Origin of the sequence: Geodermatophilus sp. FMUSA9-8 (assembly GCF_037034165.1) — a bacterium.
GTDB classification, from domain to species: Bacteria; Actinomycetota; Actinomycetes; order Mycobacteriales; family Geodermatophilaceae; genus Geodermatophilus; species Geodermatophilus nigrescens.
In genome coordinates this window covers 113,282-168,368 of record NZ_JBAGKE010000006.1, presented here as the reverse complement: position 1 = coordinate 168,368, position 55,087 = coordinate 113,282, and the positions used below count along the sequence as shown (strand labels likewise).

The following is a 55,087-nucleotide window of genomic DNA, read 5'->3' as shown; positions in this document are numbered from 1 at the left end:
CCTGATCGTCGACGGCCGGCAGGCCGAGGCGGTCGTGGCCGGCGGGATGGCCGACCTCGTCGCCGTGGCGCGCGAGGCGCAGGAGGACCCGAACTTCGCCGTGCACGCCGCCCGCGACCTCACCGGCACCCACGACGCCTACCCGGTGCAGGCCGGCCCGCGGCTGGGCCGGCGCAACGCCTTCCTCGGCTCGCTCGGCGCCTGGACCGGCCCCGAGCCGGTGCAGGTGGCGGCGCGCGGCTGACCGGCCCGCGGCGGCGCCGGTGCCACTACGGTCCCCGGACCGTGCCGTCCCGCCGCGCCCTCGTCGCCGTCTCCGCCGCCCAGCTCGCCGCCGGCCTCGCCGGCCAGGCGCTGGCGGTGCGCCGCCGACACCACTTCGACCTGCCGTTCCTGACCGGCGACCCGGCCCGTGTGGGCCGGGACTCGCTGTGGATGGGGACGGCCCTCGCCGCGCCGGTCTGGATGCTCGCGGCGCAGGCGTGGGCCGTGTCCCGCCTGGCGGCCGGGCCCGACGAGCGGGCGCGCCGGGTGCTGCGGCTGCTGAGCGGCGGCATGGTCCCCGGCTACCTGCAGGAGCGCCTGGTCCGGGAGCGGCTGGCCGCGCCGGCGAGCGCGCCGCTGGAGACGGCGGTGGTCGTCGGCGGGCTCGGCCTGGCCGCCGCGATGGCGGTGCTGGGCCGCCCGGCCCGGCCCTAGGCCGTCCCCTCCGGCGCACGGCCGTAGTCCGGGCCGACCTCGGCGAGGAAGGCGTCCCACTCGCCGGGGGCCGGCCGGCCGCCCGCCACGGCGTCGAGCTTGTCGAGGTACCAGTGCCAGCCGAGCGCGACGTCGGTGACGTCGGCGCCGGCGGCGAAGTGCTGCACGAAGTGCAGCGTCGTGCGCCCGCTCTCCACGGCGAGGGCCAGCTCGACCCGCCAGCCCTCCTGCTCCGGCCACTCGACCACCAGCCGGCGCGGCGGGTCGCACTCGGCGATGACGACCGCCTCGGCGGCCGGCTCGGCCTCGTGGGTCATCGTCAGGGTGCCGCGGGCGCCGGGGGCGCGCTCGCCCTGGTACGTGCCGAACCAGCGGGCCAGCCGGTCGGGCTCGGTGATCGCGGCCCACACGGCGTCGGGCCCGTCGGGCCAGGACCGGCGGAACTCCAGCCGGCGGCGGCCGTCGGGCAGGTCGGTGACGACGCCGCGGCGGCCGGTGGGCGGGTCGGCGGGGGTGGTCTGCGCGTCGGTCACGGGGCGTCTCCGTCCGTCGGGGGGTGGGCCCGGGACCGGCGGCCGCGGGCGATCTCGGTGTCGAGGGCGTCGAACCGCTGCGCCCACAGGTCGCGGTAGGGCTCCAGCCAGTCGTCGAGCTCGCGCAGCGGGCGCGGGTCGAGCGCGTACAGCCGGCGGCGGCCCTCGACCCGGCTGCGCACCAGCCCGGCCTCGCGCAGCACCCGCAGGTGCCGGCTGATCGCCGGGCGGCTCACCGGGAAGCGCCCGGCCAGCTCCCCGGCCGCGACCTCGCCGTCCCGGAGCAGCGCGAGCAGCTGCCGCCGGGTGGGGTCGGCGAGGGCCTCGAGCGCCTCCATGCGCGGATGTGTAACACACGGCTTACGCATCCGGCCAGGGGTTGCAGGTGCGGAGGGCCGGGCAGGGAGGGGCCATGACCGTCACCGACCCCGACGTGCCGGACCCGCTCAACGACCCGCGGACGACGCAGGCCGACCCCGGCGCCTACGGCCAGGGCGCCGACCTGGCCTCCACCGCGGACGACCCGGCGTCCACCGGAGCCGACGAGCTCGACGCCGACGACGCGGAGACGACCGCCGGGCAGACCCTGGCCGACGACGCCGGCGGCGGTGACGTCACCGGAGGTGCGTTCTCCGAGGCGCCGCCGTCCTGAGGCGGACCGGTCCGTTTCGGCCCGCCCCGTCCGGGAACCCCTCGCTGCGTCCGACCCATCGACGAGGAGGCACCCATGGCCACCGGTGAGACCGGCTTCGAGGACGTCACCTTCGACCTGATCTCCGTGCAGTACCACTCGCTGAAGGCGGGCCACGACTACGGCCAGTACGTGCGGGACGCCGAGAACGCGGGCCTCGACGACGTCGCCGCGTTCTTCCGCGAGGTCATGGAGCAGGACTCGGCGCGGGCCAAGCGCTGCCACGACCTGCTCCGCCAGATCTCCGGCACCGAGCAGGGCGGCCCCGCCACCCAGTAGCGCGACGCACGGAGGGCTCCACCCGGACCGGGTGGAGCCCTCCGTCGTGTCAGCGGGTCAGACGGCGCAGGAGTCGCCCTCGCAGCCCTCGGCGGCGGGGACGGTGGCCAGCGGGTGGGCGTCGGCCCAGGCCCGCTCCAGCACCTGCAGCAGGAGGTCGGCCGGCTGGGCGCCCGCGGCGCCGTACTTCCGGTCGACGACGAAGAACGGGACCCCGGTCGCGCCGAGCGCCTGCGCGGTGGCGGCGTCGGAGAGCACCGCGGAGCGGTAGCGGGAGTCGGCGAGCGCCGCGCGGACCTCGGCCTCGTCGAGCCCCACCTCGACGGCCAGCGGCACGAGCGCGTCGACGTCGAAGACCGGGCGGGACTCCTCGAAGTAGGCGTGCAGCAGGCGCTCCTTCATCGCGCCCTGCAGCCCGCGGTCGGCCGCGAGGTGGAGGAGCTCGTGGGCGAGCAGGGTGTTGCCGCTGACGCCGTCGGCGAGGGAGTACTCGAGGCCCTCACCTGCGGCGGTCTCCTCGACGTGCCGCATCATCGCCCGCATGTCCTCGACCGGGCGGCCGTACTTGGCGGCCAGCGCCGGGAGGGTCGCGTGCGTCTCGCCCTCGGGGACGCTCGGGTCGAGCTGGAAGGACCGCCACACCACCTCGACCTGGTCGCGGTGCGGGAAGCGCTCGAGCGCGGACTCCAGCCGCCGCTTGCCGATGTAGCACCACGGACAGACGACGTCGGACCACACCTCGATGCGCACGGAACCGCTCAACCGCGCGCGGCCCGCCGTCATTCCGGCCGGTGGGCCTCCGCCCGGGCGCGCCCGTCGCCGGGGGTGGGGTCGAGGAAGACGAACCGGACGCCGGCGTGGCTGGCGACCAGCCGGCGCTCGGCCTCGTCGGAGGCGCGCTCGATGTCGGCGACGGTCGCGGTGTCCGCGAAGTCGACCTTGGCGGAGACGATGAGCTGGCCGGGGCCGATCACCGAGGTGAGGAGGAACGGCACGTCGTCGACCTGGGGCAGGTCGAGGAGCTCCGCGCGCAGCCGGTCCTGGATGGACGCCGGCACCGACTGCCCGATGAGCAGCGAGACGTTGGCCCGCGCCAGGGAGCCGGCGACGACGAGCAGCAGGACGCCGATGAGGATCGCGGCGACGCCGTCCCACACCGGGTCGCCGGTGACCTGCTCGAGGAACAGGCCGAGCGCGGCGAGCACCAGGCCGACCAGCGCCGCGCTGTCCTCGAAGGTCACGGCCTTGACCGTGGTGTCGGTGGTCTCGGCGAGGTAGCGCCGCGGCGTGGTCCCCCACCGCCTCGCCGAGCTGCGCACCTGCCGGACGGCCTTGAGCCAGGACGCGCCCTCCAGCACGAAGGACACCGCCAGCACGACGTAGGCGACCGTCGGGGAGCCCTGCTCCTCGCCCTCGAGGATCGTCTCCACGCCCTGGTAGAAGGAGAAGCCGGCGCCGAGGGTGAAGGTGGCCAGGCATGCCAGCAGCGCCCAGAAGTAGGTCTCGCGGCCGTAGCCGACCGGGTGCCGGGCGTCGGGGGCCTTGTCGCCGCGCTTGAGCGCGATGAACAGCAGCACCTCGGTGATCGTGTCGGCGACCGAGTGCGCGGCCTCGGACAGCATCGCCGAGGAGTGGCTGATCAGGCCGCCGACGAGCTTGGCGATCGCGATGCCGAGGTTGGCCAGCCCGGCGACGACGACGGTGCCGGTGGACTCGCCGCCGGCCTCCTCGGTCCCGGCCTCGCTCGCCGTCGAGGCGAGGGCGTGCTCACGGGTGGGGACCGGCTCGCTCATGGCCCCTGCGGTGCCCCGTCGTTGGCCGGTACAACCGCCGGGCGCCCGCGACGATCAGGTGGCCTGATCCCAGCGCGTCCTGGCTCACGTCCCACGGTGAGCCAGGACGCCGCACGATCAGGCCACCTGATCATCGACGCACCGGGGACTAGCGGACGCCGACCAGGTCGACGACGAAGACCAGCGTGGCGCCGGGCTTGATGACCCCGCCGGCGCCGCGGTCGCCGTAGGCCTTGTGCGCGGGGATGGTCAGCCGACGGCGGCCGCCGACGCGCATGCCCTGGATGCCCTCGTCCCAGCCCTGGATGACCATGCCGACGCCGAGACGGAACTCCAGCGGGTCGCCGCGGTCCCAGGAGGCGTCGAACTGCTCGCCGCCGTCGTGGGTGACGCCGACGTAGTGCGCGCTGACCAGGCTGCCGGCCGTGGCCTCGGGGCCGTCGCCGACGGTGATGTCCTCGATCACCAGGTCGTCGGGGGCCGGCCCGGTGGGCGGCTCGACCTCGGGGCGGGTGGGCTGGGACATCGCTGCTCCTCGCGTGGGGTGCCGGGCGGACCCCGGCGGGACCCGACCATCCAAACAGCGGTCCGGCCGGGTCGCTCAGCGGCCCCCGGCGACGTCGAGCACGCTGCCGGTGCAGTAGCCGGAGCCCTCGCCGAGCAGCCACAGCACCGCGGCGGCCACCTCCTCCGGGGTGCCGGGCCGCCCCATCGGCACGGTGGGCGCCAGCCTGGCCGCCCGGTCGGGCTGCCCGCCGCTGGCGTGGATGCCCGTCTCGACGATTCCGGGGCGGACGACGTTCACCCGGACGCCCTCGCCGGCGACCTCGCGGGCCAGCCCGACCCCGAGCGTGTCGACGGCGCCCTTGCTCGCGGCGTGGTCGACGTACTCGCCGGGCGAGCCGAGCCGGCTGGCCGCCGACGACACGAGGACCACCGATCCCCCGGCGCCGCCGTGGTGGGTCGACATCCGGCGCACCGCCTCCCGGCAGGTGAGGACGGCGCCGAGCACGTTGACCGCCAGCACCCGCCGGACCCGGTCGGCGGTGAGCTCGTCGACCCGGGCACGCGGGGCCACGACGCCGGCGTTGGCGACCACGCAGGCCAGCGGGCCGAGCCGGGCGGTGGCCGCGCCGATGCCGCGGCTCCCGCCGGTCACCAGCAGCACTCCGGGCGGCACGCGGGGACGCCAGCGCGCCCGGGTGCGGGCCCGCCGCCGGAGTGCTGGGCTGGACCGGTGACCCCCGCTGATGCGCCGTGGTGGACCCGTGCCGTCGTCTACCAGGTCTACCCGCGCTCGTTCGCCGACTCCGACGGCGACGGGATCGGTGACCTCGGCGGGATCCTGTCGCGGATCGACCACCTCGCCGACCTCGGCGTCGACGTCGTCTGGCTCTCGCCGGTCTACCCCTCGCCGCAGGCCGACAACGGCTACGACATCAGCGACTACACCGACGTCGACCCGCTGTTCGGCACCCTCGCGCAGCTCGAGGAGCTCATCGCCGCGCTGCACGACCGCGGGATCCGGCTGGTCATGGACCTGGTGGTCAACCACACCAGCGACGAGCACCCGTGGTTCGTCGAGTCGCGCTCGTCGCCGGACTCGCCCAAGCGGGACTGGTACTGGTGGCGCCCGCCGCGGGCGGGGATGACGGCGGGGCAGCCGGGTGCCGAGCCGACCAACTGGCACGGCTTCTTCTCGGGCCCGACCTGGGAGCTCGACGAGGCCAGCGGCGAGTACTACCTGCACCTGTTCGACCGCAAGCAGCCCGACCTCAACTGGGAGAACCCGGAGGTCCGGCAGGCCGTCTACGCGATGATGCGGGAGTGGCTCGACCGCGGGGTCGACGGGTTCCGCATGGACGTCATCAACCTGATCAGCAAGGACGTCGGCCCCGACGGCTCGCTGCCCGACGGCCCGCCCCTGCCGGGGCTGCCCTACGGCGACGCGACGGCGTCGGTGGTCGACGGGCCGCGCATCCACGAGTTCCTGCAGGAGATGCACCGCGAGGTGTTCACCGGCCGGCGCGAGCAGCTCCTGCTCGTCGGCGAGACGCCCGGCGTCACGGTCGAGGAGGCGCGGCTCTACACCGACCCGGCGCGCGGCGAGCTGGACATGGTGTTCCAGTTCGAGCACGTCGGACTGGACTTCGAGGGCTCGAAGTTCGCCCCGCGGCCGCTGCGGATGCGCGACCTCAAGGCGTCCTTCGGCCGGTGGCAGGCGGGCCTGGCCGACGTCGGCTGGAACTCCCTCTACTGGGACAACCACGACCAGCCGCGCGCCGTCTCGCGCTTCGGGGACGACTCGCCCCGGTACCGCCGGGACTCGGCCACGTGCCTGGCCACCCTGCTGCACCTGCACCGCGGGACGCCGTACGTCTACCAGGGCGAGGAGATCGGGATGGCCAACGCCCCGTTCGACTCGGTCGACGACTTCCGCGACGTCGAGTCGCTCAACCACTTCGCCCAGGCCGTCGCGCACGGCGAGGACCCCGGCGAGGTGCTGGCCGCGCTGCGCCGGATGAGCCGCGACAACGCCCGCACGCCGGTGCAGTGGGACGACTCGCCGCACGCGGGCTTCACCACCGGCACGCCGTGGCTGCCGGTCAACCCCGACCACACCGCGTGGAACGTCGCCGCCCAGCGCGACGACCCCGGCTCGGTGCTCGCCCACCACCGGCGGCTGATCGCCCTGCGCCACGACGACCCGGTGGTGGCGCTCGGCGACTTCACGATGCTGCTCCCCGACCACGACGAGGTGTACGCGTTCACCCGGGCGCTGGACGGCGACGCGCTGCTCGTCGTCTGCAACCTGGGCGGGGGCACGCACGACCTCGCGGAGCTGCTGCCGGAGGCGCCGGCGGCGGAGGTCGTCCTCGGCAACCTGCCCGAGGACGACCCCGCCACGCTGCGCCCGTGGGAGGCCCGGGTGCTCAGGCCCTGACGGGCTCGGCCGGCTCCTCGGCCGGCACGTCGAGGGGGTGGGCCAGCTCGTCGGCGGGCAGCCGCCAGGCGAGAACGGCGACGACGGCGAGCACCGGCGGCACGAGCCCGGCGAGCAGGAAGGTGCCGGTGAGCCCGACGGCGCCGCTGACCGGCCCGGCCAGCGCCATCGACAGCGGCATGAACGCCAGCGACACGAAGAAGTCGAGGCTCGACACCCGCCCGAGCAGCGCCGGCGGCACGCGGCGCTGCAGCACCGTGCCCCAGATGACGGTGCCCGCCTCGAAGGCCGCCCCGAGGACGCCGGCCGCGGCCACCATCAGCCACAGCGACGACGTCCAGCCGAAGACGACCATCGGCACGCAGCCCAGGCCCCACAGCAGGTTCATCACCGTGAGGTAGCGCCGGGGCAGCCGGAACGAGGCCACGACCGCCGACCCGAGCGCGCCGCCGATGCCGAACGCGGCCAGCACCAGCGCGTGCTGGGACGGGCCGCCGCCGGCCTGGTCGCGCACCGCGAAGGGCACCAGCACCTCGAACGGGCCCATGAGCACGAGCACCATGAGCGAGGCGAACAGCAGCGTGGCCAGCAGCCACGGCGTGCGGACCATGTAGGAGACGCCCTCGCGGACGTCGGCGAGCAGGCCCGACCCGAGCTCCTCGCGGCGCACCGGCAGGGTGGGCAGCGCCGCCACGCAGGCGGCCGCGGCGGCGGAGGTGAGCGCGGTGACCAGCAGCGCGACGCCCGGGGAGAACGCGCCGACCAGCAGCCCGGCGGCCGCCGGGCCGATCGCCATCGCCAGCGCCGGGCGCACGACGCCCTCGAGGCCGTTGGCGGCCAGCAGGTCCGACGGCGGCACGACGCCGGGGACCAGCGCCGAGTAGGCCGGGTAGTACAGCCCCGTGGCCACCCCGCCGGCCAGCGCGACGGCGGCGAGCGGCCCGAGCGCCAGTGATCCGGTGAGCGACAGGACGGCGACCAGCCCGACCGCCGCGGTCTGCAGCAGCGCGACGCCGAGCAGGATCCGGCGCTGCGGCACCCGGTCGGCCAGCGCGCCGCCGAGCAGCGTGCTGGCGAGCATCCCGCCGGCGGACAGCGCGGTGGCCAGCGAGAGCGCCGCCGGGCCGCCGCCGAGGGCGACCACCTGCCAGACGAGGGCGACCGTCCACAGGCCCTGCGCCAGCAGCGACAGGCCCATCGAGGCCGCCAGCAGCCGGTAGGAACGGTGCCGCAGGGGCGCCAGCGCGCGCGGCAGGCCGGCCATCGGGGTCCTCCTCGGGGTGGCGCACCGTCGGCGCCGTCGGACCCATGCTCGCCGACGGGGCCGACAGGGTCAGCCGGTTATCCCGGGGAGAGCAGGAACGGTCGGGGCGGGGTGCGGCGGGCCGGGCGCGGATGGGCGGCCACCACCGGCGCGGCCGCCTCGACGACGCAGGCCACGGCGTGCTCGGCCAGCGCCGCCAGGGCGCGCCGGTCGGTGCCCGGCCGCAGCGGCGGCAGCACGTGCACCTCGAGCACCAGGTCCCCGGCGCCGGCGACGCGGCGGAGGCTGCGCCACAGCGGGTCGTCGCCGAGGTAGCCGGCGAGCGTGGTGGGCCCGGCGGCGGTGCGGTAGCGCAGCGCGACCGGCAGCACCGGCGCGGCGGCGTCGACGGCGGCCTGGAAGAAGGCCGGCCGGAAGCGGCCGAGACGGGCACCGCAGGCGGTGGTGCCCTCGGGGTGCACGGCCACCGCCCGCCCGGCGCGCAGCAGGGCCGCGACCTCGGCGACCGTGCCCGGCAGCGTGGACAGCCGGGCACGGTCGTGCAGGACGACGCCGGTGCGCCGCGCCCACGCGCCGACCACCGGCCAGCCGCCCACCTCGGCCTTCGCGACCGGGCGCGCGCCGAGCAGCAGCGCGGCGAGCGCGAGGTCGTCGAGCCAGGAGACGTGGTTGCTCACCACGAGCGGCGCGGGGCCGCCGCCGGGCCGCGGCAGGTCGCCGGAGACCTCCAGGGCGACGCCGAGCGCGGCCAGGACCCGGGCGGGCGCGTCCGCGGCGGGGCGCGCCAGCGCCGCGGCCACCCCGGCCAGCCGCCGGGCCGCGCCCCGGCCGGCACCGGCACCGGCACCGGCGTCGGCGTCGGCGCAGGCCGGCGTGCAGTCCGAGACCGCCAGCCAGGGGTTCACCGGCCGGCGCCCGTCAGCCGGCGCAGCACCCGCGGGTCGACGTCGGCCAGGTCCAGCAGCACGTAGAGGTCGGCGGTGCCGAACGCCGGGTCGTGCGCCGGGGGGCCGCCCACCCGCGCGCCGAGCTGCAGGTAGGCGCGCAGCAGCGGCGGCAGCACGGGGCGCAGTGGCCGGGGCGGCGCCTCGACGTCGAAGGGGACGTGCGGGAGGACCCGCAGGGCCGCGGGCGCGAGGTGCCGCGTGCGGACGACGTCCCAGACGCCGGCCGCCGTCGCGCCGCCGTCGGCCAGCGACACCGAGGCACAGCCGCCCAGGTGGGTGTGGCCCCCGTCGAGGACGTAGCGGGCGAGCCCCGCCCACAGGTGGGTGATCACCGCGCCGGAGCGGTGGTCGGGGTGGACGCAGCTGCGCCCGGCCTCGACCAGGCCCGGCCGCAGCGGCGCGAGCCGGGTGAGGTCGAACTCGCCGTCGGAGTAGCCGCGGCCGCGCGCGGCGGCCCGCTCCGGCGGCAGCACCCGATAGGTGCCGACCACCTGCCCGGAGGTCTGCTCGCGGACGAGGAGGTGGTCGCACAGCGCGTCCCACTCGTCCTCGTCGCGGCCGTCGGCGGCGGCCGGGCCGTCGAGGACGGCGCCGCACTCGAGGGCGAAGACGTCGTGCCGGAGCCGCTGGGCCTCGGCGAGGTCGGCGGTCGTGCGGGCGAGGGTTGTCCGGTAGCGGACGGCGGGGCGGACGGGCGCTGCGGCGGTCACGTCCCCGGAGGGTCGGGGAGGCCGGTGTCGCGGCGGGAACGGCGACCCGGCGGGGTGGTGACGATCAGCGGTCGGCGGTGCCCGGGGGTCCCGGGCCGGGTCGTGCTCTGCCCCGCCGGCGTGGGCAGTGCACGACCGCGCGCCGGAGGACTACGTGAGCGGCGAGCGCGGCAGCATGCGGTCGCTGATGATCCGCTTCTGGATCTCGCTGGTGCCCTCGAAGATCGTGGTCAGCCGGGCGTCGCGCCAGTGCCGCTCCACCTGCCGCTCGGTGGTGTAGCCGTTGCCGCCGTGCAGCTGCATGGCCTGGTTGGTCACCCGCACCGCCATCTCGGTGGCCTCCAGCTTGACCATCGAGGCCTCCCGCTCGCAGCGCACGCCGAGGTCGATCAGGTGCGCCACCTGCCGGTAGAAGGTGCGGGCCTGCTCGACCTGCGCGGCCATCTCCGCGACGGCGAAGCGCAGGGCCTGGAAGTCGCCGATCGGGTGGCCGAACTGCTCGCGCTCCTGCAGGTAGACCACGGAGTCCTCGAGCGCGGCCCGGGCCAGGCCGACGGCGCGGGCGGCGGTGTGCACCCGCGCCGTGTTCAGGAACGCCTGCGCCGCGGCGAACCCGGCGCGCGCGGCGGCCTCGCCCTGCTCGTCGCTGGCGGCGGCCTCGTCGACGACGTTCTCCCGGGGGATCCGGACGCCGTCGAAGACCAGGTCCCAGGTGAGGAAGCCGTGGTAGCCGATCTTGTCGATCGGGGTGCCGGTCAGGCCGGCCGGGAACGAGCCGCGGTCCTTCTCCAGCAGGAGGTTGACCAGGCCCTTCGACCGGGACTCCCCCGGCTCCGGGTCGCGCTCGCGCACGAGCACCTGGATGAAGTCGGCGGCCTCTGCGTTGCCGCACCAGCGCTTGTGGCCGGTGACCACCCACTCGTCGCCGTCGAGGACCGCCCGGGTGGAGACGCCGGCGAGGTCGGAGCCGGCGTCGGGCTCGGACAGCGCGATCGCGCCGATCCACTCGCCCTTCGCGCTGCGCCGCAGCAGCTCGCCGCGCCGGGCGGGGTCGGCCACCGCCGTCCCGAGGCCCTGCGAGCGGGCGAGGATGCTCGCGCTGCTCATCCAGGCGCGGGCGAGCTCCTCGGAGACCATGCAGTACTCGAAGACGCCGAGGCCCAGGCCGCCGTGCTCGGCGGGCACCGTGATGCCGAACCAGCCGAGCTCGGCCATGCGGGCCAGCAGCGACTCCGGCAGCAGGCCCTTCTGCGGGTCGAGCTCGTTCGCCACCGGGAGCACCTCGTCGTAGGCGAAGCGGCGCGCCTGCTCCTGCAGCGCCTCGCGCTCGGGGGTGTGCCACGGCGGCAGGAGCGCGGGCGGGGCCGGCTCGAGCAGCTCGGCGGGGCGGTCCGGGGTCGACGTCATCGTCGTGGGGCCTCTCTCCGTCGCGGTGGGGATCGCGGTCAGGGCGTCTGCCCACCATGCGCGCCGCGCCCCTGACCTGCACGGTGCGCCCGGGGGAGCGTGACCGACAGCACTCCCGCTGCGGCGAATCGCACAACTACTTCACAGATCTCACATCAGCCTGGTAGAAACTGCGCCGTGGCCATCCCCGACCGACTCGACGTGACGCTGCGGCTGGTGCGCAACGCCGGCCGGGTGTCCCTCGCCGACCTCGCCGCCCGGCTCGGCGTCTCCGAGATGACCGTGCGCCGCGACCTCGACGCGCTGCAGTCCCGTGGCCTGGTGGAACGGGTCCGCGGGGGCGCGGTCGCCGTCGCCGAACCCGAGAGCGCCGCCGGCTTCACCGCCCGCGCCGGCTGGCAGGCCGGCATCAAGGACCGCATCGGCAAGGCGGCCGCCGCCCAGGTGCCGGCCGGGGCCACCGTCCTGCTCGACGCCGGGACGACGACGGTGCACGTGGCCCGCGCGCTGGCCGACCGGGCCGCCGCGGGCGAGGGCCCGTTCACCGCCGCCGTCGTCAGCCTGCCGGTGGCCGACGCGCTGGCCGACCGGCCGGGGATCCGGCTGCTCGTCGTCGGCGGCGAGGCACGGCCGGGCGAGCGCAGTCTGGCCGGGCCGCTCACCGCCGCGGTGCTGCGGCAGCTCACCTTCGACCTGTTCGTCATGTCGATCGGGGCGGTCGACGCCCGGGCCGGCTGGTCGGAGTTCACCCTCGAGGACGCCGCCGTCAAGCAGGCCGGCCTCGAGCAGGCGCGGGACACGCTCGTCGTCGCCGACGCCTCCAAGCTCGGCGTGCGCGCCTTCGCCTCGGTCGCGCCGCTGTCCGCCGTCGGGCGGCTGGTCACCGACGCCAGCGCCCGCGACCCCCAGCTCACCCCCGCGGCCCAGGACACCCTGGCCGCGCTCGACGACGCCGGCGTGGAGGTCGACCTCGTATGACCCAGCAACCCCTGATGATCCTGGTGGCCGGCCCCTACCGCGGGGGCACCGGCGACGACCCGGAGCGGATCGCGGCCAACCACCGCGCCATCCAGCTGGCCTGCCTGGAGCTGTTCCGCGCCGGGCACCTCGCCGTCAACGGGGAGGACCTGGCCCTCCCCCTCGCGGAGCTGGCCGGCTCGACCCGCGTCGGCGACGCCGCCTTCGACGAGGTCTTCCACCCGATGGGCCGGCGCCTGGTGGCCCGCTGCGACGCCGTCCTGCGGCTGCCCGGCGCCTCGGCCGGCTCCGACGAGATGGTGGCGCTGGCCCGGGCGAGGGGCGCGGCGGTCTACACGAGCGTCGCCGAGGTCCCGGCGGTGGCGGCGTGACCGGCGTCCTCGGCGTCGACCTGCCCGACTCCCGCGGCCGCACCGGCCTCGACCGGGTGGGCCGGGACCTCACCGGCAACCCCGACGTCGTCGTCCGCGACGTCGAGCTGCTGGCCGCGGCGTGGCACGTGCTGCGCCGGACCACCTTCGACCAGCGCCGCCGCGACGGCCGGTGGACCACCGAGCAGCGCGAGACCTACGACCGCGGCAACGGCGCCGCGCTCCTCCCCTACGACGTCGCGCGGCGGACCGTGCTGCTCACCCGGCAGTTCCGCTTCCCCGCCTACGTGAACGGCTCGCCCGACGGGATGCTCGTCGAGGCCGCCGCCGGGCTGCTCGACGAGCAGGACGCCGAGACCGCGGTGCGGCGCGAGGCGGCCGAGGAGCTCGGCGTCGTCGTCGGCGAGGTGACGCGGGTCTTCGACGTCTTCACCAGCCCGGGCTCGGTGACCGAGCGCGTCGTCTGCTTCGCCGCCCCCTACACCCCGGCCGACCGGGTGAGCGCCGGCGGCGGGGTGGCCGAGGAGGGCGAGGACATCGAGGTGCTCGAGCTCGACGTCGACGAGGCGCTGGCCATGGTCGACGACGGCCGGATCGCCGACGCGAAGACGATCATGCTGCTGCAGTGGGTCGTCCTGCGCGGCCCGTTCCGCCGCCCCTGACCCCGGCGGCGGCGCGGCCCGGGAGCGCTCAGCGCGCGCCGCGCTCCCGGGCCAGCGCCACGTAGTGCTCGACGAGTGACGCGTCGTCCACGGCCCCCGGGTTGACCGCCTTCTCCGGCGGCACGCCCTGGAACAGCCGCTTGAGCGGCACCTCCAGCCGCTTGCCCGTGCGGGTGTGCGGCACGCCGGGCGCCACGAGGATCTCGTCGGGCACGTGCCGCGGGCTCGCCGAGCTGCGGATGGCGGCGCGGATGCGCTCGCGCAGGTCGTCGGTCAGCTCGGCGCCGGGGGCGAGCTGGACGAACAGCGGCATCCAGTAGCCGCCGTCGCGCTGCTCGACGCCGAGGACGACGCAGTCGGCGACCTCGGGGAAGCTCTCCACGGCGGCGTAGATGTCGGCGGTGCCCATCCGCACGCCGCCGCGGTTGAGCGTGGAGTCCGACCGGCCGGTGATCACGCAGGTGCCGCGGTCGGTGACCTCCATCCAGTCCCCGTGCCGCCAGACGCCCGGCCACGGCTCGAAGTAGGCCTCGCGGTAGCGGGTGCCCTCGGGGTCGTTCCAGAAGTACAGCGGCATCGACGGCATCGGCTCGGTGATCACCAGCTCGCCGAGCTCGCCGACGACCGGGCGGCCGTCCTCGCCCCACGCCGCGGCGGCGACGCCGAGCATCGGCCGCTGCAGCTCGCCGGCGGTGACCGGGAGCAGCAGCGAGCTGCCGATGAAGCCGGTGGCGACGTCGGTGCCGCCGGACGCCGAGCTGAGGAAGACGTCGTCGCGGACGGCGTCGTACACCCAGGAGTAGGCCGAGGCCGGCAGCGGCGAGCCGGTGGACCCGATGACGCGCAGCGCCGACAGGTCGTGGGTCTCCCCCGGCCGGATCCCCGCCTTCTCGCAGGCGATCAGGTAGCCGGCGCTGGTGCCGAGGTAGGTGATGCCGGTGCGCGCGGCGAGGGCGAACTGCGCGTCGACCGAGGGGTACGCGGGCGCGCCGTCGTGGACGACCACGGTGGCGCCGCGCAGCAGCGCCGAGGTGGCGATATTCCACATGATCCAGGCGGTGGAGGCGTACCAGTAGAAGCGGTCGCCGGGGCCGACGTCGCCGTGCAGGCCGAGCTGCTTGTGCTGCTCGAGGACGACGCCGCCGTGGCCGTGCACGATCCCCTTGGGCAGGCCGGTGGTGCCCGACGAGTAGACGATCCACAGCGGGTGGTCGAACGGGAGCGCCTCGAACTCCGGCTCGCGGGGGCCGGCTACGGCGTCGGCCCAGGACAGCGCGCCGTCGGGCACCTCGTCCGGGAACAGCCGGGGGACGGCGACCGTCGCGCGCACGGTCGGCAGCGCGGCGCGCAGCTCGGCGACCACGTCCCGCCGGTCGTGCGGCCGCCCGTTGAACCGGTAGCCGTCGACGGCGACCAGCACCGTCGGCTCGATCTGGGCGAACCGGTCGAGGACGGCGCGGGTGCCGAAGTCCGGCGCGCACGAGGACCACACCGCGCCGATCGAGGCGGCCCCGAGGAACGCGACGACGGCCTCGGGCACGTTGGGCAGGTAGCCGGCCACGCGGTCGCCGCGCCGCACGCCGAGCCGGCGCAGGGTGGCGGCGAACGCGCCGACCTGCCCGCGCAGCTCCGCCCAGGACACCTCGACCGGCTCGGCGTCCTCCGCCACCGCGACCAGCGCCGGGTGCTCCTCGGTGCCGTGCCGCAGCGCCTGCTCGGCGTAGTTGACCGTCGTCCCCGGGAACCACTCGGCGCCGGGCATCTCGCGCCGGGTGAGCACCCGGTCGTCGGGCACGCGGTCGAGCACGCCCGACCAGACGGCGACGTCGGCCCAGAACTGGTCGAGGTGCTCGACCGACCAGCGCCAGATCGCGTCGTAGTCGGTCGGGTCGAGGTCCAGGCCCCGCCGCTGGGCGACCTCGCGGGCGAACGCGGCGAGCCGGGTGGCCTCCTTCGTCTCCTGGTGGGGCTGCCAGAGGACGGGGGCGCCGGGAGTGTCGACGGTCACGTCGGGAGCCTGCCACCGCTGCCTCCCCATCGGGTGACCGGGCCGCCCACGCCGGACCGGACGGTCACGTTCCGTCAGCGGATCCCAGCCGATCGGGGGACTGCCGTGTAGTGATCACGTTCCGCTGCAATCCATGTGCACAACGTCACTGCCGTGCGCTGGGGGAGGTGCGATGACCGAGCTGTCCGCCCGGACGGGCCGTCGCGCCCGCCTGCGCCGCTGGGGTGGCCGCGCCCTCCTGGTCGCCGGGCTCGGCACCGGGGTGTGGCTGGTCGGCTCGACCGGCGCCTCCGCCGAGGAGCCGCCACCCGGCTCCCCGCTCGGGGCGGTCACCGCTCCGGTGGGCGCCGCGCTCGGGGAGGTGACCGAGCCGCTGACGCCGGTGCTGGCCCCCGTGACACCGGTCGTGCAGGCGGTCGCCGGCACGGCCGCTCCGGTGACCGCGCCGCTCCGGGAGGTCGTCGCGCCCGTGTCGCAGGCGCTCGCCCCGGTGACGGAGGCCCTGGCGCCCGTGACGGAGGCCCTGGCGCCGGTGACCGGGGCGCTGCGGCCCGTCACCGGTGCGCTGGCGCCCGCGACCGACGTCCTGGCCCCGGTGACCGACGTCCTCGTCCCGGTGACCGACGTCCTGGTCCCGGTGACCGACGTCCTGGTCCCCGGCGTCGTGGCCCCCGACCTCGTCGTCCCCGCTCCCCCGGCGCCGGTCCCGGCCGCCGGGCTGCCCTCTCCCGTCCCCGGTGCCGTCGCCGACGCCGCCGTCGCCGCCGGGGCTCCCCTCCCGGCGGGCCCGGGTGCCGTGCACCCGCACCCGGGCCGGTCGGGCGCGGCCGGCGCGACCACCGCCCCGGGCGCCGCGTCTCCCGCTGCCGCCGCGTTCGTGCCGGCGCAGCCGCTGCCCGCCGCGCCGCAGGCCCCCGCCGTCCCCGGCGTCCCGGCCGTCCCGGCACCGGCCGGGACCGCCGCCTCGGGCGCCGGTGCCGACCGCGACCCGCTCTCCGCCGACCTGACCGGGGCCGTCCCCGCCGCGCTGCTCGCCGCGGCCGGGGCGGTCTCCGACGGCGCCCGCGCCGCCGCGGCCGCCGACCCGGTCGACCCCGCCACCTCTCCCGACTGAGTGCCGCGCCGCCGGCTGTCCGCCGGCCGAGCCCACGACCCCCGCCGTCCCGCCCGGGACCGGGGTCCCAGCACCCAGTCAGGAGAACTGCCATGTCCCGATGGGCCACCCGCGCCCTGCGCGTGACACTGCTGACCGGCGGCCTGCTCGCCGTCGGCACCGGTGTCGCCGCCGCATCCGACCAGCCCGGGAACGGGGACCTCGACGTCGTCGTCCCGGTCACCGTCACCGACAACGCCGTCGGCGTCCTCGGCGACGCCCCCGCGGGAGGCGGCCTCGAGCTGCCCGCCGTCTCCGCGGACCTCACCCTCGACCTCGGCCCGGTCGCCGTCTCGGTGCCGGTCACCGTCGGCGGCAACGACGCCGCGGTCGGCGACGCCGGGGTCTCCCAGCCGCCGGCCGCACCGGCGCCGGGCACCTCGCAGTCGGCCGACAGCCCGGCGGACGTCGCGGTGCCGGTCACCGTCGCCGGCAACGGCACCGGCGTTCTCGGCGACGCGGAGGCCTCCGGCACCGCCCCCGCCGCGCCGGAGGGCGCGGTGACCGTGCCGGTGACCGTCTGCGGCAACGGCGTCGGCGTGCTCGGCGACGCGGTCGGCGGCTGCACCCCGGTCGCCGGCACCGGCACTCCCGCCCCCGGGGCGGCCGGCCCGCTCGACGACCTGCTGGACGTCGACGTCCCGGTGACCGTCTGCGGCAACGGGGTCGGCCTCCTCGGCGACGCGGCCGGCGGCTGCACCCCCGCCGGGACGACCGGCCCGGGCAGCGGTGGCACGGACGGCGGCCTGCTCGACGTCGACGTCCCGGTCACCGTCTGCGGCAACGGGGTCGGCCTCCTCGGCGACGCCGCCGGCGGCTGCACCCCCGCCGGGACGACCGGCCCGGGCACGGGCGGCACCGACGGCGGCCTGCTCGACGTCGACGTCCCGGTCCTGGTGTGCGGCACCGGCATCGGCCTGCTCGGCGACGCGGGTGGCGAGTGCACCCTGCCCGGCGGCGGCACCCCCGGTACGGGCACGCCCGGCACCGGCACCCCGGGCACGGGGGACGGCGGCGTCGACGTCGACGTCCCGGTGACCGTGTGCGGCGTGGGCCTCGGCCTGCTCGGCGACGGCACCGGCGACTGCACCCCGCCGGCCGGCCCGACCGACCCGACCGGCCCGCAGGGCCCCGGCACGCCGCAGCAGCCCGGACCGCAGCACCCCGGCCCCCAGCAGCCGGGCACCGCGCACCCCGCCGTGCAGCACCCCGCGGCGCACCTCGGCCTGGTGACCCCGGTGACCGGCGCGGGCTCGTGGACGGCGGCGGGCAACGGCGGCGGCGTCCTCGCCGGGAGCGGGGCGGGCTCCGGCTCGTCCCACGGCGGGCGGCTGGCCTACACCGGCAGTGACGTCACCGGCGTCCTCGGCGCCGGCCTGCTGGTCCTGCTGGCGGGCGCCGGGCTGACGCTCACGGCCCGCCGCCGCACCGGCACCGCCTGACCGCACCGCCCGACCGCACCACCGCGGGCCCGGCCGGATCGTCGGCCGGGCCCGCGCGCGGGCGGTGCCGCTCTGCCACGATCCCGGCATGGGCGAGCCGGCGACCGAGCGCAACGTGCTGGATGGCGAGCTCGAGCCCTGCGGCACCGAGCCGCTGACCGGCTTCTTCCGCGACGGGGCCTGCCGCAGCGGGCCCGAGGACCTCGGCAGCCACACCGTGTGCGTGGTGGTCTCGGCGGAGTTCCTGGCGATGCAGCGGGAGCTGGGCAACGACCTCGGCACCCCGCGACCGGAGTACGGGTTCCCCGGCCTGCGGCCCGGCGACCGCTGGTGCGTCGTCGCCGCCCGGTGGCTGCAGGCGTACCAGCGGGGCGTCGCGGCCGGCGTCGTCCTGGCGGCCACGAACGAGCGGGCGCTGGAGGTCGTGCCGCTGACGGCGCTGCGACAGCACGCCGTCGACGTGCCCGACGACGTCAGCAGCCTGGAGTGAAGCCGGGGTGACCGGAACAACCCGGCGGGCGGGCGCGCTGTGTGCCGGCATCCCGGCCCGACGCGAGGAGCTCCCGTGACCGACCTGCTCGACCTGCCCGTGGCCACCCTGCGCGGCGAGGACACGACGCTCGGCGCCCTGACCGGCCGGCGTCCGGCGCTGGTGGTCAACGTGGCCAGCCGCTGCGGGCTCACGCCGCAGTACACGCAGCTCGAGGCGCTGCAGCGTGAGTACGGGCCGCGCGGGTTCACCGTGGTGGGGGTGCCGTGCAACCAGTTCGCGGGCCAGGAGCCCGGCACCGCCGAGGAGATCGCCACCTTCTGCTCGGCCACCTACGACGTCACCTTCCCGATGACGGAGAAGGTCGACGTCAACGGCGAGGGCGCGCACCCGGTGTACCAGCGGCTGACGGCGACGCCCGACGGCGCCGGCGAGTCCGGTCCGGTGCAGTGGAACTTCGAGAAGTTCCTGGTCGACGCCGACGGCGCGGTGGTGGCCCGGTTCCGGCCGGCGACCGAGCCCGGCGCCCCCGAGGTCCGGACGGCGATCGAGGCGCTCCTCCCCGGCTGACGCCGCTCCCTCCTGGAGAGATGCGGGACCGCGGGTGTTCCTCGCGCCTCGACGGCGCTGCAGGACCGGCAACGCACGAGGAACACCGGCGACGCGCGGGTCCGGGCACGCGGGGTGAGCATGGAGCCGTGGCCGACCTGCACTTCTACTTCGACCCCGTCTGCCCGTTCGCCTGGCTGACCAGCCGGTGGGTGCGGACGGTCGCCGCGCAGCGCACGTACGAGGTGGACTGGCGATTCATCTCGCTGCGGCTGCTCAACGCGCACGTCGACTACGACGCGCAGTTCCCGCCCGAGTACGAGGCCGGCCACACCGCCGGGCTGCGGCTGCTGCGCGTGGCCGCCCGCACGCGGGAGGAGCACGGCCGGGCGGCGGTCGCCACGCTGTACGAGCACCTCGGCCGGCGGATCCACGACACCGAGCCCGACCGCCCCGGCACCGCCGGCGAGCGCGGCACCCGCGGCTACCTCGAGCCGGTGCTCGAGCGGACCGGGCTGCCGGCCGGTCTCGCCGACGCCCTCGACGACGACCGCTGGGACGCCGTCGTGCAGGCCGAGACCGACGAGGCGCTGGCGCTGACCGGCCGCGACGTCGGGACGCCGATCCTGCACTTCGAGCCGCCGGAGGGCGTCGCCTTCTTCGGGCCGGTGATCAGCCGGGTGCCTCCCGAGGACCGCGCCGTCGAGCTGTGGGACCACGTAGTCGGCCTCGCGCGCTTCGCCGGGTTCGCCGAGCTCAAGCGCAGCCTGCGCGAGCGCCCGCAGCTGGTCTCGGCCGGCGTGGCGCCCGGCGAGGTCGGCGTCCAGGAGGAGTGGCAGGCCGGCAGCCGCCGCCTCCACCGGTGAGCCTCCGCGGGTAGGCCATCACCGGTGAGCGAGGTGTCCCGGCCGACCTGCGGCGACTAAGGTGAGCCTCACCTGCCCTCGTCGTCCGGAGCTGCCCGGTGTCCGTCCCCAGCGCCACGCGCACCCCCGCGGGGACCGCGGCGCCCGCGGTGACCCCCCGGACGGCCGCCGCGCGGCGCACGCGGCGCCGGGCCCTCGGGACGCTGGCGCTGCTGGTCCTGGTCCTCGCCGCGTGCGCCGCGAGCATCGCGATCGGCACCCGGCCGCTGGCGCCGGGCACCGTCTGGGAGGTCCTCACCGACCGGTCGCTGCGCACGGAGGAGGCGGTGATCGTCTGGGACCTGCGGGTCCCGCGCACCGCGCTCGGCCTCATGGTCGGCGCCTCGCTCGGGGTGGCCGGGGCGCTGATGCAGGGCCACACCCGCAACCCGCTGGGCGACCCGGGCCTGCTCGGCGTCACCGCCGGCGCGTCCTTCGCCGTCGTCCTGGCCATCGCGCTGCTCGGCGTGGCCACCCCGGCCGGCTACGTCTGGTTCGCCTTCGCCGGGGCGCTGGCCGGCACGGTCGCCGTCTACCTGCTCGGGGCGGCCGGCCGCGGCGGGGCCACCCCGGTCACGCTCGCCCTCGCCGGCTCGACGCTGTCGGCCCTGCTCTACGCCCTGGTCCGGGCGATCCTCGTCAGCGACTCCAACTCCCTCGACGCCTTCCGCTTCTGGGTGGTCGGCGCGCTGGCCGGCCGCGGCGCCGACATCGCCTGGCAGGTGCTCCCCTTCATCGTCGCCGGACTGGTGCTCGCGCTGGTCAACGCGCCGGCCCTCGACCTGCTCGGCATGGGCGAGGACGTCGCCCGCGGGCTGGGCCAGCGGGTCTGGCTCGCCCGCGCGGTCGGCCTGGTGGCCATCACGCTGCTGGCCGGCGCGGCGACGGCGGCCTGCGGGCCGATCGCCTTCGTCGGCCTGGTCGTGCCGCACGCCGTCCGGTCGTTCACCGGGCCGGCCCACCGCTGGCTCGTCCCGTGCGCGGCGATGGCCGGCGCGCTGCTGCTGCTCACCGCCGACGTCGTCGGGCGGGTCATCGCCCGCCCCGGCGAGGTGCAGGTGGGCATCGTGCTCGCCCTGCTCGGCGGCCCGTTCTTCATCGCGCTGGTGCGGCGCAAGCGGTCGGCGACGCTGTGAGGGGGCCCCGGTGACCGCCACCGTCGAGACGATCCGCGGGACGACGCCGCCGGAGCCCGGCGGGCGCCCGCGCGGCCGCGCGGTGGTGCTGCGGCGCGGGCCGGTCTCCGCGCGCTTCCGCTGGCGCTCGGTCGTCGTGCCGCTCGCCGCGCTGGTCGTCGTCGTGCTGCTCTCGGCCGTCGCGCTGGGCCGCGGCGACTACCCGATCGGCCTCGGCGACGTGCTGCGGACGCTGGTCGGCGCCGGCGAGGCGGGGCAGCGCTTCGTCGTGCTGGAGCTGCGGGCGCCCCGCGTCGTCGTCGGGGTGCTCGTGGGCCTGGCGCTCGGGGTCGCCGGCGCGCTGTTCCAGACCTTCGCGCGCAACCCGCTGGCCTCCCCCGACATCCTCGGCATCACCTCCGGCGCCTCCGTGGGCGCGGTGACGGCGATCGTCGTCAGCGGCTCCTCCTCGGTGGGCGCGGTGCTCGGCGGCCTCGGCGTCCCGCTCGCGGCGCTGGCCGGGGCGCTCGGCGCGGGCCTGCTGCTGTTCCTGCTGGCGTTCCGGTCCGGCGTCGACGGCTACCGGCTGGTGCTGGTCGGCGTGGCGATCTCCTCGATGAGCCTCGCCGTCGTCGACTGGCTGCTCACCCGGGCCGCCATCTACGACGCCGCGGCGGCCTACGTGTGGATCGTCGGCTCGCTCAACGCCCGCACCTGGGACCAGGCGGTGCCGCTCGCCCTCGCGCTGGCGGTGCTCGTGCCCCTGGCGCTGGCGGCCGGCCGGGTGCTCGGCGTGATGCAGTTCGGCGACGACACCGCCCGCGGGCTGGGCGTGCGGCTGGCCGCGGCGCAGGCCGCCGTCGTGCTCGTCGCCGTCGTGCTCGTCGCGGCGGCCGTGGCCGCCGCCGGGCCGATCACCTTCGTGGCCCTGGTGGTCCCGCAGATCGCCGTCCGGCTGACCGGCGGGTCCCGGCCGCCGCTGCTCGCCTCCGGCCTGCTCGGCGCGGCGCTGGTCGTGCTGGCCGACCTGCTCACCCGGACCGTCCTGCCGCAGGCCCTGCCGGTGGGCATCATCACCGCGGTCGTGGGCGCCCCCTACCTGCTCTGGCTGCTCGTCCGCGGGAGGCGGACCCCCGCATGACGACTCACCTCTCCGCCGGGCACGCCCCGTCCACCTCGTCCTCGGCCGCCCCGTCCCCCGCCGGCCCCGCCCCGCGCGTCCGCCTGGCCGCCGAGGGATTGCGCCTGGCCTACGACGACCGGGTCGTCGTCGACGGCCTCGACCTCGCGCTCACCGACGGCTCGTTCACCGCGATCGTCGGGCCCAACGGCTGCGGCAAGTCCACGCTGCTGCGCGCGCTGGGCCGGCTGCTGCGCCCGGCCGCGGGGCAGGTGGTGCTCGACGGACGGTCGATCGCCCGGACGCCGACCCGCGAGGTGGCCCGCGTGCTCGGCCTGCTGCCGCAGACGCCGGTCGCGCCCTCGGGCCTGACCGTCTCCGACCTCGTCGCCCGGGGGCGGCACCCGCACCAGAGCTGGCTGCGGCAGTGGTCCAGCGACGACGAGGCCGTGGTGACCGAGGCGCTGGCCTGGACCGACATGGCCGACCTCGGTGACCGCCCGGTCGACGAGCTGTCCGGCGGGCAGCGGCAGCGGGCGTGGATCTCGATGGCGCTGGCGCAGGAGACCGACCTGATCCTGCTCGACGAGCCGACCACCTACCTCGACCTGTCGCACCAGATCGACGTGCTCGAGCTGGTGGCCCGGCTGCACGCCGAGCGCGGCCGCACCGTCGTCGTCGTGCTGCACGACCTCAACCTGGCGGCGCGCTACGCGCAGCGGCTGGTGGCCATGCGCGACGGCGTCCTGGTGGCGTCGGGCACGCCGCACGAGGTGCTCACCGAGGAGCTGCTCGCCGACGTCTTCGACCTCGAGGCCCGCGTGGTGCCCGACCCGGTCGCCGGCACCCCGATGGTCGTCCCGGTCCGCCGCCTCCCCAGGTGAGGGGACGGGTAGTGGAAGCTCCGCGCACGTCCTGGGCGCCAGGACGTGCGCGGAGCTTCCACTACCTCGTCAGTTCTCGGCGCGGCCCTCGCGCCAGTAGCCCATGAAGGCCACCGAGCGCCGGTCGACGCCGAGGTCGCCGACCAGGCGGCGGCGCAGCTGCTTGACCATCCCGGCCTCGCCGGCCAGCCAGGCGTAGCAGCCCGCACCGGCCGCCGGGTCCTCGGGGACCTCCCACAGCAGCTCGGTGTCGAGGTCGACGTCCTCGGGGGCGGGCGCGGGCGCGGCGCAGACGCCGAGGTCGACCAGCGCGGCGTGCACCGCGGGGACCAGCAGCTCGCCGCGCGGGCGGTCGGCGCGGGCCAGCCAGCGCACCTGCACGCCCTCGGGCAGCCGCAGGTCCTGCAGGTCGCCGGCCTCGGGCACCTCCAGGACGGCGATCGCGCGGCGGCCGGCGGGCAGCGCCTCGAGGATGGCGCTCACGGCCGGCACCGCGGTCTCGTCGCCGGCCAGCAGCAGGTGCGTGGCGGATGCGGGCGGCGCCCACTCGACGCCCCACGCGCGGCCGCGGCCGGGCCGGTCGGGGCCCATGAGGACCATGCGGTCGCCGGGCGCCGCCTGCGCGGCCCAGGTCGCGGCCGGGCCCGCGTGCCCGTCGGTGACGCCGTGCAGGACGACGTCGACGTCGACCTCGGCCACCTCGGGCCGGGCGGCGCGCACGGTGTAGGTGCGCAGCACGGGCCGGCGCTCCTCCGGCAGCGCGCAGTACGCCGGGTACCACTCGGCGCCGGCGGCGTGCAGCTCGGACAGCGCGGTGGGGTCAGGGGCGAGGACGAGCTTGACCCGCTGGTCGTCGCCGGCGAGGCCGAACTCCGCGAGCCGGGGCCCGGTGAGCGTGATCCGCCGCATGCTCGGGCCGAGCGGCGCCACGCGGGCGACGACGGTGTCGAAGAACAGCCACTGGGGCAGCGCGGCGGTCGGGGCCTCGGTCGTGGTGGTCACCTGCAGGTCTCCGTCTCGCCGTCGGACGGCCCTTGCGGACCGCGTGTAAGGCAAGGCTAACCTGTGCGCCGCCCGCAGGGGAATCCCCCTGCCCGACCTGCGAGGAGACCCCGTGTCCCGACCCCCGCGCCTGCTCGGCGCCTCCCTCGCGCTGGTGGCGCTGCTCGCCGCCGGCGCCTGCTCGAGTGCCGAGGACACGGAGGCGGCCGCCGCGACCGACGAGGGCTGGTCGTTCACCGACGACCTCGGGAACACCGTGGAGCTCGACGCCCGGCCCGAGCGGGTCGCCGGCCTCAACGACGTCGCGTCGTCGCTGTGGAACTACGGCATCGCGCCCGTGGCCACCTTCGGCCAGACCTCCGCCGCCGACGACGTCCAGTTCGAGGGCCGCGACCTCTCCGGCGTCGAGATCGTCGGCGAGAGCTACGGCGCGATCGACCTCGAGGCGCTCGCCGCCACCGACCCCGACCTCATCGTCACCACCGTCTACCCGGTCGACTCCGAGGGGACGCTCGACGAGACCCAGCCGCTCTACGGCCTGGAGTCCCTCGAGCAGCAGGAGCAGCTCGAGCAGATCGCGCCGGTCGTCGCGATCGCCTGGCGCGGCTCGGCCGCCGAGGTCATCGAGCGCACCGCGGAGCTCGCCGGGTCCCTCGGCGCCGACATGGACGGCGAGGAGGTCCGCGCCGCCCGGCAGGACTACGAGGACGCCTCCGCCGCGCTGACCGAGGCCGCCTCCTCCGGGGTCACCGTGCTGCCGGTCGCGGCCTACCCGGACGAGGGCTTCTACATGGCCAAGGCGCCCGACGACCCCTCCCTGCGGCTCTACTCCGACCTCGGCGTGCAGTTCGTCGACCCGGGCGGCGACGGCTACTTCTGGCAGACGGCGAGCTGGGAGCAGGTGCCCGAGTACGCGAGCGACGTCATCCTCTACTCGCTGCGCGGCGCCATGACGCCGGAGGAGATGGCCGGCCAGCCCACCTACGCGCTGCTGCCGGCCGCGCAGGCCGAGCAGGTGTACCCGTGGGAGTACGTCGGCATGGACTACGCCGCCCAGGCCCGCTACATGGAGCGCCTCGCCGGCTGGCTCGCCGACAGCGAGAAGGTCAGCTGAGCTACAGCGGCGCCGGCGTCTCGGGAACGGGCGCCGGCGCCGCCCGCCGCGCGGTGACCCGCGCGGTCTGGGCCAGCGCGATGCCGGAGAGGACGACGAGCCCGCCGAGCACCTGCCAGCCGGTGAGCACCTGCTCCACCCACAGCCAGGCGACGACGGAGGCGAACACCGGCTCGACGGTGGCCACCAGCCCCGCGGTCGTGGGCGGCAGGTGCCGCAGCGCCGCGATCGACAGCCAGAACGGCGTGATCGCCCCGAGGACGACGATCCAGGCGACCAGCACCCACAGCGGCAGCCGCGCCGAGCCCAGCGACACCGGCACCGCCTCGCCGAGCAGGCCGGGGTCGAACGGCGTCCACGGCGCGACGACGGCCCAGAACAGCGCCGCGGCCACGAAGCTCCAGCAGGTCAGCGCCACCGGGTCGCGGTCGGCCGCCCCGCGCTCGCCCATCAGGTAGTAGGTGGCCAGGCAGACGGCGGCCGCCAGCGCCGCGCCCACGCCGAGGGCGTCGAGCGAGCCGCCGCCCTGCCACACCTGCGCGACGAGCACGAGCCCGCCGAGGGAGAGCGACAGCGCCAGCCAGATGCGCGGCCGCACCGGCTCCCCGCGCACCAGCCGAACCCACAGGGCGATGAGGACCGGCGCGGTCATCTCGAAGACCAGCGCGATCCCGACCGGCAGCCGGCCGATGGCGACGCAGTAGAGGAACTGGGTCAGCGCGACGCCGACCACGCCGAACACCACGAGGAACGGCACCTCGCGCCGGGTGAGCCGCAGCCGCCGCGGCGACACCAGCGCCAGCGCGAGCAGCAGCCCGACCGCGGCGCCGCCGCAGCGCATCGCCGTCAGCCAGGTGGGCGGGACGCCGGAGCGCAGCGCCAGCGTGGAGACGGTGCCGTTGACGGCGAACAGCCCCGCCGCGGCGACGGTGAGCAGGTACCCGACGGCGGGACGGCGGTGCACGACGGCGACAGTAGCCGCCGTCGGCCCCGACGCCGCCTACGTCACCGCCCCTGCGCCGGGTCCATCCACATGACCTCCCAGACGTGGCCGTCGGGGTCGGTGAAGCTGCCGCCGACCATGTAGCCGTGGTCCTCGGCCGGCCGCCACGTGCCGCCGCCCGCGGCGAGCGCCTTCTGCACGAGCGCGTCGACCTCCTCGCGGCTGTCGCAGGACAGCGCGTGCATCGCCGACGTCTGCCGCGGGTCACCGGCCTGCCGCCCCTCGGGGAGGAAGGCCGCGAAGCGCCCGGTGCTCAGGAGCTGCAGGAAGATGGTGTCGCTGACGACGACGGAGACCGAGGAGTCGTCGCTGAACTGCTCGTTCACCGAGAAGCCGAGCGAGGTGTAGAACGCGCGGCTCGCCGCGACGTCGGACACGGGCAGGTTCACGAAGATCATGCGCACGGGGGCTCCCGGGGTCGGTGGGCCCGGCGTGGGCCCGTCGGCAGGACAGACGCTGCCGCACGGCGGAACTCATCGGCAGGGGTGGTCCACAGGCAGGGCGGGCACCCTCGGGGCGTGACCGAGCCCCGTCCCCCGTGGTCCCGGCGCCGCCGGCGGCTGCTCGCCGGGCTCGCCCTCGGCGGCCTCGCCGGCGGCCTCGGCGCGCTCGTGCTGCCCGCCGAGGCGGGCGTCACCGCGGCGTACCTCGGCGCGCTGTGCGGGCTCCTGCTGGTCGCCGCCGTCGTCGTGTTCCTGGCGATCCCCGGGCCGGACACCCTCGGCACCCTGCTGCGGACGACGCCGCTGGCCGGCGCGGTGTGCGTCGTCGCGGCGCTGCTCGCGCTGTCGAACCCCGGGGAGTCGCTGCGCTGGCTGTGGTGGACGGCCGCCGGGGCCGGCGCCGCGTGGTCCGCCGCGGCGCTGTGGCTGAACCGCGGCGCCTGACCCGCGGCACGCGACCGCCGGCGCCGACCCCCGACACGACGGCGACCGGCCCGGCGCGAGACTGCCGGGCGTGGACCTCCCCCGCGCCTGCTACCTGCCCGACGGCGACGACGGGTACGTCGCCACCGCGCTGACCATCGGCCCGTGGGACCCCGGCCTGCAGCACGCGGGCCCGCCGGCCGCCCTGCTCGCCCGCGCGGTGGAGCGCACCGGCGGCATCCCGGACGGGCAGGCCGTGCGGCTGGCCTACGACGTCCTGGGGCCGGTGCCGGTCGGTCCGGTGCGGGTGACCGCGCGGGTGCTGCGCCCGGGCCGGCGGATCGAGCTGGTCGAGGCGGCGCTGGAGGCCGGCGGGCGCACCGCCATGCGGCTGACGGCCTGGCGGATGCGCACCCGCGACTCCGCGGCGACCGCCACGCCGCCGCAGCCGTTCGCCGTCGGCCCGGAGGAGGCCCGGCCGGCCGCGTTCGACGTCTTCTCCGAGGAGGTCGCCTACCACCGGGCGCTGGAGTGGCGCGCGGCCGCCGGCTCGCTCACCACCACCGGGCCGGCCGCGGCCTGGACCCGCCCGCTGTGCGAGCTGGTCGAGGGCGAGCCGATGACGCCGCTGGAGCACCTGCTCGTGATGACCGACGCCGCCAGCGGCATCTCCACGGAGATCGACTGGTCGCAGGCCACCTTCGCCAACGTCGACCTCGTCGTCGCGCTGTTCCGCCAGCCGGCCGGCGACTGGCTGGGCATGGACGCCGTCACGACCCTCGGGCCCGGCGGGGCCGGGCAGTGCGCCGCCGACCTCCACGACCGCCGCGGGCGCATCGGCCGGTCGGTGGCCTCGCTGTTCGTCGAGCCCCGGGAGGAGCCGACTCCCAGGCGGACCGGGTTGGATGGGGCCCGACCGCGCAGCTGACCGACCGGAGGGGACCCGACACCGCATGGGACCGTTCACCGACCTGCTCGACTGGCTCGCCGGCCGCGGCCTGGAGATCGTGCTGATCATCCTCGGCTCGGTCCTGGTGGCCCGCTTCATCAGCTGGGTCGGCGACCGGATCACCAGCCGCATCGACGCCCGCTCCACCGGCGGCGACGTGCTGGTCCGCTCCGAGGCGGCCAAGCACCGGCACTCGCTCACCCAGGTCCTCACCTGGACGCTCATCGTGCTCGTCTACACGGTGGCGGCGTTCTACGTGCTCGACCGGCTCGGCGTCCCGGTCACCGGCCTGGTCGCGCCGGCCACCGTGCTCGGCGTCGGGCTCGGCTTCGGCGCCCAGCGGGTGGTCGGCGACGTGCTGGCCGGCTTCTTCCTCATCACCGAGCGCCAGTACGGCTTCGGCGACGTCGTCTCGATCCAGGTGGTCGGCGGCGGCGACCCGGCCAACGGCACCGTCGAGGACGTCACGCTGCGGATCACCCGGCTGCGCTCGGCCGACGGCGAGGTGGTCACCATCCCGAACGGGCAGATCGTCAAGGTGGTCAACCTGTCCCGCGACTGGGCCCGCGCCGTCGTCGACGTGCCGGTGCCCACCACGGCCGACGTCACCCGGGTCAACGACGTCCTCCGCGACGTCGGCCGGGCGGCCTTCGCCGACCCCGAGCTGCGCCGCCTGCTGCTCGACGAGCCCAGCGTCATGGGCGTGGAGAGCATCGACCTCGACCAGGTCAACGTGCGGGTCGTGGCGCGCACGCTGCCCGGCCGCCAGTTCGAGGTGGGCCGCGACCTGCGCGAGCGCATCGTGCTCGCCTTCGCCCGGGAGGGCCTGACCATCACCCCCGAGCCGCCGGCCGCCGCCCCGGCCCCGGCGCGGCAGGGGGCCCAGCAGTGAGCGTCCCCGGGGCGCCCCGCCCCGCCGACGGGACCGACGGCACCGTCGGCGACCCCGCGGGCCGCGGCCGGTTCGGCCTGTCCGGCCTCCTGCGCCGCTCGCCCGGCCGCATCGGGCGGGCCCGCACGTCGACGCTCGTCCTGGTCGCCCTGTTCCTCGGCCTCGGCCTGCTGTACCTCTACGTCAAGCCCGCCGACGCCGGAACCGACCCGGCCGGCGGCACCACGACGGTCAGCACCCCGGCGCCGGCCCCGGCACCGACGACCGCCCCACCGGCGACGGAGGAGGCGCCGGGGACGACGACGCCGGAGGAGACCGCGCCGACGACGACCGCCCCGGACACCACCGCGCCGACGACCACCGCACCGACGACGACCGCGCCGGCTCCCACGGAGGCTCCGGGCACCACGGCGCCGGAGCAGACCGCGCCGGACCCTCCGGAGGCGCCAGCCCCGACGACGGCCGTCCCCACCACCGGCAGCGCGCCCACCTCCTGAGCCCCCGGGCTGGACGTGGCGCCGCCGCCCGCTAGGGTCGCCCCAGGCTCCTGAGTGACAGCGCGAAGTACCTGGCTGGCTGTCCGGCAACCTCTCCTCCGTCTGAGGTGCTCCCAGGGGAAGAGCCGGCCGCGCTGCGCCCGCAGCACGGCAAGGACGGAGCACCTGTGCGCCGCAGGTCCTCCGGTACGAGAGGAGACGGCGCGATGACCGACCCGCAGAGCTGGAGCTTCGAGACCCGGCAGATCCACGCCGGCACGAGCCCCGACCCCACCACCGGCGCCCGCGCGCTGCCGATCTACGCCACCACCAGCTACCAGTTCCGCGACACCCAGCACGCCGCGGACCTGTTCGCGCTGGCCGAGCTCGGCAACATCTACACGCGGATCATGAACCCGACGCAGGACGCGCTCGAGCAGCGCGTGGCCTCCCTCGAGGGTGGCGTCGCGGCGCTCGCGGTCGCCAGCGGCCAGGCCGCGGAGACCCTGTCGCTGCTGAACGTCGCCGAGGCCGGCAGCCACGTCGTCGCCTCCGCCTCGCTCTACGGCGGCACCTACAACCTGCTGCACCACTCGCTGCCCAAGCTCGGCGTCGAGGTGTCCTTCGTCGAGGACCCCGACGACCCGGAGAACTGGCAGCGGCTGGTCCGCGAGAACACCAAGGCGTTCTACGCCGAGTCGATCGGCAACCCGAAGGGCGACGTCCTCGACATCGCCACGGTCGCCGAGGTGGCCCACCGCAACGGCGTCCCGCTGATCGTCGACAACACCATCGCCACCCCGTACCTGGTGCGCCCGCTCGAGCACGGCGCCGACGTCGTCGTCCACTCGGCCACCAAGTACCTCGGCGGCCACGGCACCGCGATCGCCGGCGTGATCGTCGACGGCGGCCGCTTCGACTGGACGCAGGGCAGGTTCCCCGGCTTCACGACGCCGGACCCGACCTACCACGGCGTCGTCTACGCCGACCTCGGCGCGCCCGCCTACGCGCTCAAGGCCCGCGTGCAGCTGCTGCGCGACCTGGGCCCCGCGATCAGCCCGTTCAACGCCTGGCTCGTGGTGCAGGGCATCGAGACGCTGTCGCTGCGCATGGAGCGGCACGTCGCCAACGCCCAGCGGGTGGCGGAGTTCCTCGAGGCCCACGACGAGGTGGAGTCGGTGCACTACGCCGGCCTGCCGTCCTCGCCGTGGCACGCCGCCCAGCAGCGCTACGCCCCCAAGGGCGCCGGCGCGGTGCTGGCGTTCGAGATCCGCGGCGGCGTCGAGGCCGGCCGGCGGTTCGTCGAGGGGCTGGAGCTGCACAGCCACGTGGCCAACATCGGCGACGTGCGCAGCCTGGTCATCCACCCGGCGTCCACGACGCACTCGCAGCTCACGCCCGAGGAGCAGCTCACCACCGGCGTGACGCCCGGCCTGGTGCGCCTCGCCGCCGGCCTGGAGGGCATCGAGGACATCCTCGCCGACCTCGAGGCCGGGTTCCGCGCCGCCAAGGGCGCCTGACGTGTCCGGGGTGCGGGACGCGGTGGCGTCCCGCACCTCGCCGCGCACCGGCGGGTGGCGCGAGGGCGACCCCGCCGGGGACCGGCTCTTCCTCGACCTGGACGGACCGGTCCGGCTCGAGCGCGGCGGGGTGCTGCCCGGCGTCCGGGTGGCCTACGAGACGTGGGGCACGCTCGCGCCCGACGGCGCCAACGCGGTGCTGGTCGAGCACGCGCTGACCGGCGACAGCCACGTCACCGGCCCTGCCGGCCCCGGCCACCCGACGCCGGGCTGGTGGGCGTCGCTCGTCGGCCCCGGCGCGCCGCTGGACACCGACCGGTTCTTCGTCGTCTGCGCCAACGTGCTCGGCGGCTGCCAGGGCACCACCGGGCCGTCGTCGGCCGCGCCGGACGGGCGCCCGTGGGGCGGGCGCTTCCCCGAGGTGACCGTCGGCGACCAGGTGCGGGTCGAGACCGCGCTCGCCGACGCGCTCGGCGTCCGGCGGTGGGCGGCCGTCGTCGGCGGGTCGATGGGCGGCATGCGGGCCCTCGAGTGGGCGGTGGCGCTGCCCGACCGGGTGGCCGGCCTGTTCTTCCTCGCCTCCGGAGCGACGGTCACCGCCGACCAGCTCGGCACCCAGACCACCCAGCAGGCCGCCGTGCGCGCCGACCCGGTGACCGGGCTCGGCATCGCGCGGCGGATCGCGCACCTCACCTACCGGAGCGCGCTCGAGCTCGAGGAGCGCTTCGGCACGACCGTGCAGGACGACGGCCGCTTCGCCGTCGCCTCCTACCTGGAGCACCACGCCGACAAGCTCGTCGCCCGCTTCGACCCGGGCAGCTACGTGGTGCTCACCGAGGCGATGAACACCTGGGACGTCGGCCGGGGTCGCGGCGGGGTGGAGGCGGCGCTGGCGCGGGTGACCGCGCGGGCCGTCGTCGCCGGCGTCGACTCCGACCGGCTGTACCCGCTGGAGCTGCAGCAGCGGGTGGCCGACGCGCTCGGGGTGCCGCTGCACGTCGTGTCCTCGCCGTACGGGCACGACGGCTTCCTCGTCGAGGCCGATGCCGTGGGCGCGCTCGTCCGTGGTCTGCTGGGCACGTGAGCGACGACCTCGACGCGCTGCGCCTGGCCTGCGACCGGGCCCTGGGCGGCCACGGGCCGGTCCGCGCCGGCGCCCTGCTGGCCACCGTCCCGCCCGACACCGCGGTCGACCGCTACGGCGTGGGCGGCGTCGTCGCGGAGCTGGAGGCCGAGGTCGCCACGCTGCTCGACAAGCCCGCCGCGGTCTACCTGCACAGCGGCACGATGGCCCAGCAGGCGGCGCTGCGGGTGCACGCCGGCCGCACGATGCGGCGCACCGTCGTCGCCCATCCCGAGTGCCACCTGTTCCGGCACGAGGGCGGGGCGCTGGAGCGTCTCCACGGCCTGGTGCCGCGCCCGGTCGGCGACCGCAACCGGCTGCTGCTGCGGGCCGACCTCGACGCCGTCGCCGAGCCGCCGGCCGCGCTGGTGGTGGAGCTGCCGCAGCGCGACCTCGGCGGGCAGCTGCCGCCGTGGGACGACGTCGTCGAGCAGGCCGCATGGGCGCACGACGTGCACTCGGTGGCCCACCTCGACGGCGCCCGGCTGTGGGAGGCCTCCGCCGGGTACGAGATGCCCGCCTCCGACCTGGCGGCGCCGTTCGACACCGTCTACGTCAGCTTCTACAAGGGCATCGGCGCGCTCGCCGGGTGCTGCCTGGCCGGGCCGGCCGACGTCGTGGCGGAGGTCCGCGAGTGGCGGCACCGGCTCGGCGGCACGCTGTGGGGCCTGTGGCCGGGCGCGGCGTCGGCGCTGACCTGCCTGCGCGAGCGGCTGCCGCTGTTCCCCGCCTACCTGCAGCGGGCCCGCGAGATCGCCGACGCGGTCCGGGACCTGCCCGGCGTGCGCGTGGTCCCCGACCCGCCGCAGACGCCGATGCTGCACCTGCTGCTCACGACGACGCCCGAGCGCTTCCGCGCCGCCGTCCGCGGGCTGGCCGAGGACGGGCTGTGGACCTGGAACGAGGCCGCCCCGACCGCCGACCCGGCCGTGCAGCGGGTGGAGATGTCGGTCGGCGACGCCACGATGGCGCTGCCGGTCGAGGAGGTCCGCGGCGCGCTGGCCCGCCTCGCCGGCGCCGTCTGACGCCCTAGTCGGCGGCGTCGCCGGGGACGTGGCCGGCCGAGGGCAGCGGGCGGCGCACGACCGGCCGCACCCGCCGCGCGGTGGGCAGCCGCTCGGTGTAGGCGAGCGCGTTGAGCCGGATGTGCGTGAGGTCGTCCTCGGTGGCCTGCCGGATCACCTTCGCCGGGACGCCGGCCACCAGCGAGCCCGGCGGCACCTGCGTGCCCTGGGTGACGACGGCGCCCGCGGCGACGATCGAGCCCGACCCGATGTGGGCCCCGTTCATCACCACGCTGCCCATGCCCACGAGCACGTCGTCGTCGACCCGCGCGCCGTGCAGGACCACGCGGTGCCCCACGGTGACGCCGCGGCCGATGACCAGCGGGAACCCGGGGTCGGAGTGCAGCGTGCTGCCGTCCTGCACGTTCGAGTCCTCGCCGATCTCGATCACCTCGGCGTCGGCCCGGGCCACCGCGCCGTACCAGATGCTCGACCGCGGCCCCATGGTCACCGCACCGACCACCACCGCCGTCGGCGCCACGAACGCCTCGTCGTCGATGGCCGGTGCGCCGTTGTCGAGCTCCGCGATGTAGTTGTCCGCCACGGCCCCACCCCAGCACACCGGACCCCGCGCGGCCGCCCGGGGCAGACTCCACCCGTGCCCGCCGACCTGCCGTTCCTGCCCACCACCGTCGTCGGGAGCCTCCCGCAGCCCGGCTGGCTCATCGACCACGACCGCCTGGCCCACCAGTTCCCGCCGCGCGTGCGCGCCCGGGAGCTGTGGCGGCCGGCGCCGGAGCACCTGGAGGAGGCCCAGGACGACGCCACGCTGCTCGTGGTGCGCGCCCAGGAGGCGGCCGGCCTCGACCTGGTCGGCGACGGCGAGCAGCGCCGGGAGTCCTACTCCAACCACTTCGCCACGGCGCTCGACGGCGTCGACGTCGACACCCCCGGCACCGTCCTCAACCGCTCCGGGCAGCCGATCCCGGTGCCGCGGGTGACCGGGGAGATCGCGCGCCGCGGGCCGATCCAGGCGCGCGACGTGCGGTTCCTGCGGGCGGCCACCGACCGGCCCGTGAAGATCACGCTGCCCGGCCCGTTCACCATGGCCCAGCAGGCGGCCGACGAGCACTACGGCGACGACCGGGCGCTCGCGCTGGCCTACGCCGACGTCGTCCGCGAGGAGATCGCCGACCTGTTCGCCGCCGGGGCCGACGTCGTCCAGATCGACGAGCCCTGGCTGCAGGCGCGGCCCGAGGTGGCCCGCCGCTACGGCGCCGAGGCGGTCACCCGCGCCGTGGAGGGCGCGCCCGGACCGGTGCACCTGCACCTGTGCTTCGGCTACGCGGCGATGGTCGCCGAGCGGCCGGAGGGCTACTCGTTCCTCCCGGAGCTCGCCGACACCCCGGTGGACACCGTGTCGGTGGAGACCGCGCAGTCGCACCTGGACCCGGCGCAGCTGCGGCCGCTGCGCGGCAAGGGCATCGCGCTGGGCGTGCTCGACCTGTCCACGCCGGAGGTGGAGACGCCGGAGGTGGTGGCCGACCGCGTCCGCCGCGCCCTGGACGACGTCGACGTCGACCGGCTGGTGCTGTCCTCCGACTGCGGCCTGAAGTACCTGCCGCGGGCCTCCGCCGAGGGCAAGATGCGCTCGCTGGCCCTGGCCGCCCGGACGCTGCGCGAGGAGCTGCGGTGACGCTGCCGACCGACCTGCCGGTGCTCGCCTTCCCCGACCAGGCCGCGTTCGAGGCGTGGCTGGAGGCCGAGTCGGCCACCGCACCGGGCATCTACGTGAAGCTGGCCAAGAGGGGCGCCGGCGTGCCCTCGCTGACCCGCGACGAGATGGTCGAGTCGCTGCTGTGCTTCGGCTGGATCGACGGCCGCGCCAACAGCGTCGACGAGCACTGGTACCTGACCCGCGTCACCCCGCGGCGGCCGCGCAGCGTCTGGTCGGCCAAGAACGTCGGGATCGTGGCCGAGCTGGTGGCGGCCGGCCGGATGCGCCCGGCCGGCCTCGCGCAGGTGGAGGCGGCGCGGGCCGACGGCCGCTGGGAGCGCGCCTACGCGGGCCCCGCCACCATCACCGTCCCCGACGACCTGGCCGCCGCCCTGGCGGCCGAGCCGGCCGCCCAGGAGGCCTTCGCCGCGCTCGACGGCGCCAACCGCTACGCGGTCCTGTGGCGGGTGCACACGGCCGCGAGCCCCGCGACGCGGGCCAAGCGGATCGCGGCCCTCGTCGCGATGCTCGCGGAGGGCCGCACGATCCACTAGCCGGCGAGCGGGTCGGCGTCCTCCGGGGCGACCCCGGGACGCTCCTGCCAGAAGCGCCCGTCGCGCCGGCGCCACACCAGCATGAGCGCGACGCCGGCCAGCATGATGCCGATGCCGATCACCAGCGGGGGGCCCACGCCGAGCCAGGCCTGCCCGGTGTAGCTGTTGTCCGGGTCGGCGAGGTCGCGCACCGACAGGACGAGCAGCCACGCCAGCAGCGCCGCGCCCACGAGCGGGCCGACGCCCAGCAGCAGCGCGTCGCGCAGGCTGTGCACCAGCCGTCGCCGGAAGTACCAGGCGCAGGCGACGCCGGTGAGCGCGTAGTAGAGGGCGATCAGCAGCGACAGCGCGGTGATCGAGTCGAACAGCGCGTTCTCGCTGACCAGGTGCACGCCGACGTACCAGGCCACCGCCACGCCGGCGACCCACCAGGTGGAGACGTCGGGCGTGCGGAACCGCTCGGACACCGACCCGAACCGCGCCGGCAGCGCCGCGCGCCGCGCCATCGACAGGCCGGTGCGCGACGCCGGGATGATCGTCGTCTGCGTGGAGGCGATCGCCGAGGTGGCGACGGCGGCCAGCACCACCCAGTCCCAGCCGCCCAGCGCCTCGGTGGACAGCAGCGCGAAGACCGCCTCCTCCTCGTCGGCGTTGCCGGCGAGGAACGCCGTCCCGGCGAAGGAGACGACGGCGATCGCCACACCCACGTAGGTGAGCAGCAGGACCACCGTCGACCACACGCCGGCCCGGCCGGGGGCGACCCGCGAGTCGGTGGTCTCCTCGGTGAGGTTGACCGCCGACTCCCAGCCCCAGTACGCGAAGACGCCGAGCAGCAGCCCGCCGGTCAGCGCGGCGCCGCCGGCGCCGAAGGGGTCGAGCCAGTCCCACGCCGGCGTCAGCCCGCCGAAGGGCGAGTCCCCGCGCACCCCGCGCACGATCGCGACCACGGCGAACACCAGGAGCGCCGCCGTCTGGGCGAGGATCAGCGCGTTCTGCAGGCGTGAGGAGATCTCGGTGCCGAGCACGCAGACCGCCGACATGACGAGCACCAGCAGCACGCTCAGCGCGATGACGGCGGGCGTGGAGTCGGCCAGGGCGTCGAGGCCGACCATCAGCAGGGTGAACCGGACGCCGACCTCGGCCAGCGACCCCACCACCAGGACGCCGGTCATGGTGATCGCCCAGCCGCCGATCCAGCCGGCGGTCGGGCCGAACGCGCGGGTGACCCAGGAGAACGTCGTCCCGCAGTCGGGGTCGGTGCGGTTGAGGGCGGCGAAGGCCCCGGCGATGAGCAGCATCGGCACGAACGACGCCAGCATCACGCCGGGCGCGTGCACGCCCACGAGCGCCACGACCGGGCCGATGACGGCGGCCAGCGAGTAGGCCGGCGACGTCGCGGCGAGGCCGATGACGAGCGAGTCGAGGAAGCCGATGGCCCCGGGCCGCAGCGCGGGCTCCGGTCGCGGTAGTGCCCGGGTCACGGTCGGCCACGGTACGGCCTGCCGCAGCCCCCGGCGCGGGGGCGGGCCGGAGGGCCGGGTGCGGCTAGGCGACGCGGACGGCGCCGCGGTACCCCGCCTGGTCCACGCTGGTCACCGCGACCGGCTGGCCGAAGGTGCGGGCGTGCACCATCTTCCCGTCGCCGATGTAGATGCCGACGTGGCTCACCGGCGAGTAGAAGTAGACGATGTCGCCGGGCAGCAGCTCCGAGCGCGAGACCGGGGTCCCCATCGTCGACTGGGCCTTGCTCGAGTGCGGCAGGGAGATGCCGGCGGCGGCGTAGGCGTACTGGGTCAGCCCCGAGCAGTCGAAGCCGTCCGGGCCGGAGGCGCCCCACACGTAGGGGTCGCCGATCTGCCCCAACGCCGTCTGCACGGCGGTGGCGGCGGCGGGGCCGGGTGCGGCGGCCGCGGCGACGGCGGCCGACGGCGCGTCGAGCACGGGGCCGGCGAGCGCGGCGGTCACCCGCGTCTGCTCGGCGGCGGTGAGCCGGGCGAAGTCGGCCTCGTAGGCGTCGACCTGGGCCTGCACCTGCGCCTGCTGCTCCTGGAGGGTGGTGAGCGCGGCGGCGGCCTCGGCGGCCGCGGCGTCGGCCGTGGCGCGGGCCTGGTCGGCGGCGGCCTGGGCGACGGCGACCTCGGTGAGCACGCCGTCGGTGTGGTCGGCGATGAGGTCGAGCATCGTCATCTGCGCGACGAGGTCGTCGGCGGAGTCGCTGCCGAGGAAGGCGGCCACGCGCGAGCGGGTGGTGCCGGTGTAGCCGCTCTGCGCGATGGCGCGGATGGCCGGCTCGAACTGCTGCAGCGTGGCCTCGGCGACGGCGGCGGCCCGGTCGGCCTCGGCGGCGGCCTGCTGCTGGGCGGCGACGGTGAGCTCGGCCTGGTGCACCTGCTCGTCGACCGCGGTGAGCTGCCGGCCGGCCTCCTCGACCAGCTGGGCGGCCTCGTCGGCGGTCGACGGCGCGGCGGAGGCCGAGCCGGGCGCGAGCACGAGGGCCACCAGGCCGGTGGCGGCGACGACCGCACCCGTCCAGCGCCGTCCCGTCGTCCGGTTGCGCTGCACGTCCGGCCTCCTCCTGCCGCCCCTGCGGGCGACGTCCCCCTGATCTGGTCCGTACGGACGGTAGGGAGGAGGTGAGCGGAGCGTGTGCAGGGCGCGCGGTGATCAGCGGGCGGGACCGTCCCACCGGTCCCGTTCGTCCCACCCGCCCCGCGGGTCGCGGGAACGGGCCGGTCCTGTCAGGGGGCGGTGCTCCGCCGGCGGTCGGGAGCGAGCGGGACCAGCGCGTCGGCCACCGCGCCGGTGACGAAGGAGTAGATCGCCTTGCCGGCGACGTCGACGACCCGGTCCCGGCGCGACCACGTCCACGGCGGGTCGCCGACGCCGGTGGCGTTCTCCAGCGTCTGGTCGGTGGCCAGCCGGACCGAGGTGTGCCAGGCCGAGGCGCGCCAGCCGCGCAGCCCGCTGGCCGCCCACACGCCGCGCAGCGCTCCGACGGCGGCACCGGTGCCCCAGTGCATGAGGTGGTTGCGCACGGACGGGCGCTCGGAGCCCGGCGGGCGGCGGCGGGTGGCCAGCGCCGTCAGCGTGCGCGCGGGCACGTAGGAGTCCGGCCGCCCGGTCACCTGCTGCTCGGCCTTCTCGGCCAGGGTCATCGCCGCGGTGCCGGCCAGTCCGGCCAGGGCACCGCGCATCGCCGCTCGTCCCAGCATGGCGACGTCCGTACCCCGCCGTCCGCGCGCGAAAGGCGGTCCGGGGAGGTGCCTGGACCGCACACCGCGGTGCCCGACCTCGCGCTGCAGCGCGAGGTCGGGCACCGGGGGGTCCTTCCTCAGCCGGCGAGGGGCTCCTCGGCGTCGAGTCCGGCGACGACCTCCAGGTCCCGGAGGACGGCGGAGAGCTCGTCGGCGGTCCACGGCTCGCAGCAGTCGCAGCCGTCCTCGGCGAAGCAGCGCAGGCCGAGGGTGCCGCCGGCCTGGTCCTCGTCGATGGCCAGGTGCCCGCCCACGGGCGAGCGGTGGCAGGGGCAGCCGGCGGCGCACAGCCCGATGCCCCAGCCGGAGACGACGACCGTCCGGCCGTCGTCCCAGATCCTGCCGACCTGGAAGACGGACGGCTTCTGGTTGCGGGTCATGTGGGTGCTCCCCTCGCCGGCCCCCACTGCCGGAGGCCTCCTGCGGTCGCGCGGAAAAATAATCCGGGAACCGTGTTTGAGGGGAGGTGCCGTGCGGTATGGGTGCGGGATTTCACTCCCCCGTCACAGGCGTCCCACGCGTGCGGCGGGCCGTCACACGTCGGTGACGCGCAGCCCCGCGTGCGCCTTGTACCGGCGGTTGACGCTGATCAGATTGGCGGTGAGCGCCTCCACCTGGTGCGCGTTGCGCAGCCGGCCGGCGTAGACCCCGCGCATGCCCGGCACCGCGGACGCCAGCGCCTGCACCAGGTCGGTGGCCTCGCGGTCGTCGCCGAGCACCATGACGTCGGTGTCGACCTCGGCCACCTCCGGGTCCTCGAGCACCACGGCGCTGACGTGGTGGAACGCGGCGACGACGCGGCTGTCGGGCAGCAGCGCCGCGGCCTGCTGGGCGGCCGAGCCCTCCTCGACCGGCAGCGCGAAGGCGCCCTGCTTGTCGAAGCCGAGCGGGTTGACGCAGTCGACGACGACCTTGCCCGCGAGCTCCTCCCGCAGGCCGGCGAGCAGCTCGCCGTGCCCGTCCCACGGCACCGCCACGACGACGACGTCGCCCGCGCGGGCCGCCCCGCGGTTGTCGTCGCCGGTGACGTCGCCGCCGGTGGCCGCGGCGAGGTCGGCGGCCGTGGTGCCCGCGCGGCCGGCGTCGCGGCTGCCGAGCACGACCCGCACCCCGGCCGCGGCGAACCGCCGGGCGAGCCCGCGCCCCTGCGGGCCGGTGCCGCCGAGCACCGCCACGGTCAGCCCCTCGGGCACGCCGGCCCCGGTCGCCTCGGTCACTGGACGCCTCCTCGCCGCGCTCCCCGGCGGAGCGCCCGGGTGCGGACGCTAGCTGACGCCCGCGTCACATCGATCCGCGGGACCCCGCTCAGGCGGCGGGCGGCACGTCCGCGCCGATGGCCCGCACCCACACGGTGGTCAGCGTGCGCAGCAGGGCGTCCCGGTCGAAGTCGCGGCCGAGGTTGAGCCACACGTAGCAGGTGTGGTCGACCATCGCCCCGAGCACCTCGGCGGTCAGCACCGGGTCCAGCGACTTGTCGGCGATGCCCGCCTCCTGCTGGTGGGCGATGCCGCGCGCGGCGCGCTCGACGAACGCCTCGCGCACCTGCAGCCGCAGGTGCTTGAGCTCCGGGGTGAACGTCCCGACCTGCTCGACGAGGGCGATGATCCGGGCCCGCGGCCGGTAGGCGTCGACGAACCGCTCCATCGCCGCGTGGGCCCGCTCGTACGGCGTCCCGGCGTGCGTGTCGGCCCGCAGGGCGACGAGCATCTCCCCCACGACCCCGGTGGCGACCGCCTGGAAGACGGCGTCCTTGGAGTCGAAGTAGGTGTAGAACGTCCCCTGGGCCACCCGCGCCTCGGCGACGATGTCGGCGACCCTGGTGTCGAGGAAGCCGCGCTTCTCGAAGACGCGGCGCGCGGCGTCGAGCAGGGCGGCCTTGCGGGCCTGGCCCTTACCGGTCAGCGGCCCGGCCTCGCGGCGCTCCTGCTGCACCGCGCTCACGACCGTCCCGACACCTCGCCCCCGCCGCTCCGGCGGACGGCTGTCGGCAGGAGGACCCGACGCGGTCACAGGTCCAGGGCCAGCTGCTTGAGCTGCTCGACGGTGCGCAGCCGGGCGGCCCGGTCGGGCTGGACCAGGGAGGTGACGAGCGTGGTGACGCCGGCGTCGCGGAAGGCGGCCAGCCGCTCGGCGACCCAGCTCCGCGGGCCGACCAGCGAGGTGGCCGCGACCATCTCGTCGGGCACCGCGGCGGCGGCCTCGTCCTTGCGGCCGGACAGGTAGAGGTCCTGCACGGTGGCGGCGGCGTCGGGATAGCCGTAGCGGACGGTGAGCTCGTTGTAGAAGTTCTTGCCGCGGGCGCCCATGCCGCCGATGTAGAGGGCGAGGTCGGCGCGGGACTGCTCGCGCAGGCCCTCCAGCCCCTCCCCGATCGCGCAGGGGACGCCGACCCGCACGTCCAGCGGCCCGAGCGCCGGGTCCCGCCGGGCGAGGCCGGCGTCGACAGAGGCGCCCCAGGTCTCCCGCGCCTTCTCCGGCACGAAGAAGATCGGCTCCCAGCCCTCGGCGATCTCGGCGGTCATCTCGACGTTCTTCGGGCCGATCGAGGCCAGCGTGATCGGGATCCGCTCGCGCACCGGGGTGTTGATCAGCTTGAGCGGCTTGCCGAGACCGGTGCCCTGGTCGGGCGGCAGCGGGATCGTGTACTTCCGGCCCTCGTACACGACGCGCTCGCGGCGCCACACCATCCGGCAGACCTCGACGATCTCCCGCAACCGGGCCAGCGGGGCGTCGTAGCGGACGCCGTGGAAGCCCTCGACCACCTGCGGCCCGCTGGCGCCCAGGCCCAGGGTGAACCGGCCGTCGGAGACGAAGTCCAGGCCCGCCGCCGTCATCGCCGTCAGCGTGGGTGTCCGGGTGAGCGCCTGGAGGATGCCGCTGGTCAGCTCCATCCGCTCGGTGACCGCGGCGAGGTACCCGAGCTGGCTGACCGCGTCGAAGCTGTAGGCCTCGGCGATCGAGACCACGTCGAGGCCGGCCTTCTCCAGGTCGCCGATCTCCTGGGCGGCCTCCCGGAAACCGCCGCTGTACTGCACCCGCATGCCGATGCGCATCGCCCCTCGCCCCCACCGTCCTCGCGGCGGCACGGTGGCCGCCACGGCTGTCGGTGACGATGATGTCAAGTGGCCGACCCGACGGTCACCAGGAGCCGACAGCGCCCTGGATGCCCCCTCTACAGGGACGCGTAGAAGCGCAGGTGGGCCTCGGCGGCGGCGTCCCAGGTGTGCCGGGCGGCGAGCTCCTCCCCCGCCGCCCGGACCGCCGGGTCGCGCTCCCCGCCGGCGGCCAGGAGCTCCGCGGCCAGCTCCGCGGGGTTGCCGGCGAAGCGCGCCGCGCCGCCGAACACCTCGCGCAGCACCGGCAGGTCGCGGGTCACCAGCGGCACCCCGGCCGCCAGCGCCTCCATGGCGGCCAGCCCGAAGCCCTCCTTGGTCGAGGGGAAGGCGAAGACGTCGGCCGCGGCCACCAGCGAGGGCAGCTGGTCGTGCGCCACCGGCCCGAGCACCACCGGGTAGACGCCGAGTTCCTGCGCCCGCGCCTCCACCCGCTCCCGGTAGCCGCGGTGGTCGAACAGGGTCTCCCCACCGGCCACCACCAGCGACAGCTCCGGCCGCGCCCGCTGCACCGCCGCCATCGCCTCGACCAGGTCGAGCGTCCCCTTGCGCGGCTCGATCCCGCCCACGGCCAGCACGTACGGGCCCAGCCGCGCCCGCCAGCGGTTGCGCGCGGCGGCACCGCCCGGGCCGGCGGCCGCGGCGAACCGGGCGGCGTCGACGCCGTTGGGGATGACCGTCGCCGTCCGCCCGTACCCGGCCGCCACCTCGGCGGCGACGGCGGCGCTCACGCACACGAGCGCGGAGGGCCGGCGCACCGCGCGGTCGTGGCAGGCGACCAGCTCGGGTGTGGTGAACGCGTCGAGGTGGTGCACGGTGCGCACGCAGTCGGCGACGGCGTTGGCGCTGATGCAGTCCTGGGCGTGCACGACGTCGTGGCGCCCGCCCGCGGTCGCGAAGGCGGCGCCGAGCTCCTCGATCGAACGCAGGATCCGCGCGCCGACGTCCTCCCCCGGCCGGTCGGGGAACGGCACCAGGCACACCCGGACGGCGGGGTCGACGGCGCGGAAGAACCCGCCGTCGCCGCCACGGCCCAGCGACCACACGGTGACGTCGCACCCGGCGCGGGCCAGCGCCTCGGCCAGGGCGAGCGTGTGCACGACGCCGCCGCGCGGGCGGGTCGAGTAGGTCAGCAGTGCCACCCTCACCGGTAGGCCTCCGGTCGTCGCTCGCGCAGGTGGGACAGGACGGTGCGCGCCCGGGCCACCTCGGCGGGGACGTCGAGCTCGGCCAGCGCCAGCCCGGCCTTGGCCCAGGTGCGGGCCAGCACGTCGCCGCCCGGGCCGACCACCTTCGCCTGCCCGAGGAACCGCAGCCGGCCCATCGACGCCGTCTGGTTCGCCGACACCCACACCACCTGGTTCTCCGCGGCGCGGGCGCAGTCGTAGAGGTCGAACAGCCGCGACTGGCGGTCCTGCACCAGCCGCGGCGCCCGGTCGGTGAGGCTGGCGGGCCACGCCGACAGGCAGGCCACCAGCAGCGCGCCGTCGGCGGCCAGCGTGCGGGCGGACTCGGGGAAGGTCTTGTCGTAGTCGACGAGCATGCCGATCCGGCCGAGCGGGGTGTCGAACGCGGCGAACCGGTCGCCGGCCCGGTAGGCGGTGCGCTCGCCGGCCGGCTGGTGCACCTTGCGGTGCCGGCCGAGGACGCCGTCGCCGGTGAGGCACACGGCGGTGTTGTGGTGCACGCCGTCGGCGACCTCCCGGTAGCCGACGCAGACGACCATGTCCTCCGCGGTGGCCGCGACGCGCTTCAGCTCGGGGGCGTCCTCGGGCAGGGCGGGCGGCAGCTCGCCGGCGTCGGTGCCGGACAGGTCGCCCAGGTAGCCGCCGAGGGTGGCGTCGGGGAAGACGAGCAGCTCGACGTCGCGGGAGCGGGCCGCGGCCACGATCGTCTCCACCTTGGCCAGGCACTGCTCGAGGTCGCGGCCGAAGTGCGCCGCCACCGCCGCCACCCTCACGACCGTCGCCTCCAGGCATAGGAAGCTCTACGCACGTATCGGGAACCGGGACGTGCGCATCGCTTCCTATGCCTCAACGGGATCAGCCCACGGTCGGTGCCGGGCCGGCGGCGGCCAGCGCGAGCTCGCGGTCCAGGCCGGCCCGGGGCGCGCCGGCCAGCCGGGCGGCGACGTGGTCGGCCAGGTGCCCGGCGTCCCGCCCCACCCCGGAGAACCGTCCCGACCCCCAGGTGTGCAGCCACGGCAGCCCCAGCACCGACAGCCCGGGCACGCTGGTCACCCCGCGCACGTGGGTCGGGTACCCGCGCCCGTCGAAGGCCGGCAACCGCACCCAGCTCCAGTCGCTGGTGAAGCCGATGCACCAGACGACGGCGGCGATCCGCGAGGCGTCCAGCGTCGTCGGCGCGTCCGGCCCGGGCACCCACACTGGCGTGTACCGGGCCTCCTCGGGCGCGTCGACGCCCTCGGCGGCGATGAACCGGTCGACCGCGTCGAGCACGTCCTGGTTGACCCGGTCGGCCGAGTCGAGGTTGGCCGCCAGGTCGTCGGCGAAGGTGAGCGTGGCGCCGGCGAGCCCCTGCAGCACGCCGTAGAGCCGCATCCCGTCGCGGGCGAAGGCGCGCAGGTCGATGTCGCGCCCGCCGTCGCGGCCGGTGACGTAGTGGTTGGTGCCCAGCCGGGCGGCCTCGCCGTCGCGGTGCTCGGTCACCGGCATGTCGTAGTGGCCCATGTCCGACAGCCACGCGACGACGTCACGCCCCCGGTAGGAGCGGGCGACCCGCGGCGCCCGGCCCACCGCCAGGTGCACGCGGCGCCCGGCCAGGTGCAGGTCCTCGGCGATCTGGGCGCCCGACTGCCCGGTGCCCACCACGAGCACCTCGCCGTCGGGCAGCCGGTCCGGGGAGCGGTACTGCGCCGAGTGCACCTGGACGACGTGCCCCGGCAGCTGGGAGGCCCAGCCGGGGACGACGGGCCGGTGGTACCCGCCGGTGGCCAGCACGACGTGCTCGGCGGTGAGCGGGCCGGCCGTCGTCGTCAGGGTGAACCCGCCGCCGGGCGCGGCGTCGAGCCGCTCGACGGCGGTGGACTCGAGCACCGGCGGGTCGAAGGACGCGGCGTAGCCGCGGACGTAGGCGACGATCTCGTCCCTGACCATGAACCCGTCGGGGTCGTCGCCGCGGTACGGCCAGCCGGGCAGCCGGCACTGCCAGTTGGGCGTGACCAGGCAGAACGTGTCCCAGCGGGCGTCGGACCACTCGTGCGCGACGGTGTCCCGCTCCAGGACGACGTGCTCGATCCCGCGCCGCCGCAGGTGCCACGACATCGACAGCCCGGCCTGTCCGCCGCCGACGACGGCGACCGGCACGGAGGCCGGGAACGGGACGCGGGCCGTCCCCCAGCTGGTGCGCTCAGACACCGGCGAGCACCCCGTAGGCGTCGGGACGGCGGTCGCGCAGGTGGCCCATCGAGCGGCGGGCGCCGTCGAGCAGCGCGCGGACGTCGACGTCGGCCACGGCCGTGCCCTCGCCGACACCGGTGGTGGCCAGCACGTCGCCGCCGGGGCCGACCACCTTCGCGCTGGCCACGAACCGCAGCGAGCCGAAGGTGCCCGACTGGTTGGCCGACACCCACACCACCTGGTTCTCCAGCGCGCGGGCCTGGTCGAACAGGTCGAAGCGGCGGGTCCAGCGGTCGGCGGCGAGGTCGGGGCTCGTCGCGGTGCGCGCGGCCGGCCAGGCGGACATGCAGACGACGACCTCGGCGCCGTCGAGCGCGAGGGTGCGGGCGGCCTCGGGGAAGGCCTTGTCGTAGCAGATGAGCATGCCGATCCGGCCGACCGGCGAGTCGAAGGCGCGGAACCCCTCGCCCGCCGCGTAGCTGGCGTTCTCGCCCAGCGGCTGGTGGACCTTGCGGTGCACGCCGAGGACTCCGTCGCCGGTGACCGCGACGGCGGTGTTGTAGCGGGAGGTGCCGTCGGACTCGCAGAACCCGGCGGTGACCACCATGTCGCCGGCGAGCTGGGCGAGCAGCGCCACCTCCGGGCCGTCGACCTCCAGCGCCGGCGGCAGGTCCGGCGTCCCGCCACCGCTCAGGTCGGCGAGGTAGCCGCCGAGAGTGGCCTCGGGCAGGGCGAGCAGCTCGACGCCGCGGGCGCGGGCGTCCTCGATGAGCCGCCCGATGCGGGCGAAGGCGGCCTCCAGGTCGCGCCCGAAGGGCGCGGCGACCGCGGCGAGGGTGGTCACGCTGCTTCTCCTGTGGCTGGGCCGAGTCCCGTGACGGACCCGGGGAGGGCGGGGGTGAGGGAGCCGTCGGGCCAGCGCAGCCGCACGCCCGAGCCGGGGACGAGCTCGCCGCAGACGGCGGTGGTCGCGGGGCCGGCCGGGGCGACCGCGCGGCCGGGGGCGTCGGCGGTGAGGAAGGCGGTGCCGGGGAAGCAGGTGGCCCAGTCGCCCGCGGCGGCGCCGCCCGGCCGGGGGACGGCGGCGACGTCGAGGACGGCGCCGCAGCCACTGGCCTCGGCGAGCATGCCGAGGGTGCCGACCAGCCCGGCCATGCTCACGTCCTTGGCGGCCGCGGGGGCGGTGCGGGCGACGACCGACCCCATGAGCTGCAGCTCCGCGCGGGTGCGGCCGCTGGTCGAGTCCCACTGCCGGCCGGTGTGCCCGCGCCGCCAGCCGCCGCCGAGGTCGGCGGTGAGCGAGACCGCGTGCCCGGGCCGCCCGCCACCGGCGGGGATCGGCTGGTCGGTGCGGCCGAGGGCGGTGACGCCCAGCGCCGCCGGGACGCCGACCTGGGTGTGCCCGCCGAGCACCGGCACGCCCCACGCGTCCGCGGCCGCGCGGAGCCCGGCGAGCACCCGGGCGACGAACGAGGCGTCCCGCCCGGCGACGGCGTCGAGCAGCCCGAGCGGCGCGGCGCCCATGGCGGAGAGGTCGTTGACGTTGACCAGCACGCCGCACCAGCCGGCCCACGCGGGGTCGCGCTCGACCATCGACGGCAGGATCGCGTCGCACGCGGCGACGACGTCGGTGCCGGGCACCGGGGCGCCGTCGTCGCCGACGAAGCCGGACCCGCCCAGGTGCAGGCCGGCCAGCAGCCCGCCGAGCGGCGCCTTGGTCGCCTGCACGAGCGCCGTCAGCCGGCCGACCGGCCAGGTCACCGTGGTGTGCGGCGCCCCGCCGACCTCCGCCGTTCCGGTGACCCGCCAGCCGAGCCGGGTGAACAGCCGCAGGTACCGGTCCTGCACGGTGGCGTCGAACCGCAGCGCCCCGGCGGCCTCGGCGTGCGCACAGGCGGCGGCGACCAGCGCGGCGCCCGTGCCGTGCGGCGCGCCCGGCCGGACGACGAGCCGGGAGCCGGTCCACCAGCCGACGTCGGGGGCGCCGGGATCCGCCGGGCCGAGCCGGACGCCGCCGAGCACCGTCCCGTCGGTTCCACGTGCAACGAGGGCGACCGCGCGCGGGTCGTCGTCGGCGCCGTCGAGGTCGGTGCCGGCGAACAGGCCCTGCTCCTCGACGAAGGCCGCGTGGCGCAGCGCCCGGTGCGCGGCGACGCCGTCGGGCCCGGCCTGCTCCACCCGCCACGGCGGGGCGGGCGCGGCGAGCCGGTGGTCGACGAGCAGCACGCTGCGCTCGAGGCTGGCGAGCTCCTGCGGGCTGAGCACGGTCCTCATGCCGCCGCCCTCACGCGCCGGCCGTCGACAGCGCGGAGCAGGCGCCGCAGGCCGCGCAGCCGGCGCCCTGGTCGGCGCCGCGCATCGAGCGGGCGCGCAGGCCGGCGGCCACCCGGCGGGTGACGTCGCCGAGGACGAGCGGGTCGGGCGCGCCGACGCCGTCGGCCACCGCGAGCGTGCCGGCCAGCGGCCGGTAGGGGACGACGAACGGGTAGACGCCGCGGTCGGCGAGCCGCAGCGCGCCCGCGACGAGCTCGTCGGGGTCCTCGCCCAGGCCGACGAGCAGGTAGGTGGAGACCCGGTTGCGGCCGAAGACGCGCACCGCCTCGTCCCACGCGGCGTCGTACTGGGCCATCGGCACGGTGGCCTTGCCGGGCATCCAGCGGCGCCGGACGTCGTCGTCGAGGCTCTCGACGTGGATGCCGAGGGCGGTGGCGCCGGCGTCCCGGAGCTCCTGGATGGCGTCGAGGTCCCCGGGTGCGGGCGGCTCGCACTGCACCTGGACGGGCAGGCCGGGGACGGCGGCGGTCACCGCCCGCACGCAGCGGGCGAGGTGGCGGGCGCCGCGGTCGCGGCCGTTGGTGGTGCCGGTGGTCATCACCACCTGCCGGACGCCGTCGAGCCGGACGGCGGCCTCCGCGACCTCCGCCAGCTGCGCCGGCGACTTCACCGCGGTGGTGGAGCCCGCCGCCAGCGACGCCTCGATCGCGCAGAACCGGCAGCGCTGGTCCTCCGCGTAACGGACGCAGGTCTGCACCACGGTGGTGGCCAGGACGTCGCGGCCGTGCAGCCGGGCGATCCGCTCGTAGGGGACGCCGTCGGCGGTGGTGAGGTCGTAGAAGGCGGGCCGGCGCACCGGCGTCGCCTCCAGGCCCAGGTCGGCGCCGTCGAGAAGCAGCCGGCCGCCGCTGATCGAGTACGGGCTGTCCGGGTTGACCGGCAGCGCCGTCGGGACGCCGTCGAGGAGCACGTGCCCGTCGTCGCTGGGCCCGGCACCGGCGCGGCGGGAGACGGGGGCGTCGACGCGGACCCCGAGGATCGCGACGTCCACGCGGGTGCCCACCCGCGTCGGAGTGCGTCCGGGAGCCGCGGTCCCCCGGGCCGCCGTCATCAGAGGTTGTAGGTGGAGTTGATGATCGCGCCCTTGCGCGCGTAGTGGATCAGCGCGTCCTGGACGTCGAGCGGGTGGCAGGGGATGCAGCCGGCGATGAGGTCCTCCTCGCGCAGGCCGTGCAGCGAGAGCCCGAAGCGGCAGACGTAGACCGTGCCGCCCTCCTCGATGAACCGCTCGATCTGGGTGTTGATGTTGTGCTCGCCCGGGAAGGCGGAGTCGCCGGTGGTGGGGAAGCCGCGGGTGGCCATCGCGTTCATGGCGGCCGGGCCGTAGAAGTAGAGGACCGACTCGTAGCCCTTGCGCAGCGCCCGCAGCGCCTGCAGGCACGCGACGAAGCTGACCGAGGACTCGTGCGCGATGCCGTGCACGAGCGTGAAGTAGGACTCGCCCTCACCGGCCTGGTAGTCCGGGAAGATCTTGGTCGAGCCGTAGAGGTTGCTGCCCGGCGGGAGCGAGGGGTGCGGGACCTCGGCGAGGCTCGTCTGCTGGTTGGCCTTGAGGTCCTCGTCGGAGATGAGCGGCGTGCCGGTGGTGGCGGGCAGGGTCTGGGTCACGGTGCGGCTCCCTTGATCGGTGTCAGAGGTCGTGCAGGGACTCGAAGTTGCGGCGGAAGAAGAGGTCGGCGAGCTCGCCGTCGCCGGTGGCCGCGGCCAGCCGGGCCGACTCGCCCTCGAAGTCGCCCCAGGGCTGGTCGGAGGCGAACAGGACGCGGTCGGCGCCGATCCCGTGGCGCTCGATCTCGCGGGCGAACCAGCGCGGGGCGAAGCCGATCGCCCAGCTGGTGTCGGTGTAGACGCGCTTGCCCTCGGCCACCCAGGCGAAGAAGCGCTGCCCGATGAGCTTGACGTGGCCGCTCATCCCGCCGCCCATGTGCACGAGGTGGACGGCGACGTCGTCGGCGTAGCGGTCGACCAGCGTGCCGACCTCGTCGAGGTCGCTGGCCGCGCCGGGGCTGGTGTGCACGTGCACGACGAGGCCGTGCTCGCGGGCCGCGCCGAAGACCGCGTCGAGCTGCGGGCGGCAGGCGTCGTCGCCGGCCCGGCCGCCGAGCAGGAAGGAGAGCTTGAGGGCCCGGACGCCCGGCTCGCCGGCCAGCGCCAGCGCCTTCTCGGTGGCGGCGGCGTCCTGCGGGCGGGGGCTCGTCCAGAGCCCGGCGACGACGCGGTCGTCGCGCTGAGCCGCCTCGACGACGAGGTCGTTGAGCGCGAAGGAGGTGCTCGGGTCGGGGACGCCGTAGTTCGGGATGACGAGCGCGCGCTCGGTGCCCTCGCGGTCGAGGTCGGCGAGCAGCTCGTCGATCGTGGCGCGGGCGGTGGTGTCGGGGTTGACCGGCGGGCCGCCGTAGAACGGGTGCGCGGGGAGGACGCCGAGGTGGCGGTGCGCGTCGTGCACCCGCCAGCGGGTCGGCGTCGTCATGCCGAGAACCCTGGCGGGCTCCCGTTGCCCCCTGGTGACGTCCGGAACGAGTTCTCGTTTCCGGATCGGGCGCGCCGCTGACCTGCTGTTCCGGGTCTGTTGCCGGACCCGCACGGGCCGCCGTCACCCCGGTTGCCGGGGTTCCTCGCGCACTGCCGGTCCTGCAGCGCCGTCAGTGCACGAGAAACGCCGGCAGTGCGGCCCTCAGCTGGCCGGGGACACCGAGCTCATGTTGAAGTCCGGCACCCGGACCGGCGGCATCGCGGCGCGGGTGAACCAGTCGTTCCACTCACGCGGCAGCGTCCGCTCGGTGCGCCCCGCCTCGGAGATGCGCCCGAGCAGGTCCACCGGCGACTCGTTCCACCGGAAGTTGTTCACCGCGCCGGTCACCTCGCCACCCTCGACGAGGAAGACGCCGTCGCGGGTGAGCCCGGTGAGCAGCAGCGTCTGCGGGTCGACCTCGCGGATGTACCAGAGCGTGGTCAGCAGCAGCCCGCGGTCGGTGGCGCCCACCATGTCGTCCAGCGACGCCGTCGCCTCGGGGGCCTCGAGCACCAGGTTGTCGACGGCGGCCACGGCCGGCGCGGTGGTCTTGAGCGCCCACGCCCGCGGCCGCACCAGGTTGGTGAGCACGCCGTCGCGGATCCAGTCGACCGCCGGCGTCGCCATCCCGTTGTCGAACACGCTCGCCGACCCCGACGACGCGCTGACCACCTGGAACGGCGCGGCCTCCAGGCCGGGCGCGTGCGGGTCGCTGCGCAGGGTCAGCGGGAGCTGGGCCAGCCGGTCGCCGATCCGGTTGCCGCCGCCGGCGCGGGCGAAGACGTTGCGGCCCTCGTCGGCGTCGCGCGCCTCCATCGTCCAGTAGGCGTAGAGCATCAGGTCGCTCACGGCCGACGGCGGCAGCACCGTCTCGTACCGCCCCGCGGGCAGGTCGACGCGGCGCTGCGCCCAGCCGAGCTTGCGCTCGACGTCGGCGGCGAGGTCGGGCACCGACACGTCGCGGAAGTCGCGGGTGCCGACGCCGGCCCACACCGAGCGCGCGAAGTCGGTGCTCTTGCCGTTGAGCTCCACCCGGCCGGTGGGCTGGTCGTGGCGCAGCCGCAGGCCGGTCGAGGTGCCCACGTAGGTGGTGGTCAGCGAGTGCTCCGCGTAGCCGAACAGCAGGTCACCGCGGGAGCGGGCGGCGCCGAAGGCCTCCCCCAGCGCCGGCGCGAACCCGGTGAACACCTCGATCGAGGTCTCCGCCGGGTCGGCGTCCCAGTCCCCCGCGCCCGCCGGGGCCTCCGACACCAGCGGCACCGCGTCCTCGGCGGGACCGGCGTCGCGGGCGGCCTGCTCGCTGGCGGCCACCAGCCCGGCGACGTCGGGCGTACCGGTGCGCGCCACCGTGCCGGTGGCCATCCCGGCGCCGCCGTCGACGAAGGAGACGACGACGACCTGGCGCGAGCGCATCGCCCCGTTCGTCGTCAGGCTGTTCGACGCCCACCGCAGGTTCGCCTCGGTGCTCTCGACGACGTAGGCCACGCACCCGTCGGCCGTCGACGCCGCGAGCGCCCGCTCGACCAGCTCCTGCGCTGTCGCGGCGCTCATCGCCCGCCCTCCTGCACCGTGTTGAGGATGGTGACGCCCTCGAAGAGCGCCGCCGGGCAGCCGTGGCTCACCGGCGCGACCTGCCCGGGCTGGGCCTTGCCGCAGTTGAAGGCACCGCCGAGGCGGTAGGTCGAGGGGCCGCCGACGGCGCGCATCGAGCCCCAGAAGTCCGTCGTCGTGGCCTGGTAGGCGACGTCGCGCAGCTGCCCGGCCAGCCGGCCGCCCTCGATGCGGTAGAAGCGCTGGCCGGTGAACTGGAAGTTGTAGCGCTGCATGTCGATCGACCAGCTCTTGTCGCCGACGACGTAGATGCCGCGCTCGACCCCGGCGATCAGGCCGTCGAGGTCCGGCCCGTCGTCGGCCGGCTGCAGCGACACGTTGGCCATCCGCTGCACCGGCACGTGCCGCGGCGAGTCGGCGAACGCGCAGCCGTTGGAGCGGTCCATCCCGCCCATCCGCGCGGTGTTGCGGTCGACCTGGTACCCGACGAGCACGCCGTCGCGGACGATGTCCCAGTGCTGGGCCTCGACGCCCTCGTCGTCCCAGCCGATCGTCGACAGCCCGTGCTCGGCCGTGCGGTCGCCGGTCACGTGCATGAGCTCCGAGCCGTAGCGCAGGCTGCCCAGCCCGTCGGGGGTGGCGAACGAGGTGCCGGCGTAGGCGGCCTCGTAGCCGAGCGCCCGGTCCAGCTCGGTGGCGTGGCCGACCGACTCGTGGATGGTCAGCCACAGGTTGGACGGGTCGACGACGAGGTCGTGGCGGCCCGGCTCCACCGACGGCGCCTTGGTCTTCTCGCGCAGCAGCTCGGGGATCTCCGCGAGCTCCGCGGCCCAGTCGTAGCGGCCGTCGGTGAGGTACTCCCAGCCGCGGCCGACCGGCGGGGCGATCGTGCGCATGCTCTCGAAGGCGCCGGTGGCGCGGTCGACGGTCAGCGCCGTGAACTCCGGCGCGATGCGCACCCGCTGCTGCCGCGTCCGGGTGCCGGACGTGTCGGCGTAGAACTTCTGCTCCTTGACGTGCATGCAGCCCGACGTCACGTGCTCGACGCCGTCGGCGGCCAGCAGCCGCTCGGACCACTCGGTGAGCAGCGCGGTCTTGTCGGCGTCGGGCACCTCGAACGGGTCGACGTCGTAGGAGGACACCCACGCGCCCTCGTGCGGCGGCTCCGGGGCGAGCTCGACCCGGTCGGTGACCAGCGCCGCGGACACCTGCGCGACGGCGACCGCCTGCTCGGCCAGCCGCACCGCCTCCGCGGCGGTGAGGACGACACCGGCAGCGAAGCCCCAGGTGCCCTCGTGGACGACGCGCACGGCGAGGCCGAGGTCCTCGCCGTCGGCCAGCGACTCGAGGCGGGCGTCGCGCAGGTTCAGCGACTGCGTGCGGATCCGCTCGACGCGCAGGTCGGCGTGCGCGCAGCCGAGGTCGACCGCGCGGGTGAGCGCCGCCTCGGCGAGCGCGGACAGGGGCAGGGCGAGGAAGGACTCGTCGACGTCCCGGGGCTGCACCACCGCCCCTGTCTACCAGCCGGGCCGCCCCCGCCCCGCCCTCAGTGCAGGAGCCGCTGCCAGTCCGTGGGGACCCGCCCGGCCGGCCCGGGGGCGGGCTGGTCGGCCGGGTGCTCGGTCGGCGGCGCGAGCCGCACGCCGCGGGCGTAGCGCTCGTCGACGTAGTCCCACGCCCAGTCCTCACCGGGCTCGAAGCTCTGCACGACCCGGTGCCCGGTGGCCGCCGCGTGGGCCGACGCGTGCTGCGACGGCGAGGAGTCGCAGCAGCCCACGTGGCCGCAGGCGGCGCACCGGCGCAGGTGGAACCACCAGCCGCCGGTCGCGTCGCACTCCACGCAGCCGGTGCCGCTCGGCGGGACGTCCGGGTCGATCTGCTCCATCGGGTCCTCCTTCGGGCGAGAGGCCGCCGACGCTGCCGTGGTCCGGGGCCCGGGGCAAGGTCCCGGCGTGTCCCCCCGGACGTCGCGGGGTAGCGGGGAGCCATGGCCGGCCCCGCGGACGACGTCACGCTGACCTTCGGCGGCAACGCGACGACGCTGCTGCGGCTCGGCGGCTTCACGCTGCTCACCGACCCGAACTTCATCGGCCGCGGGCAGCGCGTCTACCTCGGCAAGGGCCTGTTCGCCAAGCGGCTGACCGACCCGGCGCTGCTGCCCGGCGACCTGCCCGACCTCGACGCCGTCCTGCTCTCCCACCTGCACGGCGACCACTGGGACCGGATCGCCTACGCGAGCATCGACACGGCCACGCCGGTCGTCACCACGCAGGCCGCCGCCCGGACGCTCGCCTCGCGGGGCTTCTCCGCCACGGCGGACCTGCGCCCCTGGCAGGTGCACGAGCTCACGCGCGGCGAGGAGACGCTGCGGATCACCTCGGTGCCCGGCGAGCACGGCCCCGGCGTGCTCGCCCGGGTGCTGCCGCCGATCATGGGCAGCGTGCTGGAGCTGCTGCGCGGCGGCGAGGTGACGTGGCGGGGCTACGTCACCGGGGACACGCTCTTCCGCCCGTACCTGGCGGAGGTGCTGCAGCGCTGCGGGCCGCTCGACGTCGTCGTCCCCCACCTCGGCGGGACGAAGGCGCTGGGCTTCACGGTGACGATGGACGGCCGGCAGGGCGCCGACCTGGTGGAGCTGCTGCGGCCGCCGGTCACGGTGCCGGTGCACTACGACGACTACGACCGGTTCGCCTCGCCGCTCGGCGACTTCGTGCGGGAGGTCGCCGAGCGGCGGGCGCCCGGGGAGGTGCGGGTGGTGCAGCGCGGGGAGACGATCTCACTGCGCGCCTGACGCGGCGCCCCCGCGCCCGGCCGCTCAGCGCGCCAGCACCTCGTCGAGGCGCTCGTAGCCCTGGACGACGCCGACCTCCATGCCGCTGGCCAGCATCGCGTCGCGGTCGGCGAAGGAGTCGCACAGCGACGTCGAGGTCAGCCGGGTGCGGCCGTCGCCGAGGTCCTCCAGCACGAGCTTCTCCAGCGCGACGCCGTCGGGCATGCCCTCGAAGGTGAAGGTCTGCACGATCCGCTCGTCGGGGCGGACCTCGTGGAAGGAGCCGTGGAAGGCGTACTCGCCGTTCGCGTCGCTGTGCACGTAGCGGTAGGACCCGCCGGTGCGGCAGTCGTAGTGGTCGATGCGCATCTCCAGCCCGCGCGGGCCGAGCCACTGCACGACCAGCTCCGGGTCGGTGTGCGCCCGGAACACATTGGCCGGCGGGGCGTCGAACTCGCGGGTGATGCGGATGAGCGGGACGTCGGGGTCGGCGGCGATCCGCGTCTCGCGCGTGCTGGTGGTCATGACGGGTTCCTCTCCTGGGGTGGGTCCTCCGGCATGCCCGCGAGGACGTCGTCGAGGCGGCGGTAGCGCTCCTCGGCCTGCCGCCGGTAGCGCTCGATCCACTTCGTCATCAGGTCGAACACCTCCGCCTCCAGGTGCACCGGGCGGCGCTGCGCCTCCCGGCTCCGGCTCACCAGGCCGGCGTCCTCGAGCACCCGCAGGTGCTTGGAGACCGCCTGCACGGTGACGTCGTAGGGGGCGGCGAGCTCGCCGACCGTCGCGTCACCGACCGCGAGCCGGGCGACCATGTCGCGCCGCGTCGGGTCGGCCAGCGCCGCGAACACCCGGGAGAGCGGATCTGCCGCCACCTCGACCTCCTCGTTCAACCAAGTGGTTGCAGACGAAGGTAGGACTACGCGCCTACGTTGTCAACCATCCGGTTGAGGATGCCCAGGTGCCCGGCGGGTGGTCCGGGAGGGCGAGGTCGGCGACGACGCCGCAGTGGTCGCTCGCCCACACGCCGCCG

The 55,087-nt window shown here is 76.2% G+C and carries 63 protein-coding genes and 1 riboswitch (2 of these 64 cut by a window edge); of the genes, 27 read left to right on the top strand and 36 right to left on the bottom strand.

The window, feature by feature from the left end:
- On the top strand, positions 1–244 hold the 3' end of the coding sequence (locus WA616_RS14285; RefSeq protein WP_336030781.1) for an NADH:flavin oxidoreductase/NADH oxidase. The gene continues 926 nt to the left of window position 1, outside the view; 244 of the gene's 1,170 nt are visible here — the last part of the coding sequence; its start codon lies beyond the left edge, outside the window; its stop codon occupies positions 242–244.
- 41 nt (positions 245–285) lie between these two features.
- A complete protein-coding gene (locus WA616_RS14280) occupies positions 286–699 on the top strand; it encodes a hypothetical protein (protein WP_336030779.1) in 414 nt (137 codons plus the stop codon).
- Here WA616_RS14280 and WA616_RS14275 read toward each other — a convergent pair.
- Together WA616_RS14275 and WA616_RS14270 are read right to left on the bottom strand one after the other, a co-directional pair.
- Positions 696–1,232: an SRPBCC domain-containing protein gene (locus WA616_RS14275; protein ID WP_336030777.1), complete on the bottom strand. Its 537-nt coding sequence runs from the start codon at positions 1,230–1,232 to the stop codon at positions 696–698. The genes WA616_RS14280 and WA616_RS14275 overlap by 4 nt on opposite strands.
- Positions 1,229–1,570 carry an ArsR/SmtB family transcription factor gene (locus WA616_RS14270; protein ID WP_073420965.1) on the bottom strand — a complete coding sequence of 114 codons (342 nt, stop codon included), beginning with the start codon at positions 1,568–1,570 and terminating at the stop codon, positions 1,229–1,231. The genes WA616_RS14275 and WA616_RS14270 overlap by 4 nt, the downstream gene beginning before the upstream one ends.
- A gap of 74 nt (positions 1,571–1,644) precedes the next feature.
- On the opposite strand from WA616_RS14270, the gene WA616_RS14265 reads away from it, so the two are divergent.
- Positions 1,645–1,884, top strand: a complete 240-nt coding sequence (locus WA616_RS14265) for a hypothetical protein (RefSeq protein WP_073420964.1) — start codon at positions 1,645–1,647, stop codon at positions 1,882–1,884.
- Between the two features lie 75 nt (positions 1,885–1,959).
- Entirely contained in the window at positions 1,960–2,202 is a 243-nt protein-coding gene (locus WA616_RS14260; protein WP_336030776.1) for an acyl carrier protein, read from the top strand.
- 57 nt (positions 2,203–2,259) lie between these two features.
- Here the strand turns inward: WA616_RS14260 and WA616_RS14255 are convergent, their stop codons facing one another.
- The 4 genes from WA616_RS14255 to WA616_RS14240 form a co-directional block, all read right to left on the bottom strand.
- A complete protein-coding gene (locus tag WA616_RS14255; RefSeq protein WP_336030773.1) occupies positions 2,260–2,952 on the bottom strand; it encodes a DsbA family oxidoreductase in 693 nt (230 codons plus the stop codon).
- A gap of 29 nt (positions 2,953–2,981) precedes the next feature.
- A complete protein-coding gene (locus WA616_RS14250) occupies positions 2,982–3,995 on the bottom strand; it encodes a cation diffusion facilitator family transporter (RefSeq protein WP_336030772.1) in 1,014 nt (337 codons plus the stop codon).
- Between the two features lie 148 nt (positions 3,996–4,143).
- Complete coding sequence (locus WA616_RS14245; protein WP_073420960.1) at positions 4,144–4,521, bottom strand: FKBP-type peptidyl-prolyl cis-trans isomerase; 378 nt, start codon at positions 4,519–4,521, stop codon at positions 4,144–4,146.
- Positions 4,522–4,596: 75 nt separating this feature from the next.
- A complete protein-coding gene (locus WA616_RS14240; protein ID WP_336030769.1) occupies positions 4,597–5,175 on the bottom strand; it encodes an SDR family oxidoreductase in 579 nt (192 codons plus the stop codon).
- Between the two features lie 57 nt (positions 5,176–5,232).
- On the opposite strand from WA616_RS14240, the gene WA616_RS14235 reads away from it, so the two are divergent.
- Entirely contained in the window at positions 5,233–6,939 is a 1,707-nt protein-coding gene (locus WA616_RS14235; RefSeq protein ID WP_336030767.1) for a glycoside hydrolase family 13 protein, read from the top strand.
- Here the strand turns inward: WA616_RS14235 and WA616_RS14230 are convergent.
- The 4 genes from WA616_RS14230 to WA616_RS14215 form a co-directional block, all read right to left on the bottom strand.
- On the bottom strand, positions 6,929–8,203 hold the full coding sequence (locus tag WA616_RS14230; protein ID WP_336030766.1) for an MFS transporter: 1,275 nt from the start codon (positions 8,201–8,203) through the stop codon (positions 6,929–6,931). The two genes, WA616_RS14235 and WA616_RS14230, sit on opposite strands and share 11 nt — an antisense overlap.
- Positions 8,204–8,280: 77 nt before the next feature.
- Complete coding sequence (locus tag WA616_RS14225; protein ID WP_336030765.1) at positions 8,281–9,108, bottom strand: lysophospholipid acyltransferase family protein; 828 nt, start codon at positions 9,106–9,108, stop codon at positions 8,281–8,283.
- Positions 9,105–9,860 carry a GNAT family N-acetyltransferase gene (locus tag WA616_RS14220; RefSeq protein WP_336030763.1) on the bottom strand — a complete coding sequence of 252 codons (756 nt, stop codon included), beginning with the start codon at positions 9,858–9,860 and terminating at the stop codon, positions 9,105–9,107. The genes WA616_RS14225 and WA616_RS14220 overlap by 4 nt, the downstream gene beginning before the upstream one ends.
- A 150-nt stretch (positions 9,861–10,010) precedes the next feature.
- Positions 10,011–11,267 carry an acyl-CoA dehydrogenase family protein gene (locus tag WA616_RS14215; RefSeq protein ID WP_336030761.1) on the bottom strand — a complete coding sequence of 419 codons (1,257 nt, stop codon included), beginning with the start codon at positions 11,265–11,267 and terminating at the stop codon, positions 10,011–10,013.
- Between the two features lie 177 nt (positions 11,268–11,444).
- Here WA616_RS14215 and WA616_RS14210 point away from each other — a divergent pair, with 177 nt between their 5' ends.
- The 3 genes from WA616_RS14210 to WA616_RS14200 are packed head-to-tail and all read left to right on the top strand — an operon-like array spanning position 11,445 to position 13,278.
- A complete protein-coding gene (locus tag WA616_RS14210) occupies positions 11,445–12,245 on the top strand; it encodes a DeoR/GlpR family DNA-binding transcription regulator (RefSeq protein WP_336030760.1) in 801 nt (266 codons plus the stop codon).
- A complete protein-coding gene (locus tag WA616_RS14205) occupies positions 12,242–12,616 on the top strand; it encodes a DUF4406 domain-containing protein (RefSeq protein ID WP_336030758.1) in 375 nt (124 codons plus the stop codon). The genes WA616_RS14210 and WA616_RS14205 overlap by 4 nt, the downstream gene beginning before the upstream one ends.
- Positions 12,613–13,278, top strand: a complete 666-nt coding sequence (locus WA616_RS14200) for an NUDIX domain-containing protein (RefSeq protein ID WP_336030756.1) — start codon at positions 12,613–12,615, stop codon at positions 13,276–13,278. Before WA616_RS14205 ends, WA616_RS14200 begins: the two co-directional genes overlap by 4 nt.
- Before the next feature lie 28 nt (positions 13,279–13,306).
- Here WA616_RS14200 and WA616_RS14195 read toward each other — a convergent pair whose 3' ends face one another.
- Positions 13,307–15,286 (bottom strand): acetoacetate--CoA ligase, encoded by a 1,980-nt coding sequence (locus WA616_RS14195; protein WP_336030755.1) that lies wholly within the window; start codon positions 15,284–15,286, stop codon positions 13,307–13,309.
- Between the two features lie 172 nt (positions 15,287–15,458).
- Between WA616_RS14195 and WA616_RS14190 the strand changes: the two genes are divergently transcribed.
- The 8 genes from WA616_RS14190 (at position 15,459) to WA616_RS14155 (ending at position 22,944) form a co-directional block, all read left to right on the top strand.
- Positions 15,459–16,400, top strand: a complete 942-nt coding sequence (locus WA616_RS14190; RefSeq protein ID WP_336030753.1) for a hypothetical protein — start codon at positions 15,459–15,461, stop codon at positions 16,398–16,400.
- A 92-nt stretch (positions 16,401–16,492) separates the two neighbouring features.
- Positions 16,493–17,881, top strand: coding sequence for a hypothetical protein (locus tag WA616_RS14185; protein WP_336030752.1), 1,389 nt, complete (start codon positions 16,493–16,495; stop codon positions 17,879–17,881).
- Between the two features lie 88 nt (positions 17,882–17,969).
- A complete protein-coding gene (locus tag WA616_RS14180) occupies positions 17,970–18,371 on the top strand; it encodes a DUF2237 family protein (protein ID WP_336030751.1) in 402 nt (133 codons plus the stop codon).
- A gap of 75 nt (positions 18,372–18,446) precedes the next feature.
- Positions 18,447–18,941 carry a glutathione peroxidase gene (locus WA616_RS14175; protein WP_336030749.1) on the top strand — a complete coding sequence of 165 codons (495 nt, stop codon included), beginning with the start codon at positions 18,447–18,449 and terminating at the stop codon, positions 18,939–18,941.
- Positions 18,942–19,069: 128 nt separating this feature from the next.
- Complete coding sequence (locus WA616_RS14170; protein WP_073420946.1) at positions 19,070–19,786, top strand: mycothiol-dependent nitroreductase Rv2466c family protein; 717 nt, start codon at positions 19,070–19,072, stop codon at positions 19,784–19,786.
- Positions 19,787–19,884: 98 nt separating this feature from the next.
- Positions 19,885–20,961, top strand: a complete 1,077-nt coding sequence (locus WA616_RS14165; RefSeq protein WP_083628696.1) for a FecCD family ABC transporter permease — start codon at positions 19,885–19,887, stop codon at positions 20,959–20,961.
- 10 nt (positions 20,962–20,971) lie between these two features.
- Complete coding sequence (locus WA616_RS14160; protein ID WP_336030748.1) at positions 20,972–22,081, top strand: FecCD family ABC transporter permease; 1,110 nt, start codon at positions 20,972–20,974, stop codon at positions 22,079–22,081.
- A complete protein-coding gene (locus WA616_RS14155) occupies positions 22,078–22,944 on the top strand; it encodes an ABC transporter ATP-binding protein (RefSeq protein WP_336030746.1) in 867 nt (288 codons plus the stop codon). Before WA616_RS14160 ends, WA616_RS14155 begins: the two co-directional genes overlap by 4 nt.
- Before the next feature lie 69 nt (positions 22,945–23,013).
- On the opposite strand, the gene WA616_RS14150 is transcribed toward WA616_RS14155, so the two are convergent.
- Positions 23,014–23,946 (bottom strand): siderophore-interacting protein, encoded by a 933-nt coding sequence (locus tag WA616_RS14150; protein ID WP_336030744.1) that lies wholly within the window; start codon positions 23,944–23,946, stop codon positions 23,014–23,016.
- 112 nt (positions 23,947–24,058) lie between these two features.
- Here WA616_RS14150 and WA616_RS14145 point away from each other — a divergent pair, with 112 nt between their 5' ends.
- Positions 24,059–25,060, top strand: coding sequence for an ABC transporter substrate-binding protein (locus WA616_RS14145; protein WP_336030743.1), 1,002 nt, complete (start codon positions 24,059–24,061; stop codon positions 25,058–25,060).
- 1 nt (position 25,061) lies between these two features.
- Here the strand turns inward: WA616_RS14145 and WA616_RS14140 are convergent, their stop codons facing one another.
- The gene (locus WA616_RS14140; protein ID WP_336030742.1) at positions 25,062–26,024 is read right to left on the bottom strand and encodes an EamA family transporter; all 963 of its coding nucleotides are present in this window, start codon (positions 26,022–26,024) and stop codon (positions 25,062–25,064) included.
- A gap of 41 nt (positions 26,025–26,065) precedes the next feature.
- Positions 26,066–26,461 (bottom strand): VOC family protein, encoded by a 396-nt coding sequence (locus WA616_RS14135; RefSeq protein ID WP_336031036.1) that lies wholly within the window; start codon positions 26,459–26,461, stop codon positions 26,066–26,068.
- 120 nt (positions 26,462–26,581) lie between these two features.
- On the opposite strand from WA616_RS14135, the gene WA616_RS14130 reads away from it, so the two are divergent.
- From WA616_RS14130 to WA616_RS14100, 7 genes are all read left to right on the top strand, one after another.
- A complete protein-coding gene (locus WA616_RS14130; protein ID WP_336030741.1) occupies positions 26,582–26,950 on the top strand; it encodes a hypothetical protein in 369 nt (122 codons plus the stop codon).
- Between the two features lie 70 nt (positions 26,951–27,020).
- Positions 27,021–27,857, top strand: coding sequence for a thioesterase family protein (locus tag WA616_RS14125; protein WP_336030740.1), 837 nt, complete (start codon positions 27,021–27,023; stop codon positions 27,855–27,857).
- A 25-nt stretch (positions 27,858–27,882) separates the two neighbouring features.
- Positions 27,883–28,770, top strand: coding sequence for a mechanosensitive ion channel family protein (locus WA616_RS14120; RefSeq protein WP_073420940.1), 888 nt, complete (start codon positions 27,883–27,885; stop codon positions 28,768–28,770).
- The gene (locus tag WA616_RS14115) at positions 28,767–29,267 is read left to right on the top strand and encodes a hypothetical protein (RefSeq protein ID WP_336030739.1); all 501 of its coding nucleotides are present in this window, start codon (positions 28,767–28,769) and stop codon (positions 29,265–29,267) included. The genes WA616_RS14120 and WA616_RS14115 overlap by 4 nt, the downstream gene beginning before the upstream one ends.
- Before the next feature lie 46 nt (positions 29,268–29,313).
- Positions 29,314–29,430, top strand: a riboswitch (SAM riboswitch).
- Positions 29,431–29,473: 43 nt separating this feature from the next.
- Complete coding sequence (locus WA616_RS14110; protein ID WP_336030738.1) at positions 29,474–30,766, top strand: bifunctional o-acetylhomoserine/o-acetylserine sulfhydrylase; 1,293 nt, start codon at positions 29,474–29,476, stop codon at positions 30,764–30,766.
- A gap of 1 nt (position 30,767) precedes the next feature.
- Entirely contained in the window at positions 30,768–31,850 is a 1,083-nt protein-coding gene (gene metX / locus WA616_RS14105) for a homoserine O-acetyltransferase MetX (protein WP_336030737.1), read from the top strand.
- Positions 31,847–32,914 carry a threonine aldolase family protein gene (locus WA616_RS14100; protein WP_336030735.1) on the top strand — a complete coding sequence of 356 codons (1,068 nt, stop codon included), beginning with the start codon at positions 31,847–31,849 and terminating at the stop codon, positions 32,912–32,914. The genes metX and WA616_RS14100 overlap by 4 nt, the downstream gene beginning before the upstream one ends.
- 4 nt (positions 32,915–32,918) lie before the next feature.
- Here WA616_RS14100 and WA616_RS14095 read toward each other — a convergent pair whose 3' ends face one another.
- Positions 32,919–33,497 (bottom strand): gamma carbonic anhydrase family protein, encoded by a 579-nt coding sequence (locus WA616_RS14095; RefSeq protein ID WP_336030734.1) that lies wholly within the window; start codon positions 33,495–33,497, stop codon positions 32,919–32,921.
- Between the two features lie 54 nt (positions 33,498–33,551).
- Between WA616_RS14095 and WA616_RS14090 the strand changes: the two genes are divergently transcribed.
- Both WA616_RS14090 and WA616_RS14085 read left to right on the top strand, forming a co-directional pair.
- Positions 33,552–34,589, top strand: coding sequence for a uroporphyrinogen decarboxylase family protein (locus tag WA616_RS14090; RefSeq protein WP_336030732.1), 1,038 nt, complete (start codon positions 33,552–33,554; stop codon positions 34,587–34,589).
- Positions 34,586–35,164 carry a YdeI/OmpD-associated family protein gene (locus WA616_RS14085; RefSeq protein ID WP_336030731.1) on the top strand — a complete coding sequence of 193 codons (579 nt, stop codon included), beginning with the start codon at positions 34,586–34,588 and terminating at the stop codon, positions 35,162–35,164. The genes WA616_RS14090 and WA616_RS14085 overlap by 4 nt, the downstream gene beginning before the upstream one ends.
- On the opposite strand, the gene WA616_RS14080 is transcribed toward WA616_RS14085, so the two are convergent.
- The 18 genes from WA616_RS14080 to WA616_RS13995 all read right to left on the bottom strand — a co-directional run bounded on the left by WA616_RS14080 (position 35,161) and on the right by WA616_RS13995 (position 53,172).
- Entirely contained in the window at positions 35,161–36,645 is a 1,485-nt protein-coding gene (locus WA616_RS14080; protein WP_336030729.1) for an APC family permease, read from the bottom strand. The genes WA616_RS14085 and WA616_RS14080 overlap by 4 nt on opposite strands.
- Before the next feature lie 64 nt (positions 36,646–36,709).
- Positions 36,710–37,726, bottom strand: a complete 1,017-nt coding sequence (locus WA616_RS14075) for a C40 family peptidase (protein ID WP_336030726.1) — start codon at positions 37,724–37,726, stop codon at positions 36,710–36,712.
- Between the two features lie 176 nt (positions 37,727–37,902).
- The gene (locus tag WA616_RS14070; protein WP_336030724.1) at positions 37,903–38,376 is read right to left on the bottom strand and encodes a hypothetical protein; all 474 of its coding nucleotides are present in this window, start codon (positions 38,374–38,376) and stop codon (positions 37,903–37,905) included.
- Positions 38,377–38,495: 119 nt separating this feature from the next.
- A complete protein-coding gene (locus WA616_RS14065; protein ID WP_073420929.1) occupies positions 38,496–38,798 on the bottom strand; it encodes a hypothetical protein in 303 nt (100 codons plus the stop codon).
- Between the two features lie 153 nt (positions 38,799–38,951).
- Complete coding sequence (npdG, locus tag WA616_RS14060) at positions 38,952–39,635, bottom strand: NADPH-dependent F420 reductase (RefSeq protein ID WP_336030722.1); 684 nt, start codon at positions 39,633–39,635, stop codon at positions 38,952–38,954.
- A gap of 88 nt (positions 39,636–39,723) precedes the next feature.
- The gene (locus WA616_RS14055) at positions 39,724–40,359 is read right to left on the bottom strand and encodes a TetR/AcrR family transcriptional regulator (protein ID WP_336030721.1); all 636 of its coding nucleotides are present in this window, start codon (positions 40,357–40,359) and stop codon (positions 39,724–39,726) included.
- 65 nt (positions 40,360–40,424) lie between these two features.
- Positions 40,425–41,471 (bottom strand): LLM class F420-dependent oxidoreductase, encoded by a 1,047-nt coding sequence (locus WA616_RS14050; RefSeq protein WP_336030719.1) that lies wholly within the window; start codon positions 41,469–41,471, stop codon positions 40,425–40,427.
- 119 nt (positions 41,472–41,590) lie between these two features.
- On the bottom strand, positions 41,591–42,679 hold the full coding sequence (locus WA616_RS14045) for an MSMEG_0565 family glycosyltransferase (protein ID WP_336030717.1): 1,089 nt from the start codon (positions 42,677–42,679) through the stop codon (positions 41,591–41,593).
- Positions 42,676–43,491, bottom strand: coding sequence for a carbon-nitrogen hydrolase family protein (locus WA616_RS14040; RefSeq protein ID WP_336030714.1), 816 nt, complete (start codon positions 43,489–43,491; stop codon positions 42,676–42,678). The genes WA616_RS14045 and WA616_RS14040 overlap by 4 nt, the downstream gene beginning before the upstream one ends.
- Positions 43,492–43,573: 82 nt before the next feature.
- Positions 43,574–44,908, bottom strand: a complete 1,335-nt coding sequence (locus WA616_RS14035) for an MSMEG_0569 family flavin-dependent oxidoreductase (RefSeq protein WP_336030712.1) — start codon at positions 44,906–44,908, stop codon at positions 43,574–43,576.
- Entirely contained in the window at positions 44,901–45,734 is an 834-nt protein-coding gene (locus WA616_RS14030; RefSeq protein WP_073420904.1) for a carbon-nitrogen hydrolase family protein, read from the bottom strand. Before WA616_RS14030 ends, WA616_RS14035 begins: the two co-directional genes overlap by 8 nt.
- The gene (locus WA616_RS14025; protein WP_336030709.1) at positions 45,731–47,164 is read right to left on the bottom strand and encodes an MSMEG_0567/sll0787 family protein; all 1,434 of its coding nucleotides are present in this window, start codon (positions 47,162–47,164) and stop codon (positions 45,731–45,733) included. Before WA616_RS14025 ends, WA616_RS14030 begins: the two co-directional genes overlap by 4 nt.
- A 10-nt stretch (positions 47,165–47,174) precedes the next feature.
- Positions 47,175–48,227: an MSMEG_0568 family radical SAM protein gene (locus WA616_RS14020; RefSeq protein ID WP_336030707.1), complete on the bottom strand. Its 1,053-nt coding sequence runs from the start codon at positions 48,225–48,227 to the stop codon at positions 47,175–47,177.
- 47 nt (positions 48,228–48,274) lie between these two features.
- Positions 48,275–48,832, bottom strand: a complete 558-nt coding sequence (locus WA616_RS14015; protein WP_336030705.1) for an MSMEG_0572/Sll0783 family nitrogen starvation response protein — start codon at positions 48,830–48,832, stop codon at positions 48,275–48,277.
- Positions 48,833–48,854: 22 nt separating this feature from the next.
- Positions 48,855–49,694: an amidohydrolase family protein gene (locus WA616_RS14010; RefSeq protein ID WP_336030704.1), complete on the bottom strand. Its 840-nt coding sequence runs from the start codon at positions 49,692–49,694 to the stop codon at positions 48,855–48,857.
- Positions 49,695–49,898: 204 nt separating this feature from the next.
- Complete coding sequence (locus tag WA616_RS14005) at positions 49,899–51,287, bottom strand: metallopeptidase TldD-related protein (RefSeq protein ID WP_336030702.1); 1,389 nt, start codon at positions 51,285–51,287, stop codon at positions 49,899–49,901.
- Positions 51,284–52,795, bottom strand: coding sequence for a TldD/PmbA family protein (locus tag WA616_RS14000; RefSeq protein ID WP_336030701.1), 1,512 nt, complete (start codon positions 52,793–52,795; stop codon positions 51,284–51,286). The genes WA616_RS14005 and WA616_RS14000 overlap by 4 nt, the downstream gene beginning before the upstream one ends.
- 38 nt (positions 52,796–52,833) lie before the next feature.
- Complete coding sequence (locus tag WA616_RS13995) at positions 52,834–53,172, bottom strand: UBP-type zinc finger domain-containing protein (RefSeq protein ID WP_336030700.1); 339 nt, start codon at positions 53,170–53,172, stop codon at positions 52,834–52,836.
- Positions 53,173–53,274: 102 nt separating this feature from the next.
- On the opposite strand from WA616_RS13995, the gene WA616_RS13990 reads away from it, so the two are divergent.
- A complete protein-coding gene (locus WA616_RS13990; protein WP_336030699.1) occupies positions 53,275–54,078 on the top strand; it encodes an MBL fold metallo-hydrolase in 804 nt (267 codons plus the stop codon).
- Positions 54,079–54,102: 24 nt separating this feature from the next.
- Here WA616_RS13990 and WA616_RS13985 read toward each other — a convergent pair whose 3' ends face one another.
- The 3 genes in view from WA616_RS13985 to WA616_RS13975 are tightly spaced (at most 52 nt apart) and all read right to left on the bottom strand, a layout consistent with a single transcriptional unit that may run on beyond the window.
- The gene (locus WA616_RS13985; RefSeq protein ID WP_336030698.1) at positions 54,103–54,582 is read right to left on the bottom strand and encodes an SRPBCC family protein; all 480 of its coding nucleotides are present in this window, start codon (positions 54,580–54,582) and stop codon (positions 54,103–54,105) included.
- Positions 54,579–54,929 (bottom strand): ArsR/SmtB family transcription factor, encoded by a 351-nt coding sequence (locus WA616_RS13980; RefSeq protein WP_073420892.1) that lies wholly within the window; start codon positions 54,927–54,929, stop codon positions 54,579–54,581. The genes WA616_RS13985 and WA616_RS13980 overlap by 4 nt, the downstream gene beginning before the upstream one ends.
- 52 nt (positions 54,930–54,981) lie before the next feature.
- Positions 54,982–55,087, bottom strand: partial view of an endonuclease/exonuclease/phosphatase family protein gene (locus WA616_RS13975; protein ID WP_336030695.1) — the 3' end only. The gene runs 743 nt beyond the window's last position; only the last 106 of its 849 coding nucleotides appear in the window; its start codon lies beyond the right edge, outside the window — the gene reads right to left on this strand; its stop codon occupies positions 54,982–54,984.

What these genes read in the sequence shown, in the direction of transcription:
- WA616_RS14270 (WP_073420965.1), bottom strand. Translation starts at nt 1,570, where the DNA reads ATGGAGGCGCTCGAGGCCCTCGCCGACCCCACCCGGCGGCAGCTGCTC.
- WA616_RS14265 (WP_073420964.1), top strand. Translation starts at nt 1,645, where the DNA reads ATGACCGTCACCGACCCCGACGTGCCGGACCCGCTCAACGACCCGCGG.
- WA616_RS14260 (WP_336030776.1), top strand. Translation starts at nt 1,960, where the DNA reads ATGGCCACCGGTGAGACCGGCTTCGAGGACGTCACCTTCGACCTGATC.
- WA616_RS14250 (WP_336030772.1), bottom strand. Translation starts at nt 3,995, where the DNA reads ATGAGCGAGCCGGTCCCCACCCGTGAGCACGCCCTCGCCTCGACGGCG.
- WA616_RS14245 (WP_073420960.1), bottom strand. Translation starts at nt 4,521, where the DNA reads ATGTCCCAGCCCACCCGCCCCGAGGTCGAGCCGCCCACCGGGCCGGCC.
- WA616_RS14230 (WP_336030766.1), bottom strand. Translation starts at nt 8,203, where the DNA reads ATGGCCGGCCTGCCGCGCGCGCTGGCGCCCCTGCGGCACCGTTCCTAC.
- WA616_RS14215 (WP_336030761.1), bottom strand. Translation starts at nt 11,267, where the DNA reads ATGACGTCGACCCCGGACCGCCCCGCCGAGCTGCTCGAGCCGGCCCCG.
- WA616_RS14205 (WP_336030758.1), top strand. Translation starts at nt 12,242, where the DNA reads ATGACCCAGCAACCCCTGATGATCCTGGTGGCCGGCCCCTACCGCGGG.
- WA616_RS14190 (WP_336030753.1), top strand. Translation starts at nt 15,459, where the DNA reads ATGACCGAGCTGTCCGCCCGGACGGGCCGTCGCGCCCGCCTGCGCCGC.
- WA616_RS14185 (WP_336030752.1), top strand. Translation starts at nt 16,493, where the DNA reads ATGTCCCGATGGGCCACCCGCGCCCTGCGCGTGACACTGCTGACCGGC.
- WA616_RS14180 (WP_336030751.1), top strand. Translation starts at nt 17,970, where the DNA reads ATGGGCGAGCCGGCGACCGAGCGCAACGTGCTGGATGGCGAGCTCGAG.
- WA616_RS14155 (WP_336030746.1), top strand. Translation starts at nt 22,078, where the DNA reads ATGACGACTCACCTCTCCGCCGGGCACGCCCCGTCCACCTCGTCCTCG.
- WA616_RS14135 (WP_336031036.1), bottom strand. Translation starts at nt 26,461, where the DNA reads ATGATCTTCGTGAACCTGCCCGTGTCCGACGTCGCGGCGAGCCGCGCG.
- WA616_RS14120 (WP_073420940.1), top strand. Translation starts at nt 27,883, where the DNA reads ATGGGACCGTTCACCGACCTGCTCGACTGGCTCGCCGGCCGCGGCCTG.
- WA616_RS14110 (WP_336030738.1), top strand. Translation starts at nt 29,474, where the DNA reads ATGACCGACCCGCAGAGCTGGAGCTTCGAGACCCGGCAGATCCACGCC.
- WA616_RS14070 (WP_336030724.1), bottom strand. Translation starts at nt 38,376, where the DNA reads ATGCTGGGACGAGCGGCGATGCGCGGTGCCCTGGCCGGACTGGCCGGC.
- WA616_RS14065 (WP_073420929.1), bottom strand. Translation starts at nt 38,798, where the DNA reads ATGACCCGCAACCAGAAGCCGTCCGTCTTCCAGGTCGGCAGGATCTGG.
- WA616_RS14050 (WP_336030719.1), bottom strand. Translation starts at nt 41,471, where the DNA reads ATGCGCATCGGCATGCGGGTGCAGTACAGCGGCGGTTTCCGGGAGGCC.
- WA616_RS14025 (WP_336030709.1), bottom strand. Translation starts at nt 47,164, where the DNA reads ATGAGGACCGTGCTCAGCCCGCAGGAGCTCGCCAGCCTCGAGCGCAGC.
- WA616_RS14010 (WP_336030704.1), bottom strand. Translation starts at nt 49,694, where the DNA reads ATGACGACGCCGACCCGCTGGCGGGTGCACGACGCGCACCGCCACCTC.
- WA616_RS14005 (WP_336030702.1), bottom strand. Translation starts at nt 51,287, where the DNA reads ATGAGCGCCGCGACAGCGCAGGAGCTGGTCGAGCGGGCGCTCGCGGCG.
- WA616_RS13995 (WP_336030700.1), bottom strand. Translation starts at nt 53,172, where the DNA reads ATGGAGCAGATCGACCCGGACGTCCCGCCGAGCGGCACCGGCTGCGTG.
- WA616_RS13990 (WP_336030699.1), top strand. Translation starts at nt 53,275, where the DNA reads ATGGCCGGCCCCGCGGACGACGTCACGCTGACCTTCGGCGGCAACGCG.
- WA616_RS13985 (WP_336030698.1), bottom strand. Translation starts at nt 54,582, where the DNA reads ATGACCACCAGCACGCGCGAGACGCGGATCGCCGCCGACCCCGACGTC.